The organism is Pseudomonas sp. PB105 (assembly GCF_009764655.1).
In the GTDB taxonomy this organism is placed as follows: Bacteria; Pseudomonadota; Gammaproteobacteria; order Pseudomonadales; family Pseudomonadaceae; genus Aquipseudomonas; species Aquipseudomonas cyclaminis.
Genome location: NZ_RWIO01000068.1, coordinates 1 through 57,671, shown reverse-complemented (window position 1 = coordinate 57,671; position 57,671 = coordinate 1). Strand labels below are relative to the sequence as shown.

Genomic DNA, 57,671 nt, shown 5'->3' with positions numbered 1-57,671 from the left:
GCACCCGCGCCCAAAAGATCCAGCAATTGGTGAATGGTTTCCTCACCCCGGTCTCCAATTTTCTTAGCGTCAGTTGTCCATTGCGCAATCGTTGCAGTGGGGTTTGTCACCGCCGTCAATGAAGAGTCAGTTATGTAAAGATCTGTGCGCTTTTCTTTATCCTTGGTGACTTCGTAAGCTTTACTTACATCACGATTGAGGCCTGCGACAGCCGAAGCCGCGTCAGCAGCATCTCGAACAATTATCTCTCCCGAGCCAACCGTCGCACGGACCGACTGTTCACGTTCCTTGTCGTACTTCCAGCCCGAAACACTCCAACCGCTATCGCCGGCCTTCCCCTTACCCACTTGGCTTGGGTCTTGTGTGGTGCTCTGACCCTCTTTGTAGGAGCCGCCAACACTCAGGTAGTAACCATGCTCATTATCTTTTCCTGCGATGTCGTTGAACCCAAGCGTCCCTGTATCCAGTTTGAGATTACCGGTGTCTGAAGCGATCATGCTGGTCACGCTGTGCGCTTTGATCACCCCGGAGAAATCCAAGGCAAAAAAAAGCCTGCATCGCTGCAGGCTTTTCCCTATCTGGCTCCACGACCTGGACTCGAACCAGGGACCCAATGATTAACAGTCATTTGCTCTACCAACTGAGCTATCGCGGAATGCGCCGTATGTTACTGATTGAAAAGGAGAAGTCAAGCTTTCCCTGACAATCCTGGCGATTAATCCGGATGGCCGGTTGAACGCTGCGACTCCTTGGCCAACTCCAACCAGGCCCGGGCAGCGGGTGGGAGGTGGGCGCTGGCACGCCAGGCCAGGGCGATGTGCCAGTCGGTATGGGGTTCGTCCAGGGGGATCAGGGCGATGCCGGGGTGTTGGTGCTTGTGCGCCAGCATGCGCGGCAGGAAGGCCGCGCCGAGGCCGGCGGATACCAGGTCGACAATGAAGTCGATCTGGCCGCTGCGCGCCGCCACGCGAGGTTGCACGCCTTTACGCTCACAAGCGGCAAGGATCTTGGCGTTAAGGGCGAAGCCGGCTTCGAACAGGATAAATGGCGAATCGGCCAGGTCGCTGAAATCGATCCGTTTGCGCTGGGCCAACGGGTGGCTGATCGGCAGGACAGCCATCAGCGGTTCGTTACGTACGGGTTGGTAGTCGAACCCTTCGTCGATGGGCAACAGGAGAGCAGCCAGGTCGACCTCGCCTGCCTCCAGGCACTCGCGCAGCCGTTTGCTGCCGTATTCGGTGAGTTCGATGTCGATGTCCGGGTAACGGCGGCGATAGGTGGCGAACATTGTCGCAAACAGCACGCCGCAACCCACCGGCGGCAGGCCGATGCGCAATACGCCGCGCTTGAGGCCACGCAGGTCGTTGATCTCGGCCACCAGGTCGCTGTGTTCGGCGAGCAGGATCAGGGCGCGGCTGTAGGCGATTTCGCCAGCGGCGGTGAGTTCATTGCGGTGGCCGAGGCGGTTGAGCAGTGGCATGCCCAATTCATCTTCCAGGGTTTTGATCGCCTTGCTCACGCTCGACTGGGTCAACGCCACCACATCGGCGGCTTGGGAGAAACCGCCTTGGCGCACCACTTCGACAAAGGCACGCAGTGTTCTCAGGTTCATCAGTATTCCTTTCTCGACTGACCACTAGCGATAAAAGTTGCTTTTATCATGACAGAAGTTTGCCTATCTTGGAGGCACCTTGCCTTGCCGAGATTCCGTGCATGATCATTTCGTCCGCCTCTGACTACCGCGCAGCCGCCAAACGCAAGCTGCCGCGCTTCCTGTTCGACTATATCGACGGCGGCGCCTACGCCGAGCACACGATGCGGGCGAACAGTTCGGACCTGGCCGAGATCAGCCTGCGCCAGCGCATCCTGCGTAATGTCGACAACTTGAGCCTCAAGACCACGCTGTTCGGCCAGCCGCTGGACCTGCCGGTGATCCTCAGCCCCGTAGGCCTGACCGGCATGTATGCGCGGCGCGGCGAAGTGCAGGCGGCGAAGGCGGCGGCCAACAAGGGCATCCCGTTCTGCCTGTCGACGGTGTCGGTGTGCCCGATCGAAGAGGTGGCCTCCCAGAGCCCGCAGTCGATCTGGTTCCAGCTGTATGTGCTCAAGGACCGCGGCTTTATGCGCAATGCGCTGGAGCGCGCCCAGGCGGCTGGGGTCACTACGCTGGTATTCACCGTGGACATGCCGACGCCGGGCGCACGTTACCGCGACGCCCACTCCGGCATGTCCGGGCCGTTCGCGGCGCAGCGGCGCATGCTGCAGGCGGTCACCAAGCCGCAATGGGCCTTCGATGTGGGCTTGATGGGCCGGCCCCACGATCTGGGCAATATCTCCAAGTACCTCGGCAAACCCACTCACCTGGAAGACTACATTGGCTGGCTGGCCAACAATTTCGACCCCTCCATCAGTTGGAAAGACCTGGAGTGGATTCGCGAATTCTGGAAAGGCCCGATGATTATCAAAGGCATTCTCGACCCCCAGGACGCCAGGGACGCCGTGAGTTTCGGCGCCGATGCCATCGTGGTCTCCAACCATGGTGGCCGCCAGCTGGACGGCGTGCTGTCCACTGCCAAAGCGTTGCCACCGATTGCCGAAGCCGTGGGCGATGACTTGACGGTGCTCGTGGACTCCGGCATCCGCTCCGGGCTCGACGTGGTGCGCATGTTGGCCCTGGGCGCCAAGGCCTGCCTGCTGGGCCGCGCCACCGCTTACGCATTGGCCGCCGACGGCCAGCAGGGGGTGGAAAACCTGCTGGACATCTTTGCCAAGGAAATGCGCGTGGCGATGACGCTGACCGGCGTCACGTCGATTGACCAGATTGACCACTCCACGTTGGTCCAATCAGCCAAATAACTGACGTCATGCGCCAACAGCCGTTTTCTGCTTAGAAAACGGCCTTTGATTTATAAGGTTTTTTATTAAAGTAAACGAAGTGGCATGAATCTAGCTCTAACCACCTTCAAGCAGGTCAAGCGATGACAAGACGTGCGGCGGTACCCAGGGGTTATAACCCTCTGTAAAGCGGTCTAGACTGTTACTCATGTTTTACGGAACTGAAGGAACAGTTAGACGCTTGGCACTCGCCACTCTCATCGAGCCTGTAAGACAGCTAAGTGCTTAGAGGCCGATCGCTTATGAAAACACCTACCCAGACCAACGCAATTGACTTTGACAGCGCTAAATTGCAACGCCTGGGCTTTGGTCAGCCATCGATCCTGCCCCACCGCCCGACGACCGTCGCGCAACTTCGCCAGCAACTGGGCATGCAGTTGCAGACCAGCCTGGAGCCGGAGCGCATCCTGGCGGTGTTCTTCCGTGAGATCCAGCGCCTGGTGCCCCTCGACGCCCTGCACTACCGGCACCAAGCCAGTGACCTGCGCCTGGAATTCGGTCAGCGCGGCCACCACTCGGTGAGCTACAGCCTGAGCCATGAAGGCGAGCACTTGGGTGAGCTGATTTTCCGTCGCAACCAGCGCCTGGCCGAAGACGAACTCGGCCAACTCGAATCCCTGCTGGCCACCCTGCTCTATCCGATGCGCAACGCCCTGCTCTACCGCGCCGCGACCCGCAGCGCCCTGCGTGACCCATTGACCGATACGGGCAACCGTATTGCCATGGACCAGACTCTGCAGCGGGAAATCGACATGGCGCGCCGGCACCTGAACCCATTGTCCTTGCTGATGCTCGACATCGACCACTTCAAGGTAATCAACGACACCCACGGCCACGCCGCCGGCGATAGCGTCCTGCGCAGTGTCGCGTCGGCCAACAAGGGCCAGTTGCGGAACGTGGACATGGTGTTTCGGTTTGGCGGGGAAGAGTTTCTGATCCTGCTGTCCAACACGGGCCGGGACGCGTCAGCGATGGTCGGCGAACGGCTGCGCCAGGCGGCACAGGCCCAGGATTACTGGGTCGATGGCACACGGATTGAGTTGACGGTGAGCCTCGGCTGTTCGACTTTGCTGGCCGCCGAGTCGGCCGAGAGCCTGTTGCGCCGGGCGGACAACGCCTTGTACGTAGCCAAGCGCGAAGGCCGTAATCGCCTGGCAATGGCGGGGTAAAAACCCCCGCCATCGCCGTTACCTCATGCCTCGCTGGCGACGCGCAGCGGGCGTTCACGCACGACACTGGCCGGCTTGTCCATTTCCAGGCGCATGCAGCTTTCCAGGAACAGGTACATATAGTCGTAGCTCTTGCACACGGCCTGGCGAAGCTCTGTCTGCAGAGCCTTGGTCGGGTTCATCCCAGCCAGGGTGCAGATGATTTCCAGGGCTTCCCAAGGATGGGCATCGTCGTACTGGGCGTGCATCTTCAGCCATTTCATCGCACGCTTGCGGTCTTCCTCGGGGAAAGCCGCCGCATACACACCCGTGGAACACACCACGGCTGACCATTCCCCTGTCGCACCCTCGATGGCGTAGTTGGTCGCGGCTACGGCTACGATCAACGCATCGGAGGAGCTGGTGTGCCAGCACCAGTGACTCAGGGCATGCAGCTCCGGCGGCACGTTCTGGGCCTGCAACTCCTCAAGGCTGACGCCATGGGCGCGGGCCCAGTGCACCCAATAGTCGGCGTGGTTCAGCTCCACACGGATATTGCGCATCAGCCAGCGTCGCGCCATGTCCTCGCCGGGATGACGGGCAAATTTGGTCTTGGTGAGGTTCTGTGCCATGTACAAGGCAAACTGTTCCACCACGGGCCAGCCACCGATCAGGTAGTGACGCACGGTCTTGGCGCTGAGCGTGTTGTCACGCATGCGTTGGTACAGTTCGTGCTCGACAACTCGGCGCTTGCTCTCGCTACAGTCCTGGATCAATTGCTGAGCCCAGACGGGGTAGCTTGAGGCTTCCATAAGCGGGCCGGTTCTGTTGAAGGTGTCGATCACTGTTAAGGCTCCTTTTTAAGTGTGATTTACAGACCAGCAAATGTTTCAGCGGAATGTGCCGGGCGCCCTGAACAACAGAGGCTGCGGCCGCACAGGTCGACACTGCAAGCTATCAAAGGTAAACAATTGCGGTCGTTCAATCAGGTAGCCCTGAGCGTAATCCACACCAATATCGAGCAATGCCTGTTCGATTTGCGGTGTTTCAACAAATTCGGCAATTGTGCGCTTACCCATGACGTGGCCGATGTGATTGATCACTTCGACCATTGCGCGGTTAATCGGGTCGTCCAGCATATCCTTTACGAAACTTCCATCGATCTTCAGGAAGTCTACAGGTAAATGTTTCAGATACGCGAACGAGGACATTCCGGCGCAAAAGTCGTCCAGGGAAAAGTGGCAACCTAAGGCTTTGAGTTCATTAATAAAGCGAATAGCACTGCCTAAATTGGCGATAGCACTGGTTTCAGTTATTTCAAAACAAATCATTTCTGGCGGAATGCTGTAAGTGTCGAATTTCTCATGCAAAAACCCGAGAAAGTCATCATCGCCAATGGTTATTCCTGACAGATTGATCGCACACATGGCCATAGGTCGGCCCGGACGCTCGTGCATGCAACGGGCGATGATCCTGAACACGTTCTCCACCACCCAACGATCCAGCGACGTCATCAACCCGTAACGCTCGGCGGCCGGGATAAAGCTGTCGGGCAGGATGATCCGACCCGCCTCGTCATGCAGGCGCAGCAGGATTTCAATATGCCCGTTGCCCGCGTCGGTATTTCCCAGAGGCGAGATTTCCTGGGCGTACAGGCAGAACCGGTTCTCTTCCAGCGCCATGTGCAATCGTTGCACCCAGGCCATTTCGCCAAAACGCAGGGACAACTCCGAATCATCGGCGTGGTACACCTGCACCCGGTTGCGGCCTTTTTCCTTGGCCATATAGCAGGCCATGTCGGCGGCGCGCAGCGAGGTCTCCAGGGTGGTCGGGGTCTGGGAGATATGCACCAGCCCGATGCTCACGGTGGTCATGAACGGCCGGCCCTTCCATACAAAATGCAGGCTCTGCACCGTATGCCGCAGGCTCTCGGCGATTTTTTCCGCCGCCGCCGCCGGGCAGTGTTCCAACAGGATGCCGAATTCGTCGCCGCCCAGGCGCGCCAAGGTGTCGCCTTCGCGCAAGGCAGATTGCAGCAGCGCGCAGATATGGCGCAGCAACTCGTCACCTGCCGCATGGCCGCAGGTGTCGTTGACCAGTTTGAACTGGTCGAGGTCGAGGAACATCAATGCATGCCGACCGCCTTCAGGCTGCCCGGCCATGTGCAGGACCTGTTCCAGGCGATATTCGAATTCGCGGCGGTTGGCCAGGCCGGTCAAGGCGTCATGCGTGGCCTGCCACGACAGGTTGGCAATATATTGGCGCTCCTGGGTCATGTCATGCAGCACCAGCACTGCGCCGCTGATCTTGCCGGCGCTGCGAATCGGCGCCCCCACCAAGGTGACCGAAACCGTGCTGCCGTCCAGGCGCTGGATGGTTTTTGAATGCTCGCTGCCGCCCCGGAAGTGGCCGTTGACGATGTGTTCGATCAGGGTAAAGCCGTCGGGTTGGGCGTTGTCATCCAGCAGGTTGAACAGCGCCGCCAGAGGCAGGCCCTGGGCCTGGGTTGAATTCCAGTGGGTCATGGCCTCGGCTGCCGGGTTCATATAGGTAATGGCACCGTCGACATCGGTGGTGATCACCCCGTCACCAATCGACTCCAGGGTGATTTGCGCGCGCTCCTTCTCGGCCTGCAGGGCATCGGCGAAGGCATGGCGCTGGGTCAGCAGCTTATGGGTACGTAACAGCGCCAGGACGATCAGGCCCAGCGCCGTCGCCAGGTTGGTGATCAGCAGCAACCGCAGGATCATCCGCGAGCCTTCGCCCAGGGCATCGCTGAAGGCTTTGGCGGCCGGCGTCACGCCTTCGTTGATCGCGGTGATATGGGCCTTCCACTGCCGCACATCGTTAGGGTTGACCTGGTCGACGCTGATCGCGCTGTGCATTTCACAGGCCAGTTGGTCCAGCTGAACCAGATAGCGATCACCCACCGTCCACAGTTCGATGGCTTTTTCCAGGTAGCTGAAATGACGAAAGTTGAGGTACAGCCAGATCAGGCTGGTGGCATCATCCGGGTGGTTGCCGCCCTTGAGGATGCCCAGACGCGCGGCATCCAGGTCGGGAGTGGGACGGTCCAGGGCGATACGCAACTCATGGCCGCCCTGGGGCACGGCGATGGCTTGCTGGTATTTGAGATAGGTGGCCTGGTTGCGGTCATCGGCGTACAGCGTCAGGTAATAGATAGCGTCCTTCTGGCCCTTTGACCATAAGCTCTCGCCGCCCACATAGCCTCGTACCGCTGAAAGCATGTAGAGACTTCCGCAGCCCAACAATGCCTGGAACAGCACCACGGCGATAAAGGGCCAGACAATGCCCAACAGCCGAGGCGTTCCGAGAGTCCGCTTTTGCTTCATGAAGTCCCTTGCATATGCACTGCTGGATACGCACGCAAACACCCACTTCCGATAGCACAGCCTAGGCTAAATCAACGTACTTGTTGCAAATGCCCATAGAGTTTCGCGTACAAACCGCCATCGGCAATCAATTGCTGATGGTCGCCATCCTCAGCGATATGACCACCGTCAAACACTAAGACCCGATCGGCTTGTTTTACCGCCGACAGACGGTGCGCAATGATCAGTGTAGTACGCCCGCTGAGGAACCGCGCCAATGCCTGGTGCAGGTTGTACTCGGTGGCGGCGTCCAGGGCGGAGGTCGCTTCGTCGAGTATGACCACCTTGGGTTCGGCCAACACCATCCGCGCGATCGCCAGGCGCTGACGCTGACCACCGGAAAAACGCACGCCGGAGCGCCCCACCACACTGTCCAGGCCGTGGGGCAGCGCTTTAACCGTAGCTTCCAACTGGGCAATTTCAAGGGCCTGCCAGCAAGCCTGGTCACTGCGCTCGCGGCCCATGGTCAGGTTGGCGCGCACGGTATCGTTGAACAGCGCCGGGTGTTGCAGCACCACCGCGACGTGCTCGCGGATCGTCTCCAGGCCGATCTCCTGCTGGGTTGCACCGCCAAATCGGATGCTGCCCGCCTGCGGCGTGTACAGCCCGAGCAGCAGTTGCACCAGGGTGCTTTTACCGCCGCCGCTGGCGCCGACAATCGCGACTTTCTCGCCAGGCGCAATCTGCAGGTTCAGTTGATTGAGCACCAGGTCGTCGCCATAACCGAAGTCCAGGCCGCGCACTTCGATACCGACGGTTTCACGCCCGCTGAACGGGTCTTCGCCGCCCGCGTATTGCGGCTCATCGGCACGTGCCAGCAACTCATTGATACGGGTCAGTGCGCCGCCCGCCGCGTAGTAGGCGTATTGCAGGTTCAGCAACTGCTCCACCGGGCCGATCATGAACCACAAGTAGCTGAACACCGCGAGCATCTGGCCGATGGACAGGTCGGAAAACAGTACGGTGAGCATCGCCGCCGCGCGGAAGATGTCGATGCCGAACTGGAACAGCAACCCGCTGGCGCGGCTCGACGCGTCGGTTTTCCATTGAGAATGGATCGCGTAGTCACGCACTTCCTGGGCGCGCTGGCCCAGGCGCCCAAGGAAAAAGCCCTGGCGGTTGCCGGCGCGGACTTCCTGGATGGCATCCAGGGTTTCGGTCAGGGCCTGGGTGAAACGCGAGGTGCTGTCGTTTTCCAGCTTCTTGAGGTGTTTGACGCGCTTGCCCAACTGCACGGTGGCGTAGATCACCAGCGGGTTGAACAGCAATATCAGCAACGCCAGTTGCCAATGCATCCACACCAGGATCGCCGAGGTGCCGACCAGCGTCAGCATCGCCACCAGAAAGCGGCTGAGGGTTTCGCCGACGAATTTATCCAGGGTATCCAGGTCGGTGACCAGATGAGTCGTGACCGTGCCGCTGCCCAGGCTTTCGTATTCGCCCAGGGAGATGCGCTTGAGCCGCTCGATCAGGCGCACGCGGATGCGGTACACGATGTCCTTGGCCAACCGCGCAAACAGCCGCGCCTGCACCACGTTGAACACCAGTGCGCCACAACGCAGGGCCAGGGTGACCAGCAGCATCAGGCCGATATAACCGGCAGCTTTCTGCCAACCCAGTGGCAGCGCGTGATTCATCACCTTGAGCGCGGCATCGCCGTGGCCCAGCAGCACTTCGTCCACCAACAATGGCAACAGCAAGGGGATGGGCACACTGCACAGGGTCGCCAGCACGGCGACGCCATTGGCGATCCACAGAGATTTCTTGTGACGCAGGGCCAGGCGGCGAATTTCCGCCCAGGTCAGGCGGTCGGTGCGTGGGGCTTGCTCATGCACAGGTTGCTCGCTCCAGCCATCGGGCGAGCAACGGCGACAGCTCGGACAGCGGCTGGTAGCCGTTGGTCAGCAGCGCCAGTTGACCATTGCGCTCGGCCAACAGCGTCGGGAAACCGGCGATCCCCAGGTCCTGCACCCAGGTGAAATCAGCGGCCGTGGCGGCGTGCTGCTCGGAGCGGTCAAACTCGCCGGCAAACTCGATACGCGGGATGCCCGCCTGCTCGGCCAGTTCCACCAGCACACTGGCGAGGGTCACGTCGCGGCCCTCGACATAAAACGCACGCTGGATCAGGCCCAACAGTGTCCACGCACAATCCGGCGCCAGGCTGCGGGCAGTGACGATGGCGCGGCAGGCAGGTTCGGTGTCATACACAAAACCGTCGGGCAGTGCGCCTTCGCGCTTGAACGGCTGGCCGGTGGCGTCGGTGACGGCCTGCCAGTGTTCGAGGATGTAGCGCCGCGTGGTCGGCTCCAGCGCCGCGCCGCTGCCGGTGCGCAGGCCGCCCACCACCAGGTGCACGTCCACACCGGCCGCGTGGGCCTGCTCAACCAGCGCCTGCGCCACCGGGGCAAAGCCCCAGCACCAGGAGCACATCGGGTCCATTACATAGAGCAGGCGCGCGGACATGGGTCAGGCCTCGGATGGAGTTTGCTTGTAGTTGAAGCCAATCGGGTGCGGCATATTGCGGGCCTTGGCCAGTTCAATCTGCTTTTGCCGGTCGATTGCGCTGCGACGGGTTTTCTCCGGCAGTTTATCCCAGCAATGCGGGCAACTGATGCCAGCCACGTAGTGCTCGCTGGCGCGGTCTTCAACACTTACCGGTGTACGGCAGGCATGACACTGATCGTAGTCGCCTTCGCTCAAGTCGTGGCGTACGGTCACGCGATTATCGAAAACAAAGCAGTCGCCCTGCCATTTGGTTTCTTCCTGGGGCACCTCTTCAAGGTACTTCAGGATGCCGCCCTTGAGGTGATACACCTCACCGTAGCCTTCGCTGAGCATGTAGCTCGACGCCTTCTCGCAACGAATACCGCCGGTGCAGAACATGGCGACCTTCTTGTGCCTGGCCGGGTCGAAGTTGGCTTTGATGTAGTCGGGAAATTCGCGAAAACTGGTGGTTTTCGGGTCGATTGCGCCTTCAAAGGTGCCGATGGACACTTCGTAGTCATTCCGGGTGTCGATCAACAGCACTTCGGGATCGCTGATCAGGGCGTTCCAATCCTTCGGGTCGACGTAGGTGCCGACCTTTTTGTTCGGGTCGACGCCTTCGACGCCCAGGGTCACGATCTCTTTCTTGAGTTTGACCTTGGTGCGGTAGAACGGCTGGTCGTCGCAGTACGACTCTTTGTGGTCGATGTCGATCATGCGCGGGTCGTTCTTGAGCCAGGCCATCAGGCCATCAATGCCTTCGCGGCTACCGGAAACGGTGCCGTTGATGCCTTCTTCGGCGATCAGCAAGGTGCCTTTGATGCCGTTGTCGACCATCGCCTGCAACAAGGGCTCGCGCAGGGCGACGTAATCTTCGAGGGTGACGAACTTATACAGTGCCGCCACGACAATCGGTTGAGTCATGGGTGTTCTCTCCAGGTGGCTACCCTCGCAAAGGGTGAACCGGATGCAAAAAAAATGCGCCGACTGGCGGCGCGTAACGCATTCTAACAAATCCCTGGTCTCGATGGCATCGGCACGCTTGTTGATATTTCCTCACTGTCGTCGCGGCGTCGGCTGACCCCGGCCCTCGCAACCTGCGTGATAGCGTCCCTCGTCACTCACCGGACCCGCCGGTGGGACCGATGGAGACGCATGTACATGGAAGATGAACGCAGCCCGCTGCTCGCCCGGCTGATCGATGAATCGCTGCCGCCGGCGCCGGCACCCGGCCGCCGCGACATGAAAGACACCTTGCAACTGCTGAGCATCAATTCGGTATTCGACATCGTCCGACTGCCCGAAACCGAGTTTTCCAGACAAGTGGCCCAGCACACCGATGACGATGCCACAAGCCTGCACCTCAAGGCCCGCAGCGCTGCCGCGCAACTGGAAACGCTGTTTCGCGAGCAACAGGTATCGCCACCCTCCCCCGCAAAGGCCACCAGCGGCGTGACCTACAACGCCCTGTTCAAGGAGGACTGGCAACACTTTTGCGCCAGCACCTCCATTGCCGCGATGGACTCACCCGTGGCGTATCTGCGGGCGCTGTATCTGTTCGCCCTGCAACTGGAAAAAAACGCCCACGGCACGGCAGTGACCACACTGGAGCAACGTCGACCCGACCTCAAGGACCTGCAGATCAACCCCCACAGCGTGTCCGGCCAACGCCCCATGCTGTCGATCATCAACCAGACGCTGCTCGACAATCTCACCGGGGGCGATCAGAAAAAAGCCTGCCAGCTCTTGAGCACCACGTGGTATCCGTTTTCCTTGCCCTATCACGCCCATCACCATCAGTGCGTGCTGGGGCTGTCTGAAAGCGGGCTGTCGCTGGGTGAACTGAACTACCGAATCAGCCGCAAGCTGCCCATCACCACCCGCGCCGTGCACGCCTACGGGCACGTCATCGCCGAGCATGATGACGCCCTGCCTCTATTATCCGGGCTGAGCCCACAGCAACAGGCCCTGCTCAAGCAGCCGTTGGCAAGTACGTCCGGTGCCCTCGGTTTTTATCACGACTACTACAACTGGGAGCCAGACGCAGACCTCAAGGGCCCGGAACAGGTCGCTGACTTCCTGCGCCTCACCGGCCTCAATGCCGAAACGCTTCAGGTATTGCTCGCGCAGACCACCCACAAGCCGCGTCGCTCTCCTAACTGCTTACTGGTCGCCGATATGGCGTATGGGGCCTGCTACATCAATGGTCCGACCGGCCCAGCGATCAACCAGGTCAGCAGCCGTCCGGCCCGGCTTGTGAATGTCACGGTCGAAGGCTTCGATCGCCTGCAACGCATGATTCGCCTACAGCGCTGGCTGGATATTCCGTTCGCCCAACTCGACACGCTACTGGTCAGCGCCATGCGCTGCGAAGGTGACGCCAACCCCTCGCTGTTGATCACCCACAACACCCTGCGGGCGCTGGGGGTTTATCGTTATTTGCACACGAACTACGGGCTGCAAGCCGAAGAATTCGCCGCGATACTGCACCAATTGCCGGTCGACGCCTCGGGCGAGCGCCTGTCGTTGTTCGATCAGGTATTCAACCCGGCCGACTCGGCGCTGCCGCCTCTACAACTGGATTCACAGCCCTTCGACGCCACGACCCGGCAACAGCTATGCGCCGGCCTGGGCCTGCAGGACTCGCCGAACTCGCTGCAACTGGTGCTCAGCGCCGACCGGCACCCCAGGCGCACCGTTGTCACGGTCAGCATCCTCTATCGGCATGCGCGCATCGCAAGGTTGTTCGGTTTGTCGCTCATGGACTGCAAACACCTGCTGCACCTGCTCAAACCGGGGGGCTACCAGCAGCAACTGTCCAAACCGACACTGCGCACAACCTTGAAAGGGTCGCCGGACGTACTCGATGTACTGATGCATCTGGACTGGGTCAGTCGCTGGATCAAAAACAACGGCGGCACCCTCGCACGGGTGCGTCACCAACTACTGCTGGAACCGGTGAGCCTGGACCCGGGCGTCGGCATGCTGCTCAACGTGTTCAACAGCCATCCACAACCATCGCTCTCAACGAAGCTCAAAGAGCACACCTTCGTAGCGCAACCTGCGCAAGAACAACCGCGCTTGCCGGCGGTTGATTGGGAAGCCACCGCCCATCGCGCCTTGAAGCTGATGCGCCAGGGCAAATCCCAGAGTGCCGCACTCGATGACGCCCTGGCCACGCTCAAACTGAGCAATAACAGCAGCCACGCGTCCATGCTGATCAGGCAGGCCAAGGACACACTGCTGTCGACCCTGGACTCACTCAAGCACGACTTACGGCCTTTGTACGCTCACCTCAAACAAACCCTGCAGAGCCTGCCCCACGCGCAGGGCAATCAAATCCGCTATTTGAAATACGACGAAGACGATCATTTACTGCGCCTGCTCGCCCCCGCCGGAGCCGCCGGGTCGCCGCTGCGAACCCTCAGCCACTTGGTGTTGCTGCTGCCTCACGCCGTGGATCTACTGCAATTGCCCGTCAGCCGGCAGGCGCTGGACCACTTGCTGGCCAATCCCCATTGGCTCAATGACATCTATCAACGCTCTTCACTGCTCGAACTGACCCTGCACAACCTGTTTTTGATGGAACAGTTCAAACACTGCATCGACCACTACGGCGTGTCGGAAGAACAACTGCTGGACTACTTCAAACAGGCCAACGCCGTTTCCGACGCACCGGAGTCAAGCAGCGCCGAAGCCAACAGCCAACTCGCCCGGTTGCTGGGCTGGAGCGCCAGTGAAGTCGAGGTCTTGAGCCGCGCCTTGCAGCCCCCCCATGTCACCTCCGTCGAACGTCTGGAATGGATCCTGCGTTGTCGCCAGGCCAGCGCCGACACCGGCCTGCCCGTTGAACAGCTGCTGGAGGTCAGCGGCCTGCACGGCGGCTCGACGTTCGATGAATGGCAGGCCGTGGGCGAAGCGCTTACCAGTACCCATCAATAACGCTGCCTGGCAGCCCTCTTACACGACCTGTTCAAGGACTGATCATGTCTCACGTGCTCAATCAACGCCTCAATGAAAGCCTGCGCGACGCCATGCTGGCGTACTACCTAGCGCACACAATACCTGCCGCCCAAAAGGGCAAGATCAATAACCCGGACGACCTCTACGAGTACTGGCTGCTCGACGTGCAAGTCAGCCAGGCTGTGCCCACCAGCCCGGTGGCCTGCGCGATTGCCAGCCTTCAGCAATACATCACCCGCATCCAGCTGGGCCTGGAGCCGGGTTACGAAAAACAAGGCATGACCGCGCAGCAGGACCAGGTGTGGCGTGAACAACTGCACGCCTACCCTCTCTGGAGCGCCAGCCAGCAATTGCGCTACCACCCGGCCAATTATCTGGACCCCACGCTGCGCCGTAACAAGACCGACAGTTTCCAGCAACTGGAAAACGACCTGAGCCAATACCGGCTGCAACCAGACACGGTGCTCACCGCCGTGCAGAGCTACCTGGGCCGGTTCGAGGAAATGGCCAACATCCGCACCCTGAATGGGTACATCGATGGCAATGCCTCTGAGCTGCACACCAGCCGCTATTACTTTGTCGGTAAGTCCACCTCCGAAAAAGCCTATTACTGGCGCTCGCTCGACCTGTCCAAACGCTCGCCCAGCAATCCCCTCAAGCCCTCGATACAGGCTTGGTCGGACTGGAAGAAAATCAACCTGACGCTCTCTGATGACACGGTCGAGCAGAGCATCCGCCCGGTCTTCCTCAATAACCGTCTGTATTTAATCTGGGCCGAATGCGTCAAGCCCGAACCAACCCGCAACTTCAAGACGCCTGGCAACAAGGACGACGACGACAATCACCTGGACGAATGGCTCAACAGCCACTACGTCAGGTTTCGTCTTAATTATTCCTACAAAAAATACGATGACCGTTGGAGCGTGCCCCTGGCATGCATCAATCAGCACTGCGCAACCGAGGAGGTCAATGCCTGCACGGCCGCGTTTCTCAAAGCCGTCACCCAGACCGTCGCCATTGTCGATGCCGACTCACCGGCCACGTTGTTCCTGGGCCTGCATGTGCCGATGCGCAAGGATCCAAAACAGCAGGACTCGTTCACCGGCAAATTTTTCCAGGCGGTCCACCTCGATCCGCATTTCAACATTACCAAAGTCGCCGACGGCGGCAGTCCCGAGCGCTACAAAGTACTGCCGGGGTCAGAACTGTCCGAAGAGATCAGTCGCCTGCTGGAAGCCTTCGATTTTAACCAGCGCGAAACAGTACAGAACGTGCTCCGCGGGGAAGCGAGCGACCACAACGGGTATTACAGCGAACTGCTGCCTGATACGGCGCGGCAGTACTTCACGTACTTTGGTTATATCAACAAAGGTAACTTGCAGTTCAAGATTGCGCCTTACACCCAACGGCATGTCACGATCAAACACCAGCACGCGCCTTTTTCAGAGAAAGACAACTGGAACTTTGAAAACAAGCAACCCCATATTGATGAGGTAGTTGCCGGCTCGCCAACGTTCGACTCAAACACCAACAAACTGATTATTACCTCAACGCTCAAGGACAACTTTCGCCAAAACTACAGCGTCACGCTAACAAAAGAAGGTATCACCCTCACCTTGATGACCCAATCTTCGCTTGACGACCCGAAAGCCATGCAGCTCGAACTGGGCGAAGGCTCGGCCATTACGGGCCCCGCAGAAACACTTAAAACTGATTTTTATGCGCTGTACTTCAGAAACTCGCTCACCCATGAAGAGTTCCCCAACTTTGTGCACGACAAAGACAAACTCTTGATCACCGCCGATACAACACCCGCGCCGAATGAATCAATTTCGTTGGCGGGCAAGTTCATTGACAAATCGGCCTTTGTGCATCTCTTTACCCACGCGCATACCCCTATGCATGTGTCCCTCAATCGCTACGGCATTTATGCGGAACCACAGACAGGCTTGCATCTGCAAAACGCGCTGAAGCTAACAAATGTAGACGTGACCACCTCCCCGCTGCGGGCCTACAAACACATCATCATGAGCGCCAACTTTGATGACTACCCACTCACCGACACCATTGATGCCAACTCGAACCGTATCCTCAATTTCCAGGACACGGCCCACGACAGCCTGGCTGGATCGAGCCCGGAGTTGCCGGCAGGGCATCGGGTCACCGCACACATTCCAGTGCCAGATTCCACTGAGTCGCTGATCACGCTGATCCACGGCGTATTGACCCTCAGGCCCAGCGAAGACGGGCCGCAGATCCTGGGCTATGCACTCAAGGCCGTCACAATCAACGTCACGGCCGCCATTCCCGGCGCCGCACCGGTGCGGCAACGCGCACCCACCATCACCCGGCTGTCTTCAGACGCGCTGGGCACTGCCGAATTCATTGACTTCTCCGCCAGCACGCTGATCAAGGACCCACCGGCCGCCATCCGCTTGAATACCTGCTTTGCCGGCAAACTGGCAGAAGCCGCCAACATCAGCCTGGAGCATCTGTTCTCGTTGACGCCAAAGCAGTGGCAAGAACCGCCGCTGACAGCCAATGGCCCGCCCCAGGACGTTGACTTCCAGGGCGCCAACGGCAAGTACTTCTGGGAATTGTTCCTTTACCTGCCCTGGCTGGTGGCCCACCGACTGAATCATGAACAGCAATACGTCGAGGCCCTGGCGTGGCTCAACTACATTTTCGACCCGGGACGAAGCGCCGACGCCGCCAGTGATCGCCCCGCGTACTGGGGCTTTCGCGAACTGACGCGCCACGATCAGGCTACGGGTGAAGCGAGCGCTGATCCCCATCAATTGGCGTTGGCAGCGCCGGTGCATTTGCGTAAAGCGGTCTACCAGTTTTACCTCGATATCCTGCTCAATCGCGGCGATGCGGCATACCGGCAACTGACCGCCGACAGCCTGACGCAGGCCAAGCTCTGGTACACCCGCGTCAATCAGTTGCTGGAGGCTCGGCCGCGGATTACACAGGTCGAGCCCTGGGCCAGCATCACCCTGGATGCATTGGCAAAGAGCCAATCCACCGCGTTGAGACGCCTTGAGTGGCAAAGCCCGCACATCGACGAAAACCTCGCCGTTGACGGGTGTTCGTTGCCATTACTGACCGACACCGACAACCTGTGCCTGCCCTTCAACCCTGAGCTGGTTGCGCGGTGGGACAAGCTGGAAAGCCGCCTGCACAACCTGCGGCACAATCTGGACATCAGCGGCAAGCCGCTGCGCCTGGCGCTGTATGCCGCCCCACTGTCACCCCAGCGGCTGTTGGTCAGCCAGGCCAAAGGCGCGCCGGACCAGGACAGCCTCGCGTCATTGACGCCTGCGCCGTCCACTCACTATCGCTTCCAGGTGATGCTGAGCCACGCCAGAGAAGCCACCGAGACGCTTATCCAGTTCGGCAACACGATGCTCAGTCTCAACGAACGCAAGGAGCAGGCTGAATTGCTTGAGCTGCAACAACAGCAGGCCTGGGACTTGGCCAATATCATCGTGAGCCAACAGCAGCAGGCCGTATTGCTGGACGAAAAAAACCGCCAGGCGCTCGCTGCCGGCCGGCGGGTCATTGAGCAAAGGGCGCATTACTACGAGCGCCAACTCGCCGAAGGGGTCAGCGGCGCGGAGGCTCAGGCCGGCCTGCTGCACCTGCGCAGCGCCGGCTTCGAGGCCGCCGCCGCAATCGCCGGCGCAGCCGCGGGCGTCGCGATGCTGGCGCCGAATATCGTCGGCACGTCGGTGGGTGGTTCGCGCTGGGAAGGCCCCTTCCATGCGGCGCAAGCCGTGGCCCAGGGCGCCGCCGGCGCCATGCGCAGCAGCGCCGCCGACCTCGACCGTACCGAGCAGTTCAACCGGCGTGCGCAGGAGTGGACCCTCGCACGGGATCAAGCGCACCTCGAACTTGCCCAGATCGACGTGCAGCAACACGCCTACGCCGAACAGGAAAAAGCCACGCGCCTGCAATTGCGCCTGGTCGAGACTTCGCTGGCGCAAGCGTGGTCCAGCTATCAATTGCTGACCAAGCGTTTTGCCAAGGCGCGACTCTACGATTGGCTCAATGTCCAACTCGGCCAGTTTTTCTACCAGGCCTATGACCTGTGCCTGTCCCTGTGCCAGGCGGCCGAAGCCTGTTGGCAATATGAAATGGCGGACTTCGAGCGCACGTTCATCAGGCCCGGCGCCTGGAATAACAGTTATCGCGGGTATCTGGCAGGCGAGGCGCTGAAGTTGTCCCTGCTCAACATGAACCGGGACTACCTGAGCCATCACGTTCGCGACCTGGAGATCGTCAAAACCCTGTCCCTGCGCGATCGCTTGAGCGAATGCGAAGTCAACAGTTTTGGTGCCACCCAGCCAGTGGACACACGGGACCCGTGGAGCCTGCATAAAGGCAACTTGGTTGAAAAAGGCACGCTTGGCTTCAAGCTGACCAAGGCGCTGTTTGACCAGGACTACCCCGGCCACGTGCTGCGGCGAATCAAGAGCATCAGCGTGTCATTGCCGGCGATACTCGGCCCCTATCAGGACATCAGGGCGCTCCTGACCCAGACCGGTAACGAAATCGAACTGCCCAACGGGGTCTCGCGCAAGGATGTTCGCGCGCACCAGCAAATCGCCCTGTCTACCGGCCTGGATGACAACGGGCTGTTCACGCTGATGTTCGAAGGCAATGATCGTTACCTGCCGTTCGAATACACCGGCGCCATTTCCAATTGGACCCTGATGTTTCCCGAACCGGCCCGGCAGAAAGCCATGCTGGAGTCGATCAACGACATCGTGATTCACGTGCGCTACACCGCCAGGGCAACAGGCAAGGGTGAGCGCTTATGAACAGCACGCCCATCAACGCCCCGGCGCTGCCCAAGGACGGCGCCTCGATTCAGGCCACGAGCAAGGGCTGGGGCGATATCGGCTTGAGCGGTGGCGCAACGCTTGAAATCCCCCTGCCCGTTTCTGCGGCGCGCGGCTTCGCTCCCGCCATGACCTTGGCGTACCACAGCGCAGCGGGTAACAGCCCATTCGGAATGGGCTGGACGGTCCCCGTGAACACGGTGAGCCGGCAAACCTCCCTGGGCGTGCCGGCCTACACCGACCACGACCGGTTTATAGGCCCCAATGGCCAGCCCCTGCTGCCCGAACAGGACGCCAAGGGCAACCCGATCAGCCGCCACGAGACTGGGCAAGCCGCTACCCGTTACGCCGTGACCCGCTATTGGCGCAGGGCCGAGCGTGAGTTTGATCGCATTGAGCGCTGGCAATCGGCGGGCGACCCGACGGGGTTCTGGTTGATTCACAGTGCCGACGGCAGCCAGCACCTCTATGGCAAAACGGCCGCCGCGCGGATTGCCGACCCGGACCAGCCTGAACACGTCGCACAGTGGCTCTTGCAGGAAAGCCTGAGTGCCCACGGTGAGCACATTTACTATCACTACACACAAGAAACCGAGACGTCGCGCGCGCCACGCGACTGCCGCGCCCAGCGCTACCTGGACAAGGTCTGCTACGGGAATTTCACCGCTCGGGACAAGGAGCGTCTGTACCTGCTTGAAACCGACGAGGCTGCATCCAGGGGCTGGCACTTCCAGTTGCTGTTCGACTACGGGCAACGCACCGCCGATCTGGACAAGGTGCCGTCCTACGCACCGGACACGCCCTGGACGCTGCGCAAAGACCCCTTCTCCAGCTTCTCCGACGGTTTCGAATGCCGAACCTTGCGCCTGTGCCGGCAGGTGCTGCTGTTTCATCATTTTCCCGACGAAGCGCAACTGGGCGGCTCACCGGTGCTGGTCAAGCGCGTGGTGCTTGAATACCAGACGCTGCGCAATGGTGTGAACCTCCTGCTCGCCACCCACGAACATGCCATCGACCGGCACGGCAGGATCAGCAGCCTGCCCCCCCTCGAATGCCTGTACCAGAAAGTCGACCTCAAGCTTGATACCGCGCGGTTCCAACGCCTTGACGACTTCCCCGGACTGAACGACGGCCAGCGCTATCACCTGGTCGATCTGTACGGTGAAGGGTTGCCGGGCATCCTGTACCGCTCCGACAAGGCCTGGTACTACCGCGAACCGCAACGGGCCGAATCCGCCGCGGCAGATGAGGTGAGCTACGGCACCGCCCGGAAAATCCCCGCAATCCCGACGGCGGACAGCGCCTATCCCATGCGCCAGCAACTGACCGATGTCACAGGTGACGGGCGCCTCGACTGGGTGAGCGGCCGCCCCGGCCTCAGAGGTTTTTTCAGCCTGAGCGCCCAGCTCAATTGGTCAGGTTTCATCGGCTTCGACGCACTCCCCCAGGAGTATTTTCACCCCGACGCGGTCTTCGGCGACCTGATGGGCCGCGGCAATAACGACCTGGCCCTGGTCGGTCCGCGCAGCGTGCGCCTGTATGCCAACCGCCAACACGCCGGGTTCGCCCCGGGTGTCGACGTGCCCCACGCGCCAGCCGATGACGCGCTGCCCACCGTCTCCCGCTCAAACCGGGAATGGGTCGGTTTCAGCGATGTCCTCGGCAGTGGTCAGCAGCATCTGGTGCGCATCCGCCACGACCGGATTGAATGCTGGCCCAACCTGGGGCGTGGTCGATTCGGCAAGGGTTTTGTGCTGGCAAACCTGCCCTTCGACCACGAGACGTTCGACGCCGCCCACGTAGTGCTGGCGGACCTGGATGGCTATGGCGGCGCCGACCTGCTGTACCTGACGCCCGATGAGCTGCGCATTTTCAGCAACCAGGGCGGCAACCGCTTCGACATCACGCCCCGCGTGTTGTCATGGCCCGAAGGCGTGCGGTATGACGCACTCAGCCAGGTCAGCCTGGCCGACTTGAACGGCCTGGGCTGCCCCAGCCTGATCATCAGCGTCATGCACCCACAGCCTCGCCATTGGCGCTATGACTTCTACACCGACCGGCCCTACCTGCTCGCGTACACCACCCACCACCTCGGCAACCGGTCAAGGGTGTTCTACCGCAGCAGCGCCCAGGAATGGCTGGACGAAAAAAAACAGTGCAAAGACCAGGGCAACCCGGTCATCAGCCAATCGCCGGTGGCCATGCCTGTGGTCAGCCGTCAAACCCAGCACGACGAAATCAACGACAGCACCCTGAAGCGGCGTTTCAGTTACCGACAGGCGTATTACAACGCCGTTGAGCGGGCCTTCCAGGGCTTCGGCCTGATCCTCCAGACCGACACCGAGACCGCCGCTGACGGCGCGACGCAAACGCGACGCCTGGCCAAGCGCTGGTTCCATACCGGCCAAGCGCTGGATATGCCGGTTGCTGGCTACAGCCAGCATGATTTACAAGCGATCAGCCTGGGTAAAACCCTGTTGTGCAGTTATCAGGCGCCGGGGCAAGCGCACCCCACCGACCACAACGACGTGCAATTGCCCGCCCCCACGCCAGAGACCCTGGACGACGCGGCCTACGCGCTCAAAGGCGTGCTGCTGCGCGAGGAAATTTTCGCCGATGACGCCGCGCAGAATGTGCCCTATTCGGTGCAACAGCATCGCTATCTGGTACGCCAGCTTGCCAGCACGCAACCGTGGGCGCGCATGCTGGTATTGCCCGTGGAATCCATCGACTGCCAATACGACGAAGTACCCGATGACCCCGTGTGCAAACAGCAGATCAACCTGCGCTGGGATGCGTTTGGCAGCCTGGTCCACAGCGTCACCGTGCACCTGGCACGCAACAAGACCGCCGACGACGCTCCGCCCGCCACCCTGGATGACGGCCATCGGCAACAGTGGTGGCGCGACAGCCATGACCCGGCGCAACAAGCCTATTACCTGAACGAAACCCTGGCGCAGTGGATTCATCTGACACAAGACTCGCAATGGCGCCTGGGCCTGCCCTATCGCCAGCGTGACAACGCCTGGGTGTTGCCCAAAGGCCAGCCAGGTGGGCTGAGCGGTTCGGCGCTGTCCTATGAACACTTTATCGACCGGCGCTCCGGGCCGTTAGGGCCGCAGGCGCCACGGGTGCTGAGCGGGCTGTCGGTCCAGTATTACCGCGAAGCCGGGCCCGGCGGTCATGCGCTGGAGGCCGGCACTGCCACGCTGCAGGCCCTGAGCGACGGCCTGGAAACCGCTGAACTGGGACCCGAGGCGCTGCAGGCTTACCAGGCGATACCGCAAATGCCCGGCCAGGCGCCCTGGAAACTCACGGCCCAGTTGCAACAGATCGGCTATCGCCCGATGAGCGTATTTTTCTCTATCGGCGACGCCGAACAACAGGCGCCACCGCAGCTCTGGTCGATGTGCCAACACAGGTCTCGGTATCTGGACGCAACGGGGTTTTACCAGTTGCACAGCTGGCGCCTGACGCAAGCCCTGGGTGAAACCACGCTGACCTACGACCCATACGGGTGCCAGGTCACCCAGGTACAGCAGGCCGACGGTTGCGTCAGCCGAGCCGAGCATGATTACCGGCTGCTGCTGCCGGTCAGCCTCACCGACGCCAATGGCACCGTGCAGCAGGCGCTGTATGACGGCTTCGGCCGACTGATCGCTACACGCTATGAGGGACGCGAATCAGGCAAGACCCAAGGCTTCGGACCCTTGCCGCAGAGCACGCGGTTGCTGGACACCACTGTCGAACAGGCCATTGAGACCCCTCAAAGCTGCCTTGGGCAGGCGGCCAGTGCGCATTTTTACGCGGCACTCAGTTGGATGGGCACGATCGCCGAGGCCGATAGGCGAGACGAATGGGTGACTAAGGGTTATCTGCTGCCCGGTGGACAGATCCGCGCCAAAGCCAGATTGCGCGCAAGCAACCCGGCGCAAATAACCCACGCTGACACCCAACGGCTCGCCACCTTGATTGCCCAGGCACGCCGAGAGCCGGCCCATCGCCTGACGCTTTTGGCCGACCGCTATCCCGACGACCCCGAACGCACTGTGCGCCTCAGCCTCACCTATTGGGATGGCAGGGGTCGCCCCTTGCAGCGCGTGCACCAAACCGAGCCGGGCGACGCTTGCCTGATCCTGCCCACCGGAGAGGTGAGCGCTGAACACGGGGTCATCAACCAGGTGCACGCCAACCCGCGCTGGTGCGTCGACGAACGCGTCGAATACAACCACCAGGACGCGATGACGCGCATCTACCGCCCTTACTTCGCCAGCCGCCCCTCTTACAGCCACGGTCGCGCCTTACGTGACATCGCCCACAGCGACCGGCAATTCCATGATGCCCTGGGGCGTGCCATACGCACCGAGACCGCCAACGGCGCGATAAAGCGCATGCGCCATTGCGGATGGTATGTGGTCAGCGAGGATGAAAACGACACCTGGGAGGAAACGGCCGGCGGCACTTGACCCGAATGGCACCGGTATCCGCACTTCTTCCTACAAGCAGCTGTCGAGCGCAAGCGAGGCTGCGTTGGCGCCCCGCAGATCGCGGGGTGTCAATACGTACGCCACGCTGCCTCGCCAAGGCTCGGCAGCTGCTACATAAGGGGTTCACTCGAAATGTGTAGTCAGCGCCGGGCGGCCGTTCGCACAGCGGCGCTGCGTGGACGGTAGACTTTCCAGGCTGACGCATGTGTGTCCCAGGGCGCATCGACACGCTGCTGGCCTCGATAGAAAATCACCCTGCCTGCCAGTTGCTGGCGATGCCGGTAGAGCCAGCGCAGTTCGGAACCGGTCACCGAGCGCCGGGTCTTGCGAATCACTGCCTCCATATCCACTCCCTCCAGCGCAAAATGCACCACCGCCCTGCTCTGCGGGCTCGTCAGGGTTGCCAGTGCCGACTTGCTGCTGCGGCTGATCACCTTTTCTTGAATCGCCCTCAGCCCATGGCCCATGTGCTGACGTACAGTCGTGGTAAACGAATAAGCGCTTTCAGCCAGTTCTTCGACAAAACGCCTGACGAACTGCCGATTGGCGGTGGTTGATGAACAACCTGAATAACGCGCCAGAATATTTTGATAGAACTGTCGCGCAACCGCTGAAACTTGAATGGCAAGAGTGCGCTCACGTCCGGTGTCGCGCTCTTGGGGTTCGGGTGTGCCCATTTCTCGAAAACGCCCGAACTCACTCAACGCGCTCGCTAATCCACCTGTCCACCGCTCCACATCGGGACCAGAAAAATACGCCGCCAGAATATCCCCCCGCGCAGTCAGCTTCGACCAGAAGCTCCTGTAGTGGGTCACCGCAGCACTCAGTCCAAAAATCATGTCGCCCCGGCTGGGCTGGAACTGCTCACCAAACGTCGCCTGCCCACCCCATGCATCGGTGAAACGCAAGGGGTTGCCCTTCACCATGGCGTACAGATTCAAGCCATCCCCATCCCCCGCCGGGTCCGGGCTGATCCAGCGCTGCAGCCAGGGCGCGTAATACCGCGCGCCGTAGTAATACAGCCCGGTGGCGTCGCGCTCCTTGCCCGCATACCGGTAAAGCCTGTCGTCGCCCTGGATCGCCGTCCTGCTGGCGCTCCATGACGTCGCGCCATAAGGGTAGTAGCCTTCCTGGCTCAGCAACCGCCCCTGCTCGTCAACCACCAACAGGCTGCTGTTGAGATGGTCGAGCACGTGAAACTGAACCTGCTCGGCGTCCAGGCCATCGGGGCGGCCATGCTCCCATTGCAGCACCGTCACTCGACTGCCCTCCACGTCGAGGTCCAGCAGGTTGAGACGCTGGCCCCTGCGCCAGTGCATCTGCAGGCCCGGCAAATAATAGGTGCGTTGGGTATGCGAGGTGTCGCCGACCTGATTGCGCCTGACCTTGAGTACACGCTGGCCCTGGGCATCGTAGAGGTAGGCCTCGACGTCCGGCTCGCCCTCCGCGCGCACGACCTGGGTCACGTAGGCCAACTGGTTGCGCACATTCCAGACCATCTGCTGGCCGCTGCCCAGCATGCGCTGGTTGCCATTGCCATCAAACGCCGCAGCGGTAGGCGGCGAGTCGCCGGGCACGGCGCGATTGCTGTCGGGGGCGAGGGTCATGCGTCGGGTATAACCGGACCCAGTGCCCGAGGCATGGCGCACCAGCGTCAGGTTGCCACCTTCGTCGTAGGTGTAACGCTGGGTGTAAGGGCGCCACAACCCATCATCCGTCGCTCCGAACAACACCTGCGGCGGCGGCGCCTGACCCGCCGTGCTGCGGGCGTTTTCCCACCCCGTGGCGAGGGTGAGTTGGTACAGCGTGTCGTATTCATAACGGTTGCGCGCCTCGATGCGCGTGTTGCTGTGCCATTGCGTGGGCTGTGCCCGGTCGCTGAGGCTGAGGATATTGCCCACAGGGTCGTAGGTGTACGCCAGGTCCTGCAAGGGCTTGTCGGCTTCGCCCTGACGATAGGTCTTCATCTGCAAGAGCCGCGCACTTTGCGGGGCATAACGCAGGGTCTTGATCAGCGTGGTGCCGGCCCGTTCGAAGGTCAGCTGCCCGTTGGCGTTGTACGCGCGCTCGTGCAGCAGCAGGTTGCGCACGCCACCCTCAGGGGTGATGGCGAGAGCCTTGAGACGCCCATGCAGCCCATAGGTCCGATGCTGGCGATTGCCCTTTGCATCGATCTGCTCCAGCAATCCACCCACAGCGTCATAACGACGAGTGGTGGTGTATGCCGCCCTTTCCAACAGCAGATCCTGCGCCTCGACCGTTGCAGGCCAGTCGACCGGTGCGGCATCAAGCCGAAAGCGCCGGGTTTGCTGCAGCTCGCTCTGGTCAATCGCATAGGCATTGATCAGCAGGGTACCGGCAGGGTCGGCATGCCGGACCAGGCGACCGCAGCTGTTCAGCGCTGCGGCTTCGGGGGTGGCCCCCGCGTATGTGAGGCGCTCGACACACCGCTCGCGAGGCTCGTCGGCCGCCTGTTCGAATACGGCGACCGGGCGTTGCAACGTGTCGTAGGCGTAGCGTTGACAGGCGCCCCTGTTGTCCCAGGTACGCAGCAATTGCCCCGCCTCGCTCAGCAGCATCAGGCGGCGGCCGGCGTCCGCACTGTCGCGCAAAAGCGTCGTCCCGGAGAGGCTGTGGACCAGGGTTTCGCAAGCCCGTGCCCGGGGCGCCTGGGCACTCGCGGCATACTGACGCGGATCCCACTGTTGCTGCACAAAACCGCTGGCGCCATACACCTGGCGACTGATACGCGGCTGCGGTTCAGTCTGGGCGTTGGCGCGATGATAGGCCAGGGTGCGGACCGTTAACCCGCGGGGGTCGAACGCCACAATCGTGGGGGTGTTTCGATGGAGTGAAGCAGACATGATCACATGACCCAAGTTGCACTATGGTCAGCAGAGCCTAGGGATCAAGGAAAGGAAAAAGAGGTAGCGGGTTATGGCAGCCCGCTTCAACCGGCGGCTGCCGGTTGAAGCCAGGGCGGGGGTTTAATGCCCGCCAGCACAGGTCGGCGAAGCAGGCGCCGCGCCGATTTGCACCCACTCTTCAGGGGTGTAGGTATGCAGCGCCAGCGCATGAAATTCGCTCATCAGGTCACCCAGGGTGGCGTAGACCTTCTGGTGGCGCTTGACGCGGTTGAGCCCCTCGAACTGTTGGCTGACCAGCACGGCCTTGAAGTGGGTCTGCAACCCACGGCTGTGCATGTGGCTTTCATCCAGCACGCTCAAGTGTTGCGGGTCCAGGGCGGCGAGCGCCGTTTCGATACGCTGTTGCATGGTCATTCCTGCTTACTTCTTCTTGGCCGGGGCAGCTTTGGGCGACAGCTCGTTGGTCATGTCTTCCAACAGCTTGTTGACCACCGGTACGGCGCTTTCCAGTTTGGCCTGGGTCATCTGGGCCGATTGCTGGGTCAGTTGCGGCATTTTTTCCAGAACTTTCTTGCCCAGTGGCGACTGGTAGAACGCAACCAGGTCCTTGAGCTCGGATTCGCTGAAGTTGGTGGTGTAGAGCTTGACCATGTCCGGCTTGAGCTTCGGCCAGCCGATGGCTTGGTCCAGGGCGGCGTTGGCCTTGGCCTGGTAGCTGTCCAGAACGGACTGCTTGGCGGCTGGCGCCTTGGTCTGTTCGAAACGCTGGGCGAACATCTGCTGCACTTGCATGTACACCGGGGTACCCAGCTTGTCGGCATGGGCCAGGGTCAGGAAGGCTTCGGCACTGGCGTTGTGGCTGGCGGTATCGGCAAAAACCTGGCCGCTGGCGCAAACCAGAGCAACCGCGGTACAGATGGCACGAAGACGAGTCATCGAGTTTCCTTTCTAGCTGGCGAGGTAAGACCCCAAGGGCGCCCATTCTGCGCCTAAAAAACCTCGCGGCTCAACCCCGAGCCTTGTCGGGCGCGGATTGCCCGATGAAAAGTCTTTTAGGGAACCCACCTGGCCGATCACGGCCTAAACTGCGCTAACTGACTTCAAGGAGAGTGCCCGATGAGCCGTATCGAAACCGACAGCCTGGGAGACGTGAGCGTCCCGGATGATGCTTACTGGGGCGCCCAGACCCAACGCTCGCTGGTGAACTTTGCCATCGGTGAGCAGCGCATGCCCTTGGCGGTATTGCACGCTCTGGCCCTGATCAAGAAGGCCGCCGCACGGGTCAACGACCGCAATGGCGACCTGCCCGCCGACATCGCCCGCCTGATCGAACAGGCCGCCGACGAAGTGCTCGCCGGCACCCATGACGACCAGTTCCCGCTGGTGGTGTGGCAGACCGGCAGCGGCACTCAAAGCAACATGAACGCCAATGAAGTGATCGCCGGTCGTGCCAACGAACTGGCAGGCAACCAACGCGGCGGCAAGAGCCCGGTCCACCCGAACGATCATGTGAACCGCTCCCAGAGTTCCAACGATTGCTTCCCGACGGCCATGAGCATTGCGGCGGTGCAGGCTGTCCACCAACGCTTGTTACCGGCGATCGCCACGCTTTCCGGCGGTCTGGCCGAGCAGGCCGCACGGCATATGAAGCTGGTGAAGACCGGCCGCACCCATATGATGGACGCCACGCCGATCACGTTCGGCCAGGAACTCTCGGCGTTTATCGCCCAGCTCGACTACGCCGAACGCGCCATCCGCAGTGCCTTGCCCCAGGTGTGTGAGCTGGCCCAGGGCGGCACGGCCGTCGGCACCGGGCTCAATTCGCCCCATGGTTTCGGCGAGGCGATTGCCGCCGAGTTGGCGGCACTGTCCGGGCTGCCGTTCGTCACCGCGCCGAACAAATTCGCCGCGCTCTCCGGCCATGAGCCGCTGGTAACCCTTCACGGCGCGCTGAAAACCCTGGCGGTGGCGCTGATGAAAATCGCCAACGACCTGCGCCTGCTGGGTTCCGGACCGCGCGCCGGGCTGGCGGAAGTGAAGCTGCCGGCCAATGAGCCGGGCAGTTCGATCATGCCCGGCAAGGTCAACCCGACCCAGTGCGAAGCGCTGTCGATGCTGGCCTGCCAGGTGCTGGGCAACGACGTGACCATCGGCATCGCCGCGAGCCAGGGGCATTTGCAGTTGAACGTGTACAAGCCGGTGATCATTCACAACCTGCTGGAGTCGATCCGCCTGCTGGCCGATGGCTGCAACAACTTCCATGAACACTGCATCGCGGGCCTTGAGCCCGATGCCGCGCAAATGGCCGAACACCTGGAGCGTGGGCTGATGCTGGTGACCGCGCTCAACCCGCATATTGGCTACGACAAATCGGCAGAGATCGCCAAGAAAGCCTACGCCGAAGGCCTGACGCTACGGGAAGCGGCGCTGGAACTGGGCTACCTCACTGACGAAGAGTTCGACCAGTGGGTACGCCCGGAAAACATGCTGGAAGCCGGGCATTAAGACGCCAAACGCAGCCGCCGGGCCTTGAGCCCGGCGAGCAGCGACGGCGCCAGCGCAACAGCCGCCGAACCCAGCACCACCACCAGCGCCCCGACATAGCCCAGGGCGTTGATCTCTTCGGCCTGCACGTAATCCGGCCACAGCCAGGCCGCCAGGGCCACCGCCACAAAGGTCACCAGCGGCGTGAGCGCCAAGGTCGCACTGACCCGCGAGGCCTCCCAGTGGGCCAGGGCTTCGGCGAACGCGCCGTAGGCCACCAGCGTATTCATGCAGCACGCCAGCAGCAGCCAGCCTTGCAGAGGACTCAGTTGCAGCGCCTCCAGCGGATGGGCCCAAGGCGTGAGCAACAAGGCGCAGGTGAGGTAGATCACCATCATCACTTGCAGCGAATTCCACACCGTCAACAATTGCTTCTGGCCCAGGGCATAGAACACCCAGACCGAGGTGGCGAGCAGGACCGTCAGCACGCCGGCGGTGTAGGCGCCGAGGGACGTCAGCAATTCTTCCAGGCGCTGGTTGAAGAACAAGCCGAACCCCGCGATCAAGACGAACAACCCCAGCACTTGCCCGCAGCTGAAACGCTCCTTGAACACAAACACGCTGGCGATCATCAAGAAGATCGGGCCCATCTGCACCACCAACTGGGCGGTGCCGGGGCTGAGCAGCTTCAGGCCCACCAGATACAGCACGTAGTTACCCACCAGCCCGCACACGGCCATCGCTACCAGCCAGCCGCCCTTGGGGCCGAGCACCTTGCGGCTGGGTAAACGCTTGGTCGCGGCGAGGTAAACGAACAGGCACGCACCGGCCACGGTGAGGCGAAACCAGGTGACGGTGACCGGGTCCATCACTTGCAGCACTTGCTTGAGTTTGATCGGCAGAATGCCCCAGAGGAATGCGGTCAGCAGGGTCAGGAGAAAACCGTAGACCCAGCGGCCGGAGGAGATGTGCATGAGTGCCCCAAAAGCCAGAGGTGTAGGAGCACGCATTCTAGGGGTATGCAGTGCCCTTTGGGTACTGCCGCAAAACCTGCCCTCGCGCAGGCGTCATGGCACCCCCATCACCAGCACACCGCTGCCGCTGATCGCCCCTGGGGTCGGCAGGGAGCCGTTTCGCCGGACCAGGGAAAACGTGACGTCGTCGCCGCCCACGCTGTTGGTGATGCGGGTCAGGAACGAACCGTTCACTTGAACCGCAGAACCCGCACGGACAAGGGCGGTGCCCACGTCGGGGTTGGTCATCCTCAGCAGGCGCGAGTCAAACCCCGTTGAAATGCCTTTGTAGGTAATGGTGATCGGTGTGTTAATCCCACCGTCCGGGCATGAGTAGGTGAGTCTGCGGTTGCTGACAATGGTCGATGTCAGCGGGTCGGTGCCGATTGCTCGCTGGTGTACGTTGCCGAAGTTGATTTCGATAGGGTTGTTATTATTGATCGTGCAGGTTGACGGAGAAATACTGAAGTTGTTGGCAGCGGTGTACGTGAGTACAAGCACCGTACTCGTGGAGGCGTAATTATTAGTCTGGCGCAGTCGTAACACACCAAGAACGTCCCCTATGCGCACGTCAATCGGGTTAGTCGGGTTGTTGCGTATCAAAATATAAGGTGTTGCATTGATCGGGACACCCACCCCGTTGTTGGGCATGGAGGCCAGGTGTATTTCATACGGGACAGGGGTGTTCAAGTACGCTCCGTTTATTCGTAAGCCAGTGCCTTGGCTAGCGAATTTTGGGCCGGGCGTCCAAGGAGCACCGGCTAGCGCTGAGGTTCTCCAGAAATCCACAAACGAAGGGAACGGTTGACCGGGAGTGAATCGGCACTCCAACCTGGCCCCGTCCAGCACGACACGGGTACTATCCGAGTCCAATCGGACAGTTACAGGGACCTGCAGGTTCAGAGTACCACCAGCCCCTACGTGTACCCACTGTCCACCATTTACCCGGCAATCGGCTGCTCTCACGGTCGTAGTAACACCAATCAAGACGAGAAGCACAACGGCTCCATATAGTCGTTTCATTTTGATCTCTCGTTGCCCCTCCCCCCAGGCACCGCCCAACGCAAACTTACGTCCGGGTTTTAAGCCGCCTGGCAGAGAGTTGAGGTTTATCTGAGGCTGTTTTCAACCTATAAATGGCGGTTCGCAGCTACGGGTAATCCAACGTAAACGTGGAGGTCACCGTGTACGCGCCATGCCCTATGGTTTGGTCGCGGATGGCGTCCGGCTCCCCCTGCACATAGGCTTTGAGCTCGATCACGTTATTGCCATTGCTCAGCACCTGTTTGTCGCTGACGGCATTCAAGGGCAGCGGCTTGTCGCTCAGCGTCTCGATACCCACCCCGATACCCGAGGCACCACTGCCACCGTCCAGCGCGAGCAAGCCGGGAAGCGCCGTGTTTTCCCTGCCGCCGAACATGATGGTGACCGTGTTGCCGACCGTGGTATTGCAGTCGTCCAGGTGCAGCCTGAACCCCTTTCCCTGTGAACGGGTGTTGAGGTACAGATGCTTGCTGGTCAAATTCCAGAGTTCCAGCGTGATCGCCTCGTCGCCGGGCCGAATGGTGCAGGCCTGCTCAACCAGGTTGCCCTTGAAACTCAGGTTGTCTGCCGCCCGCCCCTGAGGCATCAGGCCGAAGGTGAGCAGAAATATCAGCCCGACACAGGACCAGCACTTCAGCGTCATTTCATGTCCCATGGACTCAACTCCTACTGGTATTCGGCCAACAACGTGGCCACCGCCGAAAACCTGGCGGGCGTCAAAATGGCACCTGGCCGTTTCACCGGGACCACATCCAATGTCGGCGGTGATGACAGGGTGATGTTCAGCGGCTTATTGAGCGCAAACGGCAGGTTGTCCTGGAAAATCCGAATGCCCAACTCAGGCACGCTGGTTTGCACAGCGGCGCCATCAAACGTCGTTGAGGTGCCGTTGACGCTCAATTTCAAGACCCACGGCAGTGTGTCGGTACCACAACTGATGGTGTAACCAACGCCCTTACGGTATTTCTCGCCGTCGACGCGCTGTACCCCGACATCCCCAAAATCGACTTCAATCGTGTTCCCCGCATCAATCGTGCAGGGAGGAGGCTCGTTGAGCGTTCCACTGAACGTCAAATTGGCTGACGCACCACCGCAAAGGCCAAGGGAACACAAGGCGAGCAACGCTCGCCGCTGCCAATCGCTCATTGATCGTTCCTCTTCATTGGTATTCGACCACAAGGGTGGCGGCGGCATCGAACGCCCCGCCCGTCAGTGTGCTGCCCGCGCGTTTGACAGGCACCGCCTGCACCACCGGAAAGTTGGGGTGCGTAAAATTCACCGCGGTATTGAGCGGCCAGTCGGCGCCATTCACAAACAGCTTTACCCCCAGGTCCGGCTTGCGGGTCAGGAGCACACGGCTGTCGAACGCCGCTCCCGCCCCCTTGAGTTCCAGCGTCATCGCGTTGCTGAACGGTGCGCCGCAGGTAACGGTGTAAGGCACGTCCCGCCGATAGTTGACCCCGTCAACCCGTGACGTCAGCAGGTCATTGCCAAACGGCACATCCAACGTACTGCCACCGTTGATGACACACGGCGGTGGCGCAACGATGACCGCACGGACGGTCAGGCTGGTCTCGGCCTGCACACCCTGGCTGACAGCCCACAGCATGCTGCTGCCGACAAAAATGGCCAGCGGGCCAATTGATTTCGCCATTGCTCTGCCCTTACTCATAATTGAGCCTGAATTCCACCACGGCCCGAAAAACCCCACTGGTCAACGGCGCAGCGGTGCGCGTGGGCCGAACATTCCAGGTCTGGGTGTTTCGGCCAACGGGCAAGAACAGCGGCTCGCCCCTTGAACCCAACTGCACATCACGGCCCAGGGCATCGGTCAAAAGCAGGCCCATCCCGGTGACGCCCTGGACTCTGACCAGCCGTGAATCCTGCGCATCGGCAGGCGCGCTGAACGCCACCGACAGCACGGGTTGGTAGGCACTCCATGTCAGGTTCCCCGTACGTTCGCTGCGCACCCGGCCTGCGGTGCGCTGACAATCGGTAAAACGCAGCTGGAATGCCTTGGCCGGCGCCTGGTCACCCGGCCGCTGCAACTGGCTGGTCGACACAGCGTCCAGGTCAACCGTCTGATGCAGTGATGCCATCTCCACACTGCACGGCGATTCATGCATGGCGCCGAGTACATTGAGCAGCCCACTCATGCCTTCGATATCCTCTTCATCCTCGGCATGCGCCCCCACCGCCAGGACCCACAGCAGGCCGCCCAGGACTTTCACACGTTGCGAGGTCATAACGTTCTCCAGCAGCAGGCAAGACTTATTCAGGCGATATAGCCTGCACGTTCACGTTGCAGGTGCCGCCACTGCAGGTGAAGACCAGCAGGGGACGACCGCCGTAATCATTCACGTAGGTCAGGTGAGGCGTGGCGCCCAATGCAGTGGCCGTCGGCCCCAGCGTCATCGCACCTTTGGGCGGGACCATAAGGGGCGCGAAGCCCGGCACGGTCTTGCCATCCTTGCTGCTGCGCGCATCCACCAGGGTCACGTAGTAAGGCGTAGGGTTATTGACCCGGTATTGATCGCCCTCTCGGGTGAGGGTCAATCGTTGCTGCCAAGGGTTGGAAAAGTCCTGCTGGCTTGGCGTGATCGCCTGCGGTCGGTAGAACAGCTTGACGCGGGTCTGCAACGCGATCTGCAGCGTGTTGGACTTATCGCTGCGTGGAGGGATTTCCCTCAAGTTGAAGTAATAGACCGTCTCTCGATCCTGCGGTAACGACTTGGCCGCCGGCAACGCCTGGACTTTCACCTGGCTTTGTTTGCCGGGCTCCAATCGTTGAACTGGTGGGAGCACGATCAAGGGCGAGGTGATTTTGTTACCCGACTCGTCCTCGATCCAGCCCTGGGCCAAATACGGCAACTGCTTATTGTTGTTGGTGATGTTCACACTGGTAGCGTCTTTGCCACCATCGAAAATCACTCGGGTACGATCCAGGCCGATTGCGGCGCTGGCGCTTTGGCTCAAGCCCAGTGCCAGCAGCAACAGGGCGCTGGAGGTAAAGCGTGTGTCAAGCATCATGAGGCTGTGTTCTCCGTATCGTTGGGCTGGCCGGTCATCGCGGCCGGCTCGGGCGAGGATGGGGCAGCGGCTACGCGCTGGCAGTGCAGTTGCAGGGCATCGGTCAAGCCATCAGCGGGCAAAATGACCGGGAGCGTGAGGACGCATCGCTCATCACCGCCCCAACTGACGACCATTTGCTCGCCGGCCCGAATACCGCTCAGGTAGACATGGCCGCCGTCATTCACAATCCCGGTGTCCTGTTGTTTCAGGTTCTTCACTGTCGCGCCGAAGGGCGGTGAGCTGCCATTTGGAAGACGCAGAACGGCCATGGCCTTTTCCCCGGCAATCACATCCAGCGTGCGATAACCAATCGCCCCCTCTGTGAGCGTGAGTTGCGTGACGGATTGAGTCGCTTCGACATTGCTCGGCAAGCGCTCCAGATCAACACTGGCCGCCGTACGCTGATAGCTGCTGATATCGGCGATGACCGCTTTGCCGAACGCGTTACTGCGCGTCGGTGAGCCGTAACCGCGCACTGGAACATCGGGCACACCGCCGGTATCGATCATCAGGCGAGTACCGCCCGTACTCGTGGTCCGGTGCAACGCAGCGCCGTAGGCCGTGAGCGTGCCGCCACCCCGCGCAGACACACCGAGGGTTCTGGAGTCGCCCTCTTGGGTGCTGGCGCTTAGATCGATGTCGGCCCGGTCGCCCATGTGGTTCAGGTAACCACTGACGGACGTGTCGCTGGCACTGAGCTGATAACTGTTGCGCTCATCGAGGCGATCGCTGTAGCGCGCTGCACCGCCGTTTTTGCCGGCGGTCCTGTTGGCATCCAGCGACAATGTGCCGGAACGCCCCAATGGCAGACTGACCGTGATTGCCATCCCGTTGTCGCGGTAGTTGTATTCCTGGGTGCGAAACAGATTCATGGACAGGCTCATGTTTTTAACCGAGCCCACGTTGAAGTACCGCGACAGCGAGAGGTTCCAACGCTGAGTGTCCGGCCGGTCCCAGTAGGTTTGTTTATGGTAGCTGGCGTAGACCGTCGCACTCATGTCACGCAGCTGCTTGTTGACCGTCACCGTATACAGCGCCTTGCTGCCGCCAATAGGCCTCCACCCCTCATCGGGATCCCGGTAATCCCCGCGCCCGCCAAGTTCGCCGTTCAACCCGTAATACCGGGCATCCAGGTATTCACTCATGGTCAAGAAATTCTTCTCGGAAAACCGGTAACCGGCGAAGGTCACCTGGCTGTCGTACTCTTCAAAGTTCTTGGAATATTGAAGGCGATAGGATTTGCCCGAGAGCGTCTCGCCCCACACGCTCGCATGGGACTGCGTCACGTCCAGCGAGACGGCCCCGAACGCCAGCAAGTCGCGCCCCGCCCCAACGGATAACGCCCGATAGTTGTTATCGCTCACTGCGCCGCCAAACAACGACCAGCCGTTGCTGATCCCCCAGGAAAACTCTCCGGTACCGAAAAAGTCCCCATCAGAGCCGTTCTGAAGATTGGACGGTCGCCCGGCCGCCAATTTGTAGCGAACTTGCCCGGGCCGCGTCAGGTAGGGGACACCTGCCGTATCGATCTGGAAGCTGTGTACCGTGCCGTCCTGTTCCTCCACACGCACGTCCAGCTTGCCCGTTACCGCGTCCTGCAAGTCTTGAATACGAAACGGACCTGCCGCGACCAGGGTTTCGTAAAGCACACGCCCCTGCTGACTGATGATGACTTTTGCATTGGTTTTGGCTACCCCAACCACTTCCGGCGCGTAACCACGCAGGTTGGGCGGCAACTGGCTCTCATCGGAGTTGAGCGCGGCACCGGTAAAACGAAAGCTGTCAAACAGATCCGAATACAGGTAGTTCTCGCCCACCAGCAGACGCGCCTTCAGCGAAGGAATTGCGCGATACGCGTAGTAGCGGCTCCACTCCAGCTTTTGAGGCCCTGCCGCCTCTTGCCGACCACTTTCGACACGCCCCTGCCAATCCGCCCTCAAGCGCCAGGCGCCAGCATTGGCCCCGACGGTGCCGTTGCCACTGAGGTTCCTGCGACTGCCATCGCCCCTCTGGTAGTTGGACTGCGCCGTCAGGCTGTAGTCAATCAACACCCCCGCGACCCCCTCATCCCAACGGGAGGGTGGATCCCAATTAGTGGCGTTGTACTCAAGATACGCCTGTGGCAGGTTGATGCTCAGCGTGGAACTGGCCAGATCACCAGTGACCTCCATGCCGGGCATACTTTGAATTTCCAGGCACTCCCCGTCCTTCCACCATATAAGTTTGCTGGCATCGGAAACTTTCAGGCCCAACTGTTCCACAAGTGTGCGGGATAAACAGGCCTGACTGCCCTTGGGATCTTCATCGGGGGGATAGAACGCCACCGGTTGTTCCGCAATAGGCTGGCCGTTGATGTGCACTACCATCGAATACGTGCCGGGCAAAATAAACCCGCTGCGCGCAAATTGAGACAAGTCGATATTGGTGCGATCAATCAGGTCGAGAACGTCGGTATTGAACTCGATATCTGCGCCACCCAATGCAGTTCCCGCCAGTGACATCAGCCCGCCAAACAGACCAGGGCGCAGCGTATTTTTAATCTTCGCTGTATTCAACATGAAAGCCTGCCCGTCAATATTCAAAAATATTCCAACTTGAACCGCACTGCGGCACTGTGGGCCCCCACCACCAGCGGCAATCCATTACCGACCAGGAAGAATCTGTAGTTGAGTGTCATATCGCCCTCTCTCAACGGAGTCGGCGTCATGCGCTGCCCGGGAATACTTTCTTCGCCAGCAGCGTCCACAATGTGCAAGGCAACGCCCTGCGAGGCGCCAAAGACAGCAAAGGAGAGCCCGGACCTGTCGGTAGGGCCGTCAAATGTCACTCGCATATGCTCCCAATCCGGCAGGGTTTGCCCTGGGCGCAACGGGTCCGGACGAGTCAATGAGCAATTGACCAGACGCAACTGGAAGGGATGGTCCTCCCCACGCGCGTTGCGTAACAGCCGGCCAACCGGCTCCGGCGGCATCTCGATGGTTTGATCGGCATTGCCCAGTTCCAGCCCGCAGGCTGAGTCAACAACCTCTCCCCCTAACAGCACGACCCCTTCGCCCTGCGAAGACACCTGAGCGAAAACGCAGGGGTTGATAAGGGTCGTCAAGGAAGAAGCGAGAGCGAAACGTATGAATGTTTTCACCTGGAACTCCCGTCAGCGTCCCCCGCCACACTGGGTGACGGGGGGGGAAACTTACTGATAAGCCAAGGTGAAATTGGTGATGGCGCTGAAATCGCCAGGAATGATGGGGGCCGTCGCGGCGCCTTGCACGTAGGCACCGAACTCCAGCGTGTTGTCGCCAGTGGAGATGATCTGCGGGGCGGTAGGAACGCCCAACTGAACCAGGTCGCCGCCGTGGGTCATCATGATGCCCACGCCGCCTGCGCCACCGACCGTACCGATCGCGCCAGGCACAACGCTGGAGGGTGCACCGGTGAATGTGGTGGTCACGGTGTTATCGGTGAGGTCGGATAGATCGCAGCCTTCAAGCTCGATCAATACACGCCGGGCCTCAGACTTGCCACCCGCTTGCAACTGATGCTTTGCAATCGCACCCAGGCGCACGGTCTGGTCGACAGAGTCCGGCTTGATGGAACAAGCGCCCGAGTGGACTGACCCCAAAAACGTGACCGTACCATCTGCCGCCTGAGCAACGGACACCGAGCCCGCCAACAGACCGCCAGCCAACAGCGCAACTTTCATTTTGGTTTTCATTCACAGACTCCCACTTAACAAATGTCATTAAAGGCGCCCGGCAGCCGATAAGTGCAGGGCTGATTTAAACGAGCGGTGTCGCCCGCGCCATTAAGTCGGTTGATCCTGAAGTACTTTTACAACTTTTTGTATTGCTATTCAGGCTCCGCTCAACGCCAGGAAAGTCTCCACCCTGCACTTTAAAAATGTAAGTCGTATACGTCCTATAACGTAGTAGTCGCAAGGCACTAGGACGCGCAGGAAAACATGGCTGTTTTCCAACAAAAATTAAAATAGCCGAAGGAAATGAACTACACGCCGATAAGTATCAAAACTTAATCGTGCGACTTAGCTGTAAGAACCAAACTACAGGCACTAAAAATAACCGCAGTGGCGGGCCAACACCCACTACCGAGTTAAAAAAGTGGTGCCTTGTTATTACTGAACAGTAGATGCGCAGAGAGGGAGCACGCTCCCCCTCTGTATCGATCGGGCACAAGTGACCCGCGCCAGGAACCCTCGACGACTAGCGAACGGCTTCGAACAAACCCGTCGCCCCCATGCCGCCGCCCACGCACATGGTGACGATGCCGTAACGCAGGTTGCGTCGCTGCAGCTCACGCACCAGATGCCCGACTTGCCGCGAGCCGGTCATGCCGAAAGGGTGGCCGATGGAGATCGAGCCCCCGTTGACGTTGTACTTGGCATTGTCGATTTCCAGGCGATTGCGCGCATACAGGCACTGGGAAGCGAACGCTTCGTTGAGTTCCCACAGATCAATATCCGCCACTTGCAAGCCACGCGCCTTGAGCAGCTTGGGCACCGAGAACACCGGGCCGATACCCATCTCGTCCGGCTCACAGCCGGCCACGGTAAAACCTCTGAAAAACGCCTTGGGCTTGAGCCCCAGTTCCAGGGCTTTTTCCAGGCTCATCACCAGGGTCATCGACGCGCCGTCGGACAGTTGCGACGAGTTGCCTGCGGTCACCGAACCGTCCTCGGCAAACACTGGCTTGAGACCCTGCAGGCTGGCCAGGGTGGTGTCGGGGCGGTTGCAGTCGTCGCGCTCGACCACGCCGTCGAGAATCTGCACCGCGCCGGTGTTCTTGTCCTCGACTTTGTATTTGACCGCCATGGGCACGATTTCATCGTCAAATAGGCCATCAGCCTGGGCTTGGGCCGTGCGTTGCTGGCTTTGCAGGGCGTATTGATCCTGCTCTTCACGGCTGACGTTGTAGCGACGCGCGACGATTTCGGCGGTCTGGCCCATGGGGAAGTAAATGCCCGGCACCTGCTCTTTCAGCAGCGGGTTGATCAGGTTGTCGGTGTTGACGCTTTTCATGGTCAGGCTGATGGACTCCACGCCACCGGCGACAATGATGTCGCTGCACCCCGAGGCAATCTGGTTGGCCGCGATGGCAATCGCCTGCAAGCCCGACGAGCAGAATCGGTTGAGGGTCATGCCCGCCGTGCCAGTGCCCAACTGCGACAGCACCGCCACGTTGCGCCCGATGTTGTAGCCCTGTGCGCCCTCGTTGGAGCCGGCACCGACGATGCAGTCTTCCACCGTGGCCGGGTCAATGCCGTTGCGGGTCAGCAGCGCATTGACGCAATGGGCCGCCATGTCATCCGGGCGGGTCTGGTTGAACTTGCCGCGAAAGGACTTGGCCAGGCCGGTTCGTACGCTGTCGACGATGACTACTTCACGCATGGGCTACCTCGATCTTGTGGTTATGGGGTATGGATCGAGAATAGATGCAGGCCCCCACAGCCGCGATGATCATTCATCCGGCATATACAAAACCATGGCCGGGCGAGGCGATAGGGCTATTGGGGGAACCGGCTCGTTGTGGTGAACCTGATATCTCTGGTGAACCTGATCCCTCTGGTGAACCTGATCCCTCTGATTAACCTGATCCCTTTGGTGAACCTGATCCCTGTGGTGAACCTGATTCCTTTGGTGAACCTGATCCCTGTGGTGAGCAGGCTTGCCCTGCGCTGGGGCGCGAAGCGGCCCCAATCCAGTCGACGCGTTTTTCAGGCAAAACTGATCGGCAGTGTTGGGGCTGCTTCGCAGCCCGGCGCAGGGCAAGCCTGCTCACTACAAAAACGTTATTTCTTTTTCTTCTTATCGTGCTTGTCGGTTTTGTCGAACGCCTCCTCCAACGCCCGGTTGATCGTGCGCAGCACCTTGACCCGCGCCCAGCGCTTGTCATTGGCCTCCACCAGGGTCCAGGCCGAGATTTCGGTGCTGGTACGGTCCACCATATCGCCCACCGCAGCACGGTAGTCGTCCCATTTGTCGCGGTTGCGCCAGTCGTCTTCGGTGATTTTGAAGCGTTTGAACGGGATTTCCTCGCGGGCCTGGAAACGCTCCAGCTGGGTGTCCTTATCAATGGCGAGCCAGAACTTGACCACGATCACCCCCGCATCGCGCAGTTGCTCTTCGAAGTCATTGATCTCGCCATAGGCCCGCATCCAGTCTGCCGTGCTGCAAAAGCCTTCGACGCGTTCCACCAGCACGCGGCCGTACCAGGAGCGGTCGAACACGGTGAACATGCCGCGCGCCGGGATCTTCTGCCAGAACCGCCACAGGTAAGGCTGGGCGCGTTCGTCTTCAGTGGGCGCAGCTATCGGCACGATGTGGTACTGGCGCGGGTCCAGCGCCGCGGCCACCCGACGGATCGCACCGCCCTTGCCCGCTGCATCATTGCCTTCGAAGACGCTGATCAACGCGTGCTTGCGCATGCGTTTGTCGCGCATCAGGCCAGAGAACCGTGCCTGCTCGGTGATCAGCTGTTCTTCGTAGTCGTCCTTGTCCAAGCGCAGGGACAGGTCGAGGCTGTCCAGCAGGTTTTTCTGGTCAACCGAAGGGATCAAGGGTGCGGGGTTCATGCCGCTGGCCTTGCCTTTGGCCTGCTTGAGCGCATTTTGCAGGCCATCCAGAAGGATCTTGCCCACGGTCAGGCTGCGGTAATGCGCGTCCACACCTTCGATCACATGCCAAGGCGCATAGTCGCGGCTGGTACGGCGCAGAATGCGTTCGCCGAAGTGCACGAACTTGTCGTAGGTCTCGGACTGCTGCCAGTCCAACGGGCTGATGCGCCAGCTGTGCAGCGGGTCGTCGGCCAGGGCCTTGAGCCGCGCTTTCATCTGTTTTTTGGACAGGTGGAACCAGAACTTGAAGATCAGCGCACCTTCGTCGCAGAGCATTTTCTCCAGGCGCTCGGCGCCGGCGATGGCCTGGTCGAGCCGTGCGTCCTTGATCTGCCCGTGCACGCGGCCTTGCAGCATCTGGCTGTACCAGTTGCCGAAGAAGATGCCCATGCGCCCCTTGGCCGGCAGTTGGCGCCAGTAGCGCCAGGCAGGTGGTCGGGCCAGTTCTTCGTCGGTCTGCTGGTCGAAGGTGCGCACTTCGATCAGGCGCGGGTCCATCCATTCATTGAGCAACTTGACGGTCTCGCCCTTGCCCGCGCCTTCCACGCCGTTGATCAGGATGATCACCGGGAAGCGTTTCTGCTGTTGCAGCTCGTACTGCACTTCCAGCAAGGCCTCGCGCAGGGCCGGCACTTCGGCCTCATAGGTGTCTTTGTCGATGGCGTGACCGATTTCGGCGGATTCGAACATGGGCAGCTCCGTTTCAAGATGGCTCAAGACTAGCGGATTGGGCCGCAACACGCGGGAGGAAATTGCACACGCGCTTGCCATGGGTCAATTCAATGGCGGTTGATCAGCTAGAATGGCCGCCTTGTCTTCTTCGAGCCGCCCATGAACCCCGTATCCCACGCCCAGCTCGACTGGGATGACCAAGGCCGCCCGCACTCGCGGGTCTTCGACGATGTGTACTTCTCCGACAAGTCGGGCCTGGAAGAAACCCGTTACGTGTTTCTCGAACAGAACCGTCTGCAGGCGCGTTTTGCCGACCTGCCCGAGGGCGCGTGCTTTGTGATCGGCGAGACCGGCTTCGGCACCGGGTTGAATTTCCTCTGCGCGTGGCAGTTGTTCAATGAGCACGCACCGGCCAGCGCCCGGCTGCATTTTGTCAGCGTTGAAAAATACCCGCTCAGCCCCGCCGACCTGACCCGCGCCTTGTCCCTGTGGCCGCAGCTCAAGGCCCTGGCCGAGCCACTGCTGGCGCAGTACATCGCGATTCATCAAGGTTTCCAGCGCCTGGTGCTGGACAGCGGGCGCGTCACCCTGACCCTGTTGATCGGCGACGCCCTGGAGCAATTGCCGCAGCTGGATGCCCAGGTCGACGCGTGGTTTCTCGACGGTTTCGCCCCGGCGAAAAACCCCGACATGTGGACCGCCGAGCTGTTCGCCGAGCTTGCCCGGCTGGCGGCACCCGGTTCAACCATCAGCACGTTCACCAGCACCGGCTGGGTCCGGCGTCTGATCAACGCCGCCGGCTTCAAGATGAAACGCACCCCCGGCATCGGCCACAAATGGGAAGTGCTGCGCGGCGAGTTCCTCGGCTGGCCGGACGACGTGCCACCTCCCGCCGCCCTCAAGCCATGGTTTGCCCGCCCGCCCGTGCACACGGGCGAGCGCCGCGCCTTGGTCATCGGCGGCGGGCTGGCCGGTTGCGCCAGTGCCGCCAGCCTCGCGGCGCGGGGTTGGCAGGTCAGCCTGCTGGAACGTCACGCAGGGCTCGCTCAGGAGGCTTCCGGCAATCCGCAGGGCGTGCTCTATCTCAAGCTGTCGGCCCATGGCACGGCCTTGTCGCAGATGATTGTCAGCGGATTCGGCCACACCCGGCGCCTGCTGCAACACTTGCAACGCGGTGTGGAGTGGGACGGCTGCGGCGTGCTGCAATTGGCCTTTAATGCCAAGGAGGCCGAGCGCCAGGCGCAGCTGGCCCAGGCGTTCGCGCCGGAACTGTTGCATCTGCTGGATAAAGACCAGGCCCAGATTCAGGCCGGCGTTACCTTGGCCACGGGCGGGATGTTTTTCCCCGAGGGTGGCTGGGTTCATCCGCCGGCACTCTGCCAGTGGCAGGCGCAGCAACCTGGGGTTCAGGTGCTGGCCCACCATGAGGTGCTTGAACTGCGCAAAGTCGATGGCCACTGGCAGGCCTGGGAAGGCCAGACGCTGCTGGCCAGCGCGCCGGTGGTGGTGCTCGCCGGCGCTACGGAGGTCAAGCGCTTTGCCGCCTGCGCCGAGCTGCCGCTCAAGCGCATCCGTGGGCAGATCACCCGCTTGCCGCAAACCGCCGCCAGCGCCGCGCTTGCCACGGTGGTGTGTGCCGAAGGCTATGTGGCGCCCGCACGCCTGGGGGAACATACGTTAGGGGCCAGTTTCGACTTCAAGAGCGATGACCTGGCCCCGACGCCCGCCGAACACGCCAGCAACCTGGCCCTGCTGCAGGAGATCTCCACCGACCTGACGCAACGCCTGCACGCTGACACGCTCGCCCCGGAGACGCTGGACGGTCGCGCCGCATTCCGCTGCACCAGCCCGGACTACTTGCCGATTGTCGGTCCGTTGGCGGATCACCCAGCCTTTGCTCACACCTTTGACGCGCTGCGCAAAGACGCGCGCCATGTGCCGCAGACGCCTTGCCCGTGGCTGCAAGGCCTTTACGTCAACAGCGGCCACGGCTCCCGTGGGTTGATCACCGCGCCGCTGTCCGGCGAACTCTTGGCGGCCTGGCTGGATAACGAGCCCCTGCCCCTGCCGCGAAGCGTGGCCGAGGCCTGTCACCCCAATCGATTCGCCGTTCGGTCGTTGATTCGAAGCAACGCGGCCAAACCCGAGCAAGGTTGATCAGGCATCCTTAACCAATGGGGAGCGCACACACCTGGGGCGTTTCATCGAGCTTCAGCGCTTCGAGGGTCAAGCGCTCAATTTCGGCTTTTTCCGCCAGCCCTTGTTCGCGCAGTATTTCGTTCATCTGATCACGGTAATCAACGTCGTCAAGGGTCAGGCTCTGGTCGAAGACCGTTTGCATGCGCTGGTCAAACGGCTCGTTCAAGGCGTCGAAGGAAGCGCTGGAGGTGCGTTTCAAATAACGCGTCCAAAACGGTAATTCCATCAAAAACTTTATAAGCCTGGGAGACAATTCATCCGCTTTGACTTTAAGTTCGGCGGTGCTCAGCGCCGCTTGCGAAACCCCGGCCAAACGGGAAAAGCGCATGTGCCGGGGTTGCCCCGGCAAATAGAATTTGTCGACCAGCCCCGTTCGGTACGCCAGGCTGACTTCCAACGGATCGGCAGCGGGATGCTCCGTACTGTGGGCTTGCGCCATGCGCTCCAACCGGTCCAGACGGAACAGACCTCGACCCAGCCTCAACAGTGACTGGGCCGTCACGTGGCCGCCTTCGACCTGTTGCGCCGCCTCGTGAATTTCGACCAATACCTCCAGGTTACTGAAGCTCGTGGCGGCAGCATCGTCGCAATTCAAAGGTGTCGCTGCGCGCTCAAACACCTCCTCACGCAACTCCGCGTGGGCACTCGCAGCCTCCAGCACCCGCCAGACCCGGTGTTCAAGGTCCTCACGCACATGGGTGGAGTCCGCCGTCCCCCCCAACTCCGCCAGCAGCTTGAACAAACCATCAGATCCCGGTTCATCCCGCAGCCCTGACCACGTCGTGCTCCGTTGGGAGTAGTGGGCAAGCCACTCATCCGCCAGCCACAACTCCCGGGCTTTCTGCTCATTCAGACGGGCAATGTCGTCCTCCAGGAACCCCATGCCCACGCCTACGTTGTTGCGATAGTTGCGCAACAATTGACGACTGCGCAGGCCCAGCGGGTTATGGCGCAGATTAATCACCTCGGCGCGCGTGCGTGGCACGCTGAACAGCCAATCCGGCAGCTCAAGCAGATCATTTTCACGAAGATCGACATGCTCCAGATAGGGCAGGCGCAACAAGCCGACGGGCACGTTTCTCAACCGGCAATTTCGCAACGCCAGGGTGCGCAGATCAAACATTTTGCTGATCGCAGGCGGATCTATCAGAGGGTTGTTGTTCAGATTGAGCAATGTAAGGCCAGTCAGGCCGGCCAGTTTTACACGGGTGTGCTCCGTCAGTTGCAAGCGATTGCTGTCCAGGTACACACGCTTGAGTTCCGGCATCCGCGACAGCACCTCAGGCAGCCGCGTGAGCTGATTGTCGGAGAGTTCCAGCGTGCGCAATTGCTTGAAGTGCTTGAGGAAGTACGCCACATCATCATCAAGCCCCATATGATTCAACGACAAGCGCTGGACATGATCAAAGTTGACCCCTGGCGGCAAGGTCGGCAGTGAGCCCAAGGCCATGCCATCAAGCATCAGGCCGGGTACCTTTTCCCCCAACTCATCGGGCAGCAACGAGGCGTGCTGCCAACTGCTCTCGATTGCCTGCACCGCTTGCAGGCGACTGAGTCGATAGTCCGCCGACGTATAACCCGCCGGCGTCGACGCAACCCTTTCCCTGGCCCACCGGCCCAATGCTCGACGCAATTGCTCAAACTGTTCTTTAAGCGCCTTGACCGCTCTGGCGCGAGACAAGTGATCGGTTCCCAGCGCTTGGAGGAATGTCGCGATGCGCTGATCGTTGAACGACGGGTAGAGTTTGCGCACCTTGCGCACCAGGCCCCTGGGAAACCGGGCCGGCTCCCCAGGCCAGGACTGAATGCAGGATGCTGGCATTTCCTTGGGCTCGGCACGTTCGGGCCAGACGAAACGCGAGAGTTGCCTTCGCTGCTTCTGCGCCTGCTCGGTTATCCGATAACGCAACTGACTCGCGCTCTGCACGTCCATACCGGCCAAATCAACAGGGAGCAACGCATCGACGAGGGCCTGATACAGCCCCTCACGCCCATTGCTACGTATCCCCAGCGGCGCCCCCGTCTCATCGAACGCCTGGAAGTCTGCGCCCACTTTGACCAGGGTACGCGATGCCGTGGCCGTATCGCTGCCGACCTGGCCCAGCAGCCGTCCTGTGGGCGACCCGTCGCGCAATTGCAGCCTCAGGTCAGCCGGCCACCCCTCAAGGCCAGGGGCCAAGCCGAGCACCATGCGGCGTGTCGCATCGTTAGCCAACTCCGGCAGGTACAAGCCGATCAGCGCTTGGTCCTCGACCAATGTATCCAAGGCCTCGCGCGCCTGCTGAGCCAGCCGCAGAGGCACCCGCCCGGTCTGGCGCAACCGCCAGCGATTGGCGGCCGATGCCTGACCTACAACCTCCCTTGACACGCCCAGAGGCAACTGCGGGTAATGGCCCTTGAGCAACCCATGATCGGTCTGATCGATAACATCGCCGTTTTGGTAAAGCGCCTCATAGACCTGTCGATGGCGTTGCTGCAGCGATGCCATCAATCGTTGCTTGAGCACGCCGTGCTCCGCGCCGGACTCAACAGCTCCCCCCAGCAACAGCGCCTTCTCCTCGTGATCAAGCGCGGCCAGCGTGGTTGACATCACCTCGCCGTCCTTCAGTTGTTGCTCGGTGAGGTGGATGCTCAAGTCTTCATAGTCAAACGGCGCCGTATCGGGGTGACGCTCAAGCACATACCCTTCAGGGTCCAGCACCTCGAAAAAGCGCCCTTTGGGCCATCCCTCCATAAAGGGCAAGGCCATCATCTGGACCTTTGCGGTAGTGGGATCAAGCGGCGCATCGTGTTCCATTTGCCAGCGCAGATCACGCACCTCCTGGTTGTATTCAAAGCGCAACGCGCATTCATGAAATCGCTCGGACAGCGGGCGGTTCTGCCTCGCCAGTTGTTGCAAGCGCGCCAGGGTCATGTCGGTGATGGCGGCAATATCCTGCAGGTGCCCCTCTGGCAACGAGGCCAGGCTGGGGTCCAATCGCTGCAAGATATAGTTGGGGTTATCCCATTCTTCAGGGCGTTCGAACGCAAACTGCCACCCGCCCTGGCCGTTGTGCTGCAACGAGGGTCGGTAGGCAGTGTCGCGTTTCGGGTGACGGGCTCGCCAACGACCGATCCGCTCATCGTAGGCAATCGAGTAAACGCCGCCATCGATCTTGACGTATGACTGGCCATTGGCCTGATACACCCCTTTTGGGCTGGCAACCTTGCCTTCCAGCGTCAACGGCTGTCGATACGGTGTACTGCTTCTACGCCACAAGCGCACCGCGTCATCCGACGGACTGACAGCCTCCACGCCTTCAAAAAAATCGGGAGCCCTGCTGAGTACCCGCCTGGCCACCCCGCCTACCACTTTGACCCCAGTGGCGAACAGCGCCATGGACGCGATGCTTTGCGCCACGTTAATCAGGTGTTCAAGGGCGTGGGCGTTGTCGCGATGTTTCCAGTCTTCCACGCCCTCAAACACCTCACCCAACAACTCGCCAACGGCCACGCCCATCATCAACTGCCCCAACGCCGGCACCACCAGCCCGGCGACATTCAACAGCGTCAAACCGATATTCAGGTAGCGCTGCAGACGCTGCTTACGCGCGTCTTCGTCGACGTCCGCAACCGGTACTGCCAGCTCCCTGGCATCCAACTGCAGTTTTCCGACACAACTGTTGAAAAAGAATGTGGTCAGGCTGGTGAGCACCGGCAAGGGATCCATTTGATCCAGGTTTTTGTCTTTATCGAACTGCTCAAAAAAACTAAGCCGTTCGGACTCATCCAAATAAGCGGCGAATGCGCTGCGATAGCTGGCGACTTCGAGTCTGGAGATCAAGTAGGTGCTGAAATCGTGCAGCGTCGAGTACTCGAAGAGCGGACGCAGCGGATCTTTGGGCATGTACACCACCAACGGACCGTGGACAAAGTCGGTCTGTGAGTTACCGCAAAACACCAACACACTCCATACACACGCGCCACGAATTTTCAGGCCATGCCATACCAGCGGCCGCCCATTGAACAACAGTTCGTTGAGTTGACTGGCTGCCAGGCCGGTGTTGACGGCCTTGAGTAACAGACCGTACGTCGATTCCGCGATGTCGCCCTTGGCGCAGGCGATGTGCAAATCAACTTTCATATCACTGCAGCGCGATTGGCCAATATCGGAGACAGCCGGGTTGTAACCTCGCAAAGTCTCCATGGGCGCTTCATCGGGGCCCGGCAGGTTGAAGTGCTCACGCAAATGCGCCTGGTAGGCTTCGCCCACATCCAGCTCCCGGCAATAACCAATGAACTCATGGGCCTTGGGACTTGCCAGCACCTCCCCTTTGGCACCCTGACGGATCACGGTTCCTTGCGGCAGACCATCAGGTTCGGCGCGGGATGCGGGAAAGTTTTGCATGGCCGCCTGCAGCAGGCTGTGGTGCTCCAAGGTCTGCGTCTCGATAAGCATGCCGCCCAACAAAGGACTTATGCCGCTGATGGTGCGCCAGGGAATTTCCAGCAGATCATGGTCGAGGTCCAAAGAGCCAAGGCCCTTGGCCGCTAAATACGCCTTGAGCTTTTCGCGGCAAAATTCGTCGAGCGGTTTGATCTGCTTCAGCAGCCGCAAAGCACGCTCGCGTGGGAACTGACTCTCGCGATAATCGTCTTCCAGGGCTTTCAAAACCTCAGGTTTGGCTTTGATCAGCCAAGGCGGCAGCGTTGCCTGGAGCACCATGGCTTTATCCAGGTCGCCGGTTATCTCCAACAGCGCGCCGAGCAGTTGGTCCTGCGTCAACGGGTGGGTGACTTGCGCCAGTGAGTGTTGCTGTGTCATCAGCAGGGGTCCTTATTGAGTCGAATGGGCTCGAACAATAGGTCCGGTATCACGGCCAAAGGCGGTATAAAAAGCCGCAGGTTGTACGCTTGCTCCAAGGCCTTTCAAGGGCTGCGGCCATCTGCCTTATAACAGATTGATCTAAAACTCCGCGCATCCACCCCGGTCAGTTTCTGGGTACCCGCCGTTTTGGCGCTTGGTACTTCTTCCCTCCCCAACGGAAAAACCGGTAAGGACTTTATGTGCGGATTAGCTGGAGAACTGCGTTTCGATCACCAACCTGCCGACCTGGCAGCCGTGGAGCGAATCACCCATCACCTGGCGCCACGCGGACCTGACGCGTGGGGTTTCCAGGCTCAAGGGCCGATTGCCCTGGGCCATCGTCGCCTGAAAATCATGGACCTGTCGGACGGCTCCGCCCAACCGATGGTCGACGCCCAATTGGGCCTGTCCCTGGCCTTCAACGGTGCGATCTACAACTTCCCGGAACTGCGTGAAGAGCTTGAAGCCCTGGGCTACGCCTTCTATTCCGGCGGCGACACCGAAGTGCTGCTCAAGGGCTACCACGCCTGGGGCGAAGCGCTGCTGCCCAAGCTCAATGGCATGTTTGCCTTCGCCATCTGGGAACGCGACGCCAAGCGCCTGTTCATCGCCCGTGACCGCCTGGGCGTGAAGCCTCTGTATCTGTCGCGCACCGGCCAGCGCCTGCGCTTTGCCTCAAGCTTGCCGGCGCTGCTCAAGGGCGGCGATATCAACCCGATCCTCGATCCGGTGGCGCTCAATCACTACCTGAACTTCCATGCTGTGGTGCCTGCGCCGCGCACCCTGCTGGCGGGGATCGAAAAACTACCGCCAGCGACTTGGATGCGCATCGACGCCGACGGCAAGACTGAACAGAAAACCTGGTGGACCCTGCCCTACGGCCCGCGTGAGGACGAAAAAAACCTCACCCTGCAAGACTGGACCGACCGCGTGCTCGACAGCACCCGCGACGCCGTGGCGATCCGCCAACGGGCGGCGGTGGATGTGGGCGTGCTGCTTTCCGGCGGCGTTGATTCGAGCATGCTCGTCGGCCTGCTGCGGGAAGTCGGCGTACAGGATCTATCGACCTTTTCCATCGGTTTTGAAGACGCCGGCGGCGAAGCGGGCAATGAGTTCCAGTACTCGGACCTGATCGCCAGGCATTACGGCACCCGTCACCACCAACTGCGCATCGCCGAAAGCGAGATCATCGAACAACTCCCGGCCGCGTTCCGCGCCATGAGCGAACCGATGGTCAGCCACGACTGCATCGCCTTCTACCTGCTGTCGCGGGAAGTGGCCAAGCATTGCAAAGTGGTGCAAAGCGGCCAGGGCGCCGATGAGCTGTTCGCCGGTTACCACTGGTACCCGCACGTCGATGGCGCCAGCGATCCGTATGCGGCGTACCGCGAGGCGTTTTTCGACCGCAGCTACGACGACTACGCCGCCACCGTCGCGCCCAAGTGGCTGACCGCCAATGACGCCGCTGGCGACTTCGTGCGCGAGCATTTCGCGATGCCCGGCGCCGATGCAGCGGTGGACAAGGCCTTGCGCCTGGACAGCACCGTGATGCTGGTGGACGACCCGGTCAAGCGCGTCGACAACATGACCATGGCCTGGGGCCTGGAAGCGCGCACGCCGTTCCTCGACTACCGCCTGGTGGAACTCTCGGCCCGCGTGCCAGGCCAGTTCAAGTTGCCCGACGGTGGCAAGCAGGTACTCAAGGAAGCGGCGCGCCGCGTGATCCCGAGCGAAGTCATCGACCGCAAGAAAGGCTACTTCCCGGTGCCCGGCCTCAAGCATTTGCAAGGCGACACCTTGAACTGGGTGCGTGAACTGTTGCTGGACCCGAGCCAGGATCGTGGCCTGTTCAACCCGGCCATGCTTGATCGCCTGCTGACCGACCCTCAAGGCCAATTGACCCCGTTGCGCGGCTCCAAGCTGTGGCAATTGGCGGCGCTGAACCTGTGGCTCAGCGAACAAGGAATCTGATTGATGAAACCCCACGCAGCGGCTTATAGCCAACGCTTGCTCAAGGGCCAGGCGCCGACCTACGAGCGCCTGCAAGCCCGACTGGCCGAAGATGGCAGCCCCCTGGCCGCCGAACCGATTGCGGTGCATTGCGGCTGGGGCCGGTTGTTGATCGGGCATACCTTTCCTGATCCAGCAAGCTTGGCGCAGGCGTTGCTCCACGAGCAGCCCGGTGAGCGCGACATCGCCCTGTATGTGGCCGCGCCCCAGCAGATTCTCGGGATCGACCCGCAGCAGTTGTTCCTCGATCCGTCCGACACCCTGCGCCTGTGGTTTACCGACTACCGCCCGGCTACGCGGGTATTTCGCGGCTTTCGTATCCGCCGGGTGCAAACCGAAGCTGACTGGCTGGCCGTGAACCAGCTGTATCAGGGACGCGGCATGTTGCCCGTCGACGCCGAGCGCCTCACGCCGCGCCATCAAGGTGGCCCGGTGTACTGGCTGGCGGAGGATGAAGACAGCGGCGCGGTGATCGGCAGCGTCATGGGTCTCAATCACCAGAAAGCCTTTCACGATCCGGAGAACGGTTGCAGCCTGTGGTGCCTGGCGGTCGACCCGCAATGCACGCGGCCCGGCGTCGGCGAAGTGCTGGTGCGCCACTTGGTGGAGCACTTTATGAGCCGGGGCCTGAGCTACCTGGACCTGTCGGTGCTGCACGACAACCGTCAGGCCAAAAGCCTCTACGCCAAGCTCGGTTTTCGGGCGTTGACCACATTTGCGATCAAGCGCAAGAACGGCATCAACCAACCGCTGTTTCTCGGCCCCGGCCCGCAGGCAGGGTTCAATCCCTATGCGCGGATCATTGTCGAAGAAGCCCATCGTCGTGGCATCGATGTGCAGGTGGACGATGCCGACGCGGGCCTGTTCACCCTCAGCCACGGCGGGCGCCGTGTGCGCTGCCGTGAGTCATTGAGCGACCTGACCAGCGCCATCAGCATGACCCTGTGCCAGGACAAGAGCCTGACCCACAAGGTGCTCAAGGCCGCCGGTCTACAATTGCCGTCGCAGCAACTGGCGGGCAGCGCCGATGACAACCTGGAGTTCCTCGACGAACATCAGCGCATCGTGGTCAAGCCGCTGGATGGCGAACAAGGCCAGGGCGTGGCGGTGGACCTGCACAACATCGAAGAGGTGCAACAGGCCATCGAAGCGGCGCGCCAATTCGACAGCCGCGTGCTGCTGGAAAGCTTCCACGAAGGCCTGGACCTGCGCATTCTGGTGATCGGCTTCGAAGTGGTCGCCGCCGCGATCCGCCGTCCCGCTGAAGTGATTGGTGACGGCCATCACTCCATTGGTGCGTTGATCGAAGCCCAGAGCCGACGCCGCCAGGCGGCTACGGACGGCGAAAGCAAAATCCCGCTGGACGCCGAAACCGAACGCACCCTGGCCGCCGCCGGCTACGACTACAACAGCATCCTGCCCCCCGGTAAAACCCTGGCCGTGCGCCGCACCGCCAACCTGCACACTGGCGGTTGCCTGGAAGACGTGACTGCGATCCTGCACCCGACCCTCAAGGACGCCGCCGTGCGGGCCGCCCGCGCCCTGGATATTCCCATGGTGGGCCTGGACCTGATGGTGCCCGCCGCCGACCAACCCGAGTACGTGTTTATCGAAGCCAATGAACGGGCCGGCTTGGCCAACCATGAGCCGCAGCCGACTGCGGAAAAGTTTGTGGATCTTCTCTTCCCGCACAGCCAGCCGACTGCCCAATGACCTGTGGTGAGCAAGCTCCCTTGCCACACAAGCGCCTTTATCTGATCAGGAGTTTCCATGAGCCGAACCATCCCCGAACCGGATCTCAACTACCTGCAAAAAGTGCTGCTGGAAATGCTCGCCATTCCCAGCCCCACCGGGTTTACCGACACCATCGTGCGCTATGTCGCCGAGCGCCTGGAAGAACTGGGCATCCCGTTTGAAATGACCCGGCGCGGCACCATTCGCGCCACCCTCAAGGGGCAGAAAAACAGCCCCGACCGCGCTGTCTCTGCGCACCTGGACACCATCGGCGCCGCCGTGCGCGCGATCAAGGACAACGGCCGCCTGACCCTGGCGCCCGTGGGCTGCTGGTCCAGCCGCTTTGCCGAAGGCAGCCGCGTCAGCCTGTTCACCGATAACGGCGTGATTCGCGGCAGCGTATTACCGTTGATGGCGTCCGGGCATGCGTTCAACACCGCCGTGGACGAAATGCCGGTGAGCTGGGACCACGTAGAACTGCGCCTGGACGCCTACTGCGCGACTCGCGCCGATTGCGATTCCCTCGGCATCAGCGTGGGCGACTACGTGGCCTTTGACCCGCTGCCCGAGTTCACCGAGAGCGGGCATATCAGCGCCCGTCACCTGGACGACAAAGCCGGCGTCGCCGCCCTGCTCGCCGCGCTCAAAGCCATCGTCGACAGCGGCGAACCGTTGCTGATCGATTGCCATCCGTTGTTCACCATCACCGAGGAAACCGGCAGCGGTGCAGCCGCCGCCCTGCCGTGGGATGTGAGTGAGTTTGTCGGCATCGACATTGCGCCAGTCGCCCCCGGCCAGCACTCCAGCGAGCATGCGGTCAGCGTGGCAATGCAGGATTCCGGCGGGCCGTATGACTATCATCTGTCCCGCCACCTGCTGCGCCTGGCATCGGAAAACGACCTGCCGGTACGCCGCGATCTGTTTCGTTATTACTTCAGCGATGCGCACTCGGCAGTGACCGCTGGCCACGATATCCGCACGGCGCTGCTGGCGTTTGGTTGCGACGCGACCCACGGCTACGAGCGCACCCATATCGACAGCCTGGCCGCTCTGAGTCGCCTGTTGGGCGCGTACATCCTCAGCCCGCCGGTGTTCGCCAGTGATGCGCAACCGGCCCAGGGTTCACTGGATCGGTTCAGTCATCAGTTGGAACATGAGACGCAGATGGAGAGCGACACCCGTGTGCCGTCGGTGGACAGTCTGGTGGGTCAGAAGTCCTGATACTGGCAACCAGCGTCCCGGCGCAGTAGCATCGCCGGGACTTAACCCCTGAGGCTTGTATGCTGATTCCCTACGATGCACTTGAAGTCGACACCCTGACACGCCTGATCGAAGACTTCGTCACCCGCGACGGCACCGACAATGGCGACGACACGCCCCTGGAAACCCGCGTACTGCGCGTGCGCCAGGCGCTGACCAAGGGCCAGGCGCTGATTGTGTTCGACCCGGAAAGCGAGCAATGCCAGTTGATGCTCAAGCACGATGTGCCCAAGCATCTGTTCGATTGAGGGGGTCAAGGGTTGGTAGCAGGTTGGGGTTGAGTGGCTTGGCGTTCGAGGATTTTGCGATGCACCTCGGCGCGGTGCACATTGATTCCCGCTGGCGCGACAATGCCGAATTTCACCTGGGTACCGTTCAGTTCGAGGACGTGCAAGGTGATGTGATCCCCGATGGAGATGATTTCGCCTACAGCGCGGCTTAAGACCAGCATGGCGGTTGTCCTTTTGGAGTGACAGGACCCCGACCATGCGCGATGACTGGAGTGGCTTCAATGGCTGGCAGCCAAATCAGGCAATACCTACAAACGCAGGTAAATTGCCTGACAGACCAACACTGAATCAGCCCTTCACTGCCTGCGCCTTGGCGCGCATCTTGTCGGCCATGGTGGTCATTTCGTTGTAGAGCAACTGCGGGTTTTTCTGCTTCAGCGCCCACGCCATGCGACCCTGCTCGTGGGGCAGGATCATGAACTCCCCTTCAGCCACGCGTTGATAGATGTAATCAGCGATATCCGCCGCCGAGATCGGCGAACTCTCCAGTAACTTGCCCACCTGGGCCTTCATCGCCGGCGTCGGCCCACGGAACGAGTCCAGCAGGTTGGTCTGGAAGAACGACGGGCACACCACATGCACGCCGACTTCCTGTTGCTTGAGCTCGACCAGCAGGCTTTCCGACAGCGCCACCACACCGGCCTTGGCCACGTTGTAGTTGCTCATGGCCGGCCCTTGCATCAGCGCCGCCATGGAAGCGATGTTGATGATGCGGCCCTTGCTCTTTTCCAGCAGTGGCAGGAACGCCTTGCAGCCCTTGACCACGCCCATCAGGTTGATCGCGATCTGCCAGTCCCAATCCTCCAGGGACAATTCTGCGAAGAAGCCGCCTGAGGCGACGCCGGCATTGTTGACGATCACATCAATGCCGCCCAGCTTCACCTCGCACGCCTGGGCGAACGCGGTGAGCTGACTGTAGTCGCGCACGTCGCAACGCTGGATAAAGCCATCGCCACCGGCCTCACGCACGAGTTTGAGGGTTTCCTGCAAGCCCGGCTCGCTGACATCCGACAAGGCCAACTGCCAACCCTCGCGGGCCCAGCGCAGAGCGATTTCACGACCCAGACCGGACCCGGCGCCAGTGATCATCATGCGATTTTGCATAGGAAGTAGCCTTGTGGTTCACAGAAGAAGTGATCGGCAGTGTAGCGAAGGTTTTTCCCCCACCCACGCACCATCAGATTGCTGAATGCCCCAGGCAAACCGTGGGCCCGGTCGGATGCCTGCCTATAGCCTAAGTTCAATCTTTTTCAACTAGGAGGGGGTAGTGGCGAGCGTATTAAAAGAAATAAGCACGTTTGCAAAATGCTTTAAAAAAACACGGAATTTTCTGCGACGCGCAGCAGTCGGAGTTGTTAAGGCGCCCGTAATTAAACCTGCGGTCCTAATGTTTAATCATCAGTCCTTGCACAAGGCCTATAAGGAAATAAAACCATGAGCCTCATTCTAATTATCATCCTGATCCTGCTGCTGGTCGGCGGTCTGCCAGTGTTCCCGCATTCGCGCAACTGGGGCTATGGCCCGTCGGGTATCCTGGGTGTCGTGCTGGTTGTCCTGCTGGTCTTGTTGTTGCTCGGCCGGATATAAAAACCGCATAAAAAAAGAGGCCTGAAAAGGCCTCTTTTTTATTGCCGGTTAGTTAGTCCGGCTTGCCGTCAATTACGCCGGCGGTGTTATCCAACAGGCTTTTGGTGGCCGTCTGCAGGAACGATTCAAGTTTCTGCTTCAGCGCGGCCTCGTCCGGCGATTCAGCAATCACCTTACCGGTCGGGTTGGCGCCCAGTTCGTATTGCCACAATTTCGGTGGCATCTCCTTGGGCAGCACGAGGATGCGGTCTGCGGTAACCAAGGCCACGGTCTGGTCGCTGCCCGAAGGCTTGATCACGCCGAAGCCTTTATCGCCTTCCGGCAGGTTCAGCAAGTCACGGCCCCAGCACTGGTGCAGGGTGTCGCCACCGAGGCGGCCCATGATGGTCGGCACAATGTCGATCTGAGTGCCCACGGTGTGGTCACGCTCGCCGAACTTCTCCTGCATGCCCGGTGCGATCATCAGCATCGGCACGTTGAAGCGGCCCAGGTCCATCTCGGTGATCTGCTGTTCGTTGCCAAAGCCGTGGTCGCCCACGATCACAAACAGAGTTTCCTTGAAGTACGGCTCCTTGCGGGCCTTTTCAAAGAACTGGCCCAGGGCCCAGTCGGAGTAGCGCATGGCCGTCAAATGCTCGTTGAGGCTGCCACGGTCAGTGACTTTCTCAACCGGCAATGGGGTTGGCAACGCGTACGGCGTATGGTTGGACAGGGTTTGCAGCAGTGCGTAGAACGGCTTGCCACCTTCGCGGGCTTTCAACTCCTGCAGGCCACGGTTGAACATGTCCTGGTCGGACACGCCCCACGTCGGGTCGGAGAACACCGGGTCGACGAAGTCGTTACGGCCGATGAAGTTGGTCATGCCCTGGTTGCTGAAGAAGCCCGACTGGTTGTCCCAGGCGAAGTCGCCGTTGTAGACATACACGTCGTTGAAATCACGCGCGCTGAGCAACTGCGGCAGGCCAGACAGCTTGTGGCTGCCTTCCGGCGTCTGCATCAGGTATTCGAAACCCGGCAGGTTCGGGAAGCAGGCCATGGTGGCGAACATACCCTGGTGGGTATGGGTGCCGTTGGAGAAGAAGCGGTCGAACAGCAGGCCTTCCTTGGACAGTTTGTCGAAGGATGGCGTGATATTGCCCGGACGACCCAATGCACCCACCGAGTGACCGGCGAAGCTTTCCATCAGGATGACCACGACGTTCTTGATCGGCAGGGTCTTCTCGGCCGGTGGCATGTAGTCACGGCGCACGGCGGCGGTGTCGGTATTCACCAGTTTCTCTTGGGGCAGTACCAGCATGTCGCGCACGGTCTGGGTCGCCAGCGGCTGATCCAGGGTAGCCTTCCAGATATTGGCACGGTCTTCACCGAACCGGGCCTTGGCCGCCGCGATCAGCGACAAGGTGCCATTGAGGCCCAACTGGTTGGCGAAGTTCGAGTCGGTGGTGTACACGTCACCCCAACGCAGCGGCGGGCCCTGGCGCAGGGTGCCACGAGCGGCAACCACGGCGATCAGCAGGCAGACCACGAACACCGCGATGCGGTTGTACCACGGCGCCACCTGGCGCGTGCCAATGCTGCCACCGCTGAACGGGCCGCGTGGGCGCGTGGCGCGGTCGGCGCCTTTGAAGGCGATGCTCAGGATCAGCGTACCCACGGCCCAGGCCAGCAGGTAGCGCACCACCGGGAAACCGTACCAGAGCATGCTCATCACGGTTTTCGGGTCTTCCTTCACGTACTGGAAGACCAGGCCGTTGAGGCGCTGGTGGAACTCGCGGTAGAAGTCCATCTCCATCAAGCCCAGGAACAGGGCGATGCTGGACGCGATGGTCAGCCAGAAACGGAAGAAGCCTCGCGCTGCCATGGCCCGTACGCTGAACAGTGCCAGCAGCAGCGGGATCAGCAGGTACACCACCAGGCGCAGGTCAAGACGCAGACCGTTGGCGAACGCTTCCAGGAAAGTCGAAGCCGGTGTGTCGAGGATCATCTCGCGGTTGTAGACCAGCAGCGCCAGGCGCAGCAGGGAGAACATCACCATCATGACCAGTGCGCAGAGCAGCGTGTACGCCAGATGGGATTTGACGGTCGGTTGCAGCAGGCGATTAGAAGCTCGCTGCTGACTCAGGGCGTCCGGGTTTGCCATGTCGTTTCAGGACCCATTGGAAGTTTAAGTGACGAAATATCGCAGTGGCGCGAATGGTGCCCGATCAGTCACAGCAAGGCTATTAATTACTGAACGTGCGCCGCTGCAGCGCCTTTAATGGCAGGCAGAAAAAGCCGGGGAATTGTCTTGGATGGGTTGTGAAAATTGTGTGCAGCGAATATTTCGATACACAAATCTAGAGGGCACCCTGAAACCAAATGTGGGAGGGGTTTGCCCCCGCTAGCGGTGTGTCAGTGCCAGATGAGTGGCTGATACACCGCTATCGGGGCATAGGTAGCTACACAACTGCTTGCTCTTACGCTGTTGCTGTTGCTCTGGCTTTTGATCTTGATCTCAGGCGCCCCGTCAAACACGCTGGCCGAACGCAGGCTTGAATCCGTGGGTAACCCGGCAGGACGCCGGGTTAGCCGCCCTGCGCCATGGATGGCGCGTGGCGGCGGCCCACGGATTCAAGCCCGTGTTCGGGCACACCGAGCCTAAGCGAGGTGCCGAGTGTTGGGGCGAAGGCCTTTTGGTTACTTTTGTGCCTTTACAAAAGTGACACGCCGTAAGGGCGTAACCCTAAGTAGCCGTTACCGCAGAAACGGA

Annotated in this window: 38 protein-coding genes and 1 tRNA gene (1 of these 39 running past the window's edge); 12 read left to right on the top strand and 27 right to left on the bottom strand. The window is 60.9% G+C overall.

Translation table 11 applies throughout. From position 1 onward, the window contains the following. The 3 genes from EJD88_RS18160 to EJD88_RS18150 form a co-directional block, all read right to left on the bottom strand. On the bottom strand, nucleotides 1-506 hold the start of the coding sequence (locus EJD88_RS18160) for a hypothetical protein (protein WP_158878658.1). The gene continues 985 nt to the left of window position 1, outside the view; 506 of the gene's 1,491 nt are visible here — the first part of the coding sequence; its start codon is at nucleotides 504-506; the stop codon falls past the left edge of the window. A gap of 73 nt (nucleotides 507-579) precedes the next feature. After that, nucleotides 580-655: transfer RNA gene (locus EJD88_RS18155), tRNA-Asn, on the bottom strand. A 60-nt stretch (nucleotides 656-715) separates the two neighbouring features. Further along, nucleotides 716-1,612 (bottom strand): LysR family transcriptional regulator, encoded by an 897-nt coding sequence (locus EJD88_RS18150; protein WP_099586317.1) that lies wholly within the window; start codon nucleotides 1,610-1,612, stop codon nucleotides 716-718. Nucleotides 1,613-1,713: 101 nt separating this feature from the next. On the opposite strand from EJD88_RS18150, the gene lldD reads away from it, so the two are divergent. Both lldD and EJD88_RS18140 read left to right on the top strand, forming a co-directional pair. Further along, nucleotides 1,714-2,856: an FMN-dependent L-lactate dehydrogenase LldD gene (gene lldD / locus EJD88_RS18145; RefSeq protein WP_158878657.1), complete on the top strand. Its 1,143-nt coding sequence runs from the start codon at nucleotides 1,714-1,716 to the stop codon at nucleotides 2,854-2,856. A gap of 281 nt (nucleotides 2,857-3,137) precedes the next feature. After that, the gene (locus EJD88_RS18140) at nucleotides 3,138-4,064 is read left to right on the top strand and encodes a GGDEF domain-containing protein (protein ID WP_158878656.1); all 927 of its coding nucleotides are present in this window, start codon (nucleotides 3,138-3,140) and stop codon (nucleotides 4,062-4,064) included. Nucleotides 4,065-4,087: 23 nt separating this feature from the next. Here EJD88_RS18140 and EJD88_RS18135 read toward each other — a convergent pair whose 3' ends face one another. The 5 genes from EJD88_RS18135 to EJD88_RS18115 all read right to left on the bottom strand — a co-directional run bounded on the left by EJD88_RS18135 (nucleotide 4,088) and on the right by EJD88_RS18115 (nucleotide 10,843). Further along, nucleotides 4,088-4,855 (bottom strand): TenA family transcriptional regulator, encoded by a 768-nt coding sequence (locus EJD88_RS18135; protein ID WP_178117277.1) that lies wholly within the window; start codon nucleotides 4,853-4,855, stop codon nucleotides 4,088-4,090. Nucleotides 4,856-4,933: 78 nt separating this feature from the next. Then, nucleotides 4,934-7,396 (bottom strand): EAL domain-containing protein, encoded by a 2,463-nt coding sequence (locus EJD88_RS18130; RefSeq protein ID WP_158878654.1) that lies wholly within the window; start codon nucleotides 7,394-7,396, stop codon nucleotides 4,934-4,936. 71 nt (nucleotides 7,397-7,467) lie between these two features. Then, complete coding sequence (locus EJD88_RS18125) at nucleotides 7,468-9,270, bottom strand: ABC transporter ATP-binding protein (protein ID WP_158878653.1); 1,803 nt, start codon at nucleotides 9,268-9,270, stop codon at nucleotides 7,468-7,470. Further along, the gene (locus EJD88_RS18120; RefSeq protein ID WP_099586323.1) at nucleotides 9,263-9,898 is read right to left on the bottom strand and encodes a DsbA family protein; all 636 of its coding nucleotides are present in this window, start codon (nucleotides 9,896-9,898) and stop codon (nucleotides 9,263-9,265) included. Before EJD88_RS18120 ends, EJD88_RS18125 begins: the two co-directional genes overlap by 8 nt. 3 nt (nucleotides 9,899-9,901) lie before the next feature. Continuing rightward, a complete protein-coding gene (locus tag EJD88_RS18115) occupies nucleotides 9,902-10,843 on the bottom strand; it encodes a rhodanese-related sulfurtransferase (RefSeq protein WP_099586324.1) in 942 nt (313 codons plus the stop codon). A gap of 237 nt (nucleotides 10,844-11,080) precedes the next feature. On the opposite strand from EJD88_RS18115, the gene EJD88_RS18110 reads away from it, so the two are divergent. From EJD88_RS18110 to EJD88_RS18100, 3 genes are read left to right on the top strand one after another with little or no spacing between them, the layout of a single operon-like run. Next, the gene (locus EJD88_RS18110) at nucleotides 11,081-13,861 is read left to right on the top strand and encodes a Tc toxin subunit A (RefSeq protein WP_256673693.1); all 2,781 of its coding nucleotides are present in this window, start codon (nucleotides 11,081-11,083) and stop codon (nucleotides 13,859-13,861) included. A 44-nt stretch (nucleotides 13,862-13,905) separates the two neighbouring features. Beyond that, nucleotides 13,906-18,708, top strand: coding sequence for a neuraminidase-like domain-containing protein (locus EJD88_RS18105; protein WP_158878651.1), 4,803 nt, complete (start codon nucleotides 13,906-13,908; stop codon nucleotides 18,706-18,708). Continuing rightward, nucleotides 18,705-23,195 (top strand): SpvB/TcaC N-terminal domain-containing protein, encoded by a 4,491-nt coding sequence (locus EJD88_RS18100; RefSeq protein WP_158878650.1) that lies wholly within the window; start codon nucleotides 18,705-18,707, stop codon nucleotides 23,193-23,195. The genes EJD88_RS18105 and EJD88_RS18100 overlap by 4 nt, the downstream gene beginning before the upstream one ends. Before the next feature lie 161 nt (nucleotides 23,196-23,356). Here EJD88_RS18100 and EJD88_RS18095 read toward each other — a convergent pair whose 3' ends face one another. From EJD88_RS18095 to EJD88_RS18085, 3 genes are all read right to left on the bottom strand, one after another. Then, nucleotides 23,357-26,080 (bottom strand): RHS repeat-associated core domain-containing protein, encoded by a 2,724-nt coding sequence (locus tag EJD88_RS18095; RefSeq protein WP_158878649.1) that lies wholly within the window; start codon nucleotides 26,078-26,080, stop codon nucleotides 23,357-23,359. A 123-nt stretch (nucleotides 26,081-26,203) separates the two neighbouring features. After that, complete coding sequence (locus EJD88_RS18090; RefSeq protein ID WP_099586329.1) at nucleotides 26,204-26,497, bottom strand: BolA family transcriptional regulator; 294 nt, start codon at nucleotides 26,495-26,497, stop codon at nucleotides 26,204-26,206. Between the two features lie 6 nt (nucleotides 26,498-26,503). After that, complete coding sequence (locus tag EJD88_RS18085; protein WP_099586330.1) at nucleotides 26,504-27,019, bottom strand: DUF2059 domain-containing protein; 516 nt, start codon at nucleotides 27,017-27,019, stop codon at nucleotides 26,504-26,506. Between the two features lie 180 nt (nucleotides 27,020-27,199). On the opposite strand from EJD88_RS18085, the gene EJD88_RS18080 reads away from it, so the two are divergent. After that, nucleotides 27,200-28,588, top strand: coding sequence for a class II fumarate hydratase (locus EJD88_RS18080; RefSeq protein ID WP_099586331.1), 1,389 nt, complete (start codon nucleotides 27,200-27,202; stop codon nucleotides 28,586-28,588). Here EJD88_RS18080 and EJD88_RS18075 read toward each other — a convergent pair. The 12 genes from EJD88_RS18075 to pap form a co-directional block, all read right to left on the bottom strand. Continuing rightward, the gene (locus EJD88_RS18075; RefSeq protein WP_158878648.1) at nucleotides 28,585-29,541 is read right to left on the bottom strand and encodes a DMT family transporter; all 957 of its coding nucleotides are present in this window, start codon (nucleotides 29,539-29,541) and stop codon (nucleotides 28,585-28,587) included. The two genes, EJD88_RS18080 and EJD88_RS18075, sit on opposite strands and share 4 nt — an antisense overlap. A 93-nt stretch (nucleotides 29,542-29,634) precedes the next feature. Beyond that, nucleotides 29,635-30,603, bottom strand: coding sequence for a fimbrial protein (locus tag EJD88_RS18070; RefSeq protein WP_099586333.1), 969 nt, complete (start codon nucleotides 30,601-30,603; stop codon nucleotides 29,635-29,637). Nucleotides 30,604-30,730: 127 nt separating this feature from the next. Beyond that, nucleotides 30,731-31,279 (bottom strand): fimbrial protein, encoded by a 549-nt coding sequence (locus EJD88_RS18065; protein ID WP_158878647.1) that lies wholly within the window; start codon nucleotides 31,277-31,279, stop codon nucleotides 30,731-30,733. 11 nt (nucleotides 31,280-31,290) lie between these two features. Further along, entirely contained in the window at nucleotides 31,291-31,770 is a 480-nt protein-coding gene (locus EJD88_RS18060; protein ID WP_158878646.1) for a fimbrial protein, read from the bottom strand. A gap of 13 nt (nucleotides 31,771-31,783) precedes the next feature. Further along, nucleotides 31,784-32,278: a fimbrial protein gene (locus tag EJD88_RS18055; protein ID WP_158878645.1), complete on the bottom strand. Its 495-nt coding sequence runs from the start codon at nucleotides 32,276-32,278 to the stop codon at nucleotides 31,784-31,786. Nucleotides 32,279-32,288: 10 nt separating this feature from the next. After that, on the bottom strand, nucleotides 32,289-32,870 hold the full coding sequence (locus EJD88_RS18050; RefSeq protein WP_158878644.1) for a fimbrial protein: 582 nt from the start codon (nucleotides 32,868-32,870) through the stop codon (nucleotides 32,289-32,291). Nucleotides 32,871-32,895: 25 nt separating this feature from the next. Next, nucleotides 32,896-33,654 (bottom strand): fimbria/pilus periplasmic chaperone, encoded by a 759-nt coding sequence (locus EJD88_RS18045; protein WP_158878643.1) that lies wholly within the window; start codon nucleotides 33,652-33,654, stop codon nucleotides 32,896-32,898. Beyond that, complete coding sequence (locus EJD88_RS18040) at nucleotides 33,651-36,254, bottom strand: outer membrane usher protein (protein ID WP_158878667.1); 2,604 nt, start codon at nucleotides 36,252-36,254, stop codon at nucleotides 33,651-33,653. Before EJD88_RS18040 ends, EJD88_RS18045 begins: the two co-directional genes overlap by 4 nt. Nucleotides 36,255-36,274: 20 nt before the next feature. Beyond that, on the bottom strand, nucleotides 36,275-36,835 hold the full coding sequence (locus EJD88_RS18035) for a fimbrial protein (protein WP_099586339.1): 561 nt from the start codon (nucleotides 36,833-36,835) through the stop codon (nucleotides 36,275-36,277). Between the two features lie 51 nt (nucleotides 36,836-36,886). Continuing rightward, nucleotides 36,887-37,408, bottom strand: a complete 522-nt coding sequence (locus tag EJD88_RS18030) for a fimbrial protein (RefSeq protein WP_099586340.1) — start codon at nucleotides 37,406-37,408, stop codon at nucleotides 36,887-36,889. 505 nt (nucleotides 37,409-37,913) lie between these two features. Next, nucleotides 37,914-39,098 carry a thiolase family protein gene (locus EJD88_RS18025; protein WP_112196328.1) on the bottom strand — a complete coding sequence of 395 codons (1,185 nt, stop codon included), beginning with the start codon at nucleotides 39,096-39,098 and terminating at the stop codon, nucleotides 37,914-37,916. Between the two features lie 401 nt (nucleotides 39,099-39,499). Beyond that, nucleotides 39,500-41,014: a polyphosphate:AMP phosphotransferase gene (gene pap, locus EJD88_RS18020; protein WP_158878642.1), complete on the bottom strand. Its 1,515-nt coding sequence runs from the start codon at nucleotides 41,012-41,014 to the stop codon at nucleotides 39,500-39,502. A 141-nt stretch (nucleotides 41,015-41,155) separates the two neighbouring features. Between pap and mnmC the strand changes: the two genes are divergently transcribed. Next, nucleotides 41,156-43,153 (top strand): bifunctional tRNA (5-methylaminomethyl-2-thiouridine)(34)-methyltransferase MnmD/FAD-dependent 5-carboxymethylaminomethyl-2-thiouridine(34) oxidoreductase MnmC, encoded by a 1,998-nt coding sequence (gene mnmC / locus EJD88_RS18015; protein WP_158878641.1) that lies wholly within the window; start codon nucleotides 41,156-41,158, stop codon nucleotides 43,151-43,153. Nucleotides 43,154-43,163: 10 nt separating this feature from the next. On the opposite strand, the gene EJD88_RS18010 is transcribed toward mnmC, so the two are convergent. Beyond that, nucleotides 43,164-47,999: an NEL-type E3 ubiquitin ligase domain-containing protein gene (locus tag EJD88_RS18010; protein WP_158878640.1), complete on the bottom strand. Its 4,836-nt coding sequence runs from the start codon at nucleotides 47,997-47,999 to the stop codon at nucleotides 43,164-43,166. A 240-nt stretch (nucleotides 48,000-48,239) separates the two neighbouring features. Here EJD88_RS18010 and EJD88_RS18005 point away from each other — a divergent pair, with 240 nt between their 5' ends. The 4 genes from EJD88_RS18005 to EJD88_RS17990 are packed head-to-tail and all read left to right on the top strand — an operon-like array spanning nucleotide 48,240 to nucleotide 53,293. Beyond that, entirely contained in the window at nucleotides 48,240-50,012 is a 1,773-nt protein-coding gene (locus tag EJD88_RS18005; RefSeq protein WP_099586345.1) for an N-acetylglutaminylglutamine amidotransferase, read from the top strand. Between the two features lie 3 nt (nucleotides 50,013-50,015). Then, nucleotides 50,016-51,764, top strand: a complete 1,749-nt coding sequence (gene ngg, locus EJD88_RS18000; protein ID WP_158878639.1) for an N-acetylglutaminylglutamine synthetase — start codon at nucleotides 50,016-50,018, stop codon at nucleotides 51,762-51,764. 57 nt (nucleotides 51,765-51,821) lie between these two features. Then, the gene (locus EJD88_RS17995) at nucleotides 51,822-53,006 is read left to right on the top strand and encodes an osmoprotectant NAGGN system M42 family peptidase (protein ID WP_099586347.1); all 1,185 of its coding nucleotides are present in this window, start codon (nucleotides 51,822-51,824) and stop codon (nucleotides 53,004-53,006) included. A 59-nt stretch (nucleotides 53,007-53,065) separates the two neighbouring features. Further along, complete coding sequence (locus tag EJD88_RS17990; protein ID WP_003192759.1) at nucleotides 53,066-53,293, top strand: YheU family protein; 228 nt, start codon at nucleotides 53,066-53,068, stop codon at nucleotides 53,291-53,293. A gap of 5 nt (nucleotides 53,294-53,298) precedes the next feature. Here EJD88_RS17990 and EJD88_RS17985 read toward each other — a convergent pair whose 3' ends face one another. Both EJD88_RS17985 and EJD88_RS17980 read right to left on the bottom strand, forming a co-directional pair. Further along, nucleotides 53,299-53,496, bottom strand: a complete 198-nt coding sequence (locus tag EJD88_RS17985; protein ID WP_099586348.1) for a carbon storage regulator — start codon at nucleotides 53,494-53,496, stop codon at nucleotides 53,299-53,301. A 127-nt stretch (nucleotides 53,497-53,623) separates the two neighbouring features. Continuing rightward, on the bottom strand, nucleotides 53,624-54,439 hold the full coding sequence (locus tag EJD88_RS17980; protein ID WP_099586349.1) for an SDR family oxidoreductase: 816 nt from the start codon (nucleotides 54,437-54,439) through the stop codon (nucleotides 53,624-53,626). Nucleotides 54,440-54,769: 330 nt separating this feature from the next. Here EJD88_RS17980 and EJD88_RS17975 point away from each other — a divergent pair, with 330 nt between their 5' ends. Further along, a complete protein-coding gene (locus EJD88_RS17975; RefSeq protein WP_015885095.1) occupies nucleotides 54,770-54,922 on the top strand; it encodes a DUF3309 family protein in 153 nt (50 codons plus the stop codon). A 52-nt stretch (nucleotides 54,923-54,974) separates the two neighbouring features. Here the strand turns inward: EJD88_RS17975 and EJD88_RS17970 are convergent, their stop codons facing one another. After that, complete coding sequence (locus EJD88_RS17970; protein ID WP_158878638.1) at nucleotides 54,975-57,062, bottom strand: LTA synthase family protein; 2,088 nt, start codon at nucleotides 57,060-57,062, stop codon at nucleotides 54,975-54,977. Nucleotides 57,063-57,671: the final 609 nt, after the last annotated feature.

Excerpts from the sequence above, each read along its gene's own strand:
- EJD88_RS18080 (WP_099586331.1), top strand. The coding sequence starts at position 27,200 with ATGAGCCGTATCGAAACCGACAGCCTGGGAGACGTGAGCGTCCCGGAT.
- EJD88_RS18050 (WP_158878644.1), bottom strand. The coding sequence starts at position 32,870 with ATGACCTCGCAACGTGTGAAAGTCCTGGGCGGCCTGCTGTGGGTCCTG.
- EJD88_RS18065 (WP_158878647.1), bottom strand. The coding sequence starts at position 31,279 with ATGGGACATGAAATGACGCTGAAGTGCTGGTCCTGTGTCGGGCTGATA.
- EJD88_RS18045 (WP_158878643.1), bottom strand. The coding sequence starts at position 33,654 with ATGATGCTTGACACACGCTTTACCTCCAGCGCCCTGTTGCTGCTGGCA.
- EJD88_RS18090 (WP_099586329.1), bottom strand. The coding sequence starts at position 26,497 with ATGACCATGCAACAGCGTATCGAAACGGCGCTCGCCGCCCTGGACCCG.
- EJD88_RS18105 (WP_158878651.1), top strand. The coding sequence starts at position 13,906 with ATGTCTCACGTGCTCAATCAACGCCTCAATGAAAGCCTGCGCGACGCC.
- EJD88_RS18055 (WP_158878645.1), bottom strand. The coding sequence starts at position 32,278 with ATGGCGAAATCAATTGGCCCGCTGGCCATTTTTGTCGGCAGCAGCATG.
- EJD88_RS18130 (WP_158878654.1), bottom strand. The coding sequence starts at position 7,396 with ATGAAGCAAAAGCGGACTCTCGGAACGCCTCGGCTGTTGGGCATTGTC.
- EJD88_RS18070 (WP_099586333.1), bottom strand. The coding sequence starts at position 30,603 with ATGAAACGACTATATGGAGCCGTTGTGCTTCTCGTCTTGATTGGTGTT.
- EJD88_RS18075 (WP_158878648.1), bottom strand. The coding sequence starts at position 29,541 with ATGCACATCTCCTCCGGCCGCTGGGTCTACGGTTTTCTCCTGACCCTG.
- EJD88_RS17980 (WP_099586349.1), bottom strand. The coding sequence starts at position 54,439 with ATGCAAAATCGCATGATGATCACTGGCGCCGGGTCCGGTCTGGGTCGT.
- EJD88_RS18085 (WP_099586330.1), bottom strand. The coding sequence starts at position 27,019 with ATGACTCGTCTTCGTGCCATCTGTACCGCGGTTGCTCTGGTTTGCGCC.
- EJD88_RS18140 (WP_158878656.1), top strand. The coding sequence starts at position 3,138 with ATGAAAACACCTACCCAGACCAACGCAATTGACTTTGACAGCGCTAAA.
- EJD88_RS18135 (WP_178117277.1), bottom strand. The coding sequence starts at position 4,855 with ATGGAAGCCTCAAGCTACCCCGTCTGGGCTCAGCAATTGATCCAGGAC.
- EJD88_RS18110 (WP_256673693.1), top strand. The coding sequence starts at position 11,081 with ATGGAAGATGAACGCAGCCCGCTGCTCGCCCGGCTGATCGATGAATCG.
- EJD88_RS17970 (WP_158878638.1), bottom strand. The coding sequence starts at position 57,062 with ATGGCAAACCCGGACGCCCTGAGTCAGCAGCGAGCTTCTAATCGCCTG.
- pap (WP_158878642.1), bottom strand. The coding sequence starts at position 41,014 with ATGTTCGAATCCGCCGAAATCGGTCACGCCATCGACAAAGACACCTAT.
- EJD88_RS17995 (WP_099586347.1), top strand. The coding sequence starts at position 51,822 with ATGAGCCGAACCATCCCCGAACCGGATCTCAACTACCTGCAAAAAGTG.
- EJD88_RS17975 (WP_015885095.1), top strand. The coding sequence starts at position 54,770 with ATGAGCCTCATTCTAATTATCATCCTGATCCTGCTGCTGGTCGGCGGT.
- ngg (WP_158878639.1), top strand. The coding sequence starts at position 50,016 with ATGAAACCCCACGCAGCGGCTTATAGCCAACGCTTGCTCAAGGGCCAG.
- EJD88_RS18060 (WP_158878646.1), bottom strand. The coding sequence starts at position 31,770 with ATGAGCGATTGGCAGCGGCGAGCGTTGCTCGCCTTGTGTTCCCTTGGC.
- EJD88_RS17990 (WP_003192759.1), top strand. The coding sequence starts at position 53,066 with ATGCTGATTCCCTACGATGCACTTGAAGTCGACACCCTGACACGCCTG.
- EJD88_RS18095 (WP_158878649.1), bottom strand. The coding sequence starts at position 26,080 with ATGTCTGCTTCACTCCATCGAAACACCCCCACGATTGTGGCGTTCGAC.
- EJD88_RS18030 (WP_099586340.1), bottom strand. The coding sequence starts at position 37,408 with ATGAAAACCAAAATGAAAGTTGCGCTGTTGGCTGGCGGTCTGTTGGCG.
- EJD88_RS18115 (WP_099586324.1), bottom strand. The coding sequence starts at position 10,843 with ATGACTCAACCGATTGTCGTGGCGGCACTGTATAAGTTCGTCACCCTC.
- EJD88_RS18025 (WP_112196328.1), bottom strand. The coding sequence starts at position 39,098 with ATGCGTGAAGTAGTCATCGTCGACAGCGTACGAACCGGCCTGGCCAAG.
- mnmC (WP_158878641.1), top strand. The coding sequence starts at position 41,156 with ATGAACCCCGTATCCCACGCCCAGCTCGACTGGGATGACCAAGGCCGC.
- EJD88_RS18100 (WP_158878650.1), top strand. The coding sequence starts at position 18,705 with ATGAACAGCACGCCCATCAACGCCCCGGCGCTGCCCAAGGACGGCGCC.
- EJD88_RS18120 (WP_099586323.1), bottom strand. The coding sequence starts at position 9,898 with ATGTCCGCGCGCCTGCTCTATGTAATGGACCCGATGTGCTCCTGGTGC.
- EJD88_RS18040 (WP_158878667.1), bottom strand. The coding sequence starts at position 36,254 with ATGTTGAATACAGCGAAGATTAAAAATACGCTGCGCCCTGGTCTGTTT.
- EJD88_RS18005 (WP_099586345.1), top strand. The coding sequence starts at position 48,240 with ATGTGCGGATTAGCTGGAGAACTGCGTTTCGATCACCAACCTGCCGAC.
- EJD88_RS17985 (WP_099586348.1), bottom strand. The coding sequence starts at position 53,496 with ATGCTGGTCTTAAGCCGCGCTGTAGGCGAAATCATCTCCATCGGGGAT.
- EJD88_RS18010 (WP_158878640.1), bottom strand. The coding sequence starts at position 47,999 with ATGACACAGCAACACTCACTGGCGCAAGTCACCCACCCGTTGACGCAG.
- lldD (WP_158878657.1), top strand. The coding sequence starts at position 1,714 with ATGATCATTTCGTCCGCCTCTGACTACCGCGCAGCCGCCAAACGCAAG.
- EJD88_RS18150 (WP_099586317.1), bottom strand. The coding sequence starts at position 1,612 with ATGAACCTGAGAACACTGCGTGCCTTTGTCGAAGTGGTGCGCCAAGGC.